At 63.9% G+C, this 55,946-nt stretch carries 53 protein-coding genes and 1 pseudogene (1 of these 54 only partly in view); 22 read left to right on the top strand and 32 right to left on the bottom strand.

Annotated elements, in window-relative coordinates; translation table 11 throughout:
- Positions 1 to 65: 65 nt before the first annotated feature.
- Both dkgB and SA496_RS28385 read left to right on the top strand, forming a co-directional pair.
- Positions 66 to 866, top strand: coding sequence for a 2,5-didehydrogluconate reductase DkgB (gene dkgB, locus SA496_RS28390; protein WP_153920393.1), 801 nt, complete (start codon positions 66 to 68; stop codon positions 864 to 866).
- Between the two features lie 132 nt (positions 867 to 998).
- Positions 999 to 1,559, top strand: a complete 561-nt coding sequence (locus SA496_RS28385) for a tetratricopeptide repeat protein (RefSeq protein ID WP_330114822.1) — start codon at positions 999 to 1,001, stop codon at positions 1,557 to 1,559.
- A 155-nt stretch (positions 1,560 to 1,714) separates the two neighbouring features.
- Here the strand turns inward: SA496_RS28385 and SA496_RS28380 are convergent, their stop codons facing one another.
- Both SA496_RS28380 and SA496_RS28375 read right to left on the bottom strand, forming a co-directional pair.
- Positions 1,715 to 3,853 carry a TonB-dependent receptor gene (locus SA496_RS28380; RefSeq protein WP_442965069.1) on the bottom strand — a complete coding sequence of 713 codons (2,139 nt, stop codon included), beginning with the start codon at positions 3,851 to 3,853 and terminating at the stop codon, positions 1,715 to 1,717.
- A gap of 70 nt (positions 3,854 to 3,923) precedes the next feature.
- Positions 3,924 to 4,883 carry an AraC family transcriptional regulator gene (locus SA496_RS28375; RefSeq protein ID WP_330114820.1) on the bottom strand — a complete coding sequence of 320 codons (960 nt, stop codon included), beginning with the start codon at positions 4,881 to 4,883 and terminating at the stop codon, positions 3,924 to 3,926.
- Between the two features lie 136 nt (positions 4,884 to 5,019).
- On the opposite strand from SA496_RS28375, the gene SA496_RS28370 reads away from it, so the two are divergent.
- Positions 5,020 to 5,892: an NmrA family NAD(P)-binding protein gene (locus tag SA496_RS28370; RefSeq protein WP_330114819.1), complete on the top strand. Its 873-nt coding sequence runs from the start codon at positions 5,020 to 5,022 to the stop codon at positions 5,890 to 5,892.
- 54 nt (positions 5,893 to 5,946) lie between these two features.
- On the opposite strand, the gene SA496_RS28365 is transcribed toward SA496_RS28370, so the two are convergent.
- On the bottom strand, positions 5,947 to 6,204 hold the full coding sequence (locus SA496_RS28365) for a DUF2790 domain-containing protein (RefSeq protein ID WP_120653396.1): 258 nt from the start codon (positions 6,202 to 6,204) through the stop codon (positions 5,947 to 5,949).
- 223 nt (positions 6,205 to 6,427) lie between these two features.
- Between SA496_RS28365 and SA496_RS28360 the strand changes: the two genes are divergently transcribed.
- Positions 6,428 to 7,159 (top strand): tellurite resistance TerB family protein, encoded by a 732-nt coding sequence (locus tag SA496_RS28360; RefSeq protein ID WP_330114818.1) that lies wholly within the window; start codon positions 6,428 to 6,430, stop codon positions 7,157 to 7,159.
- Here the strand turns inward: SA496_RS28360 and SA496_RS28355 are convergent.
- The gene (locus SA496_RS28355; protein ID WP_330114817.1) at positions 7,156 to 7,608 is read right to left on the bottom strand and encodes a hypothetical protein; all 453 of its coding nucleotides are present in this window, start codon (positions 7,606 to 7,608) and stop codon (positions 7,156 to 7,158) included. The two genes, SA496_RS28360 and SA496_RS28355, sit on opposite strands and share 4 nt — an antisense overlap.
- Positions 7,609 to 7,786: 178 nt before the next feature.
- On the opposite strand from SA496_RS28355, the gene SA496_RS28350 reads away from it, so the two are divergent.
- From SA496_RS28350 to SA496_RS28340, 3 genes are all read left to right on the top strand, one after another.
- Positions 7,787 to 8,254 (top strand): Lrp/AsnC family transcriptional regulator, encoded by a 468-nt coding sequence (locus SA496_RS28350; RefSeq protein ID WP_120653399.1) that lies wholly within the window; start codon positions 7,787 to 7,789, stop codon positions 8,252 to 8,254.
- A gap of 294 nt (positions 8,255 to 8,548) precedes the next feature.
- Complete coding sequence (locus SA496_RS28345; RefSeq protein WP_120653400.1) at positions 8,549 to 10,231, top strand: flavin monoamine oxidase family protein; 1,683 nt, start codon at positions 8,549 to 8,551, stop codon at positions 10,229 to 10,231.
- A 14-nt stretch (positions 10,232 to 10,245) separates the two neighbouring features.
- Positions 10,246 to 11,040 (top strand): carbon-nitrogen hydrolase family protein, encoded by a 795-nt coding sequence (locus SA496_RS28340; RefSeq protein WP_120653401.1) that lies wholly within the window; start codon positions 10,246 to 10,248, stop codon positions 11,038 to 11,040.
- 135 nt (positions 11,041 to 11,175) lie between these two features.
- On the opposite strand, the gene SA496_RS28335 is transcribed toward SA496_RS28340, so the two are convergent.
- The 4 genes from SA496_RS28335 to SA496_RS28320 are packed head-to-tail and all read right to left on the bottom strand — an operon-like array spanning position 11,176 to position 14,005.
- On the bottom strand, positions 11,176 to 11,880 hold the full coding sequence (locus SA496_RS28335; protein WP_330114816.1) for a type 1 glutamine amidotransferase: 705 nt from the start codon (positions 11,878 to 11,880) through the stop codon (positions 11,176 to 11,178).
- Between the two features lies 1 nt (position 11,881).
- Positions 11,882 to 13,078 carry an acetylornithine transaminase gene (locus tag SA496_RS28330; protein WP_330114815.1) on the bottom strand — a complete coding sequence of 399 codons (1,197 nt, stop codon included), beginning with the start codon at positions 13,076 to 13,078 and terminating at the stop codon, positions 11,882 to 11,884.
- On the bottom strand, positions 13,071 to 13,310 hold the full coding sequence (locus tag SA496_RS28325) for a hypothetical protein (protein WP_120653404.1): 240 nt from the start codon (positions 13,308 to 13,310) through the stop codon (positions 13,071 to 13,073). The genes SA496_RS28330 and SA496_RS28325 overlap by 8 nt, the downstream gene beginning before the upstream one ends.
- Positions 13,307 to 14,005 carry an MOSC domain-containing protein gene (locus SA496_RS28320; protein ID WP_120653405.1) on the bottom strand — a complete coding sequence of 233 codons (699 nt, stop codon included), beginning with the start codon at positions 14,003 to 14,005 and terminating at the stop codon, positions 13,307 to 13,309. Before SA496_RS28320 ends, SA496_RS28325 begins: the two co-directional genes overlap by 4 nt.
- Positions 14,006 to 14,108: 103 nt before the next feature.
- Between SA496_RS28320 and SA496_RS28315 the strand changes: the two genes are divergently transcribed.
- Positions 14,109 to 15,002 carry a LysR family transcriptional regulator gene (locus tag SA496_RS28315; protein WP_330114814.1) on the top strand — a complete coding sequence of 298 codons (894 nt, stop codon included), beginning with the start codon at positions 14,109 to 14,111 and terminating at the stop codon, positions 15,000 to 15,002.
- Positions 15,003 to 15,379: 377 nt separating this feature from the next.
- Positions 15,380 to 16,030, top strand: coding sequence for an endonuclease I family protein (locus tag SA496_RS28310; protein WP_330114813.1), 651 nt, complete (start codon positions 15,380 to 15,382; stop codon positions 16,028 to 16,030).
- Positions 16,031 to 16,148: 118 nt separating this feature from the next.
- Here SA496_RS28310 and SA496_RS28305 read toward each other — a convergent pair whose 3' ends face one another.
- The 10 genes from SA496_RS28305 to bioB all read right to left on the bottom strand — a co-directional run bounded on the left by SA496_RS28305 (position 16,149) and on the right by bioB (position 28,430).
- On the bottom strand, positions 16,149 to 17,927 hold the full coding sequence (locus tag SA496_RS28305; RefSeq protein WP_120653407.1) for an acyl-CoA dehydrogenase C-terminal domain-containing protein: 1,779 nt from the start codon (positions 17,925 to 17,927) through the stop codon (positions 16,149 to 16,151).
- A gap of 187 nt (positions 17,928 to 18,114) precedes the next feature.
- Positions 18,115 to 19,908: an acyl-CoA dehydrogenase C-terminal domain-containing protein gene (locus SA496_RS28300; RefSeq protein ID WP_330114812.1), complete on the bottom strand. Its 1,794-nt coding sequence runs from the start codon at positions 19,906 to 19,908 to the stop codon at positions 18,115 to 18,117.
- A 100-nt stretch (positions 19,909 to 20,008) separates the two neighbouring features.
- Positions 20,009 to 21,253 carry a GGDEF domain-containing protein gene (locus SA496_RS28295; RefSeq protein WP_330115671.1) on the bottom strand — a complete coding sequence of 415 codons (1,245 nt, stop codon included), beginning with the start codon at positions 21,251 to 21,253 and terminating at the stop codon, positions 20,009 to 20,011.
- A gap of 224 nt (positions 21,254 to 21,477) precedes the next feature.
- Complete coding sequence (locus SA496_RS28290) at positions 21,478 to 23,283, bottom strand: phenylacyl-CoA dehydrogenase (RefSeq protein WP_120653410.1); 1,806 nt, start codon at positions 23,281 to 23,283, stop codon at positions 21,478 to 21,480.
- Positions 23,284 to 23,563: 280 nt separating this feature from the next.
- Positions 23,564 to 23,809, bottom strand: coding sequence for a hypothetical protein (locus SA496_RS28285; RefSeq protein WP_120653411.1), 246 nt, complete (start codon positions 23,807 to 23,809; stop codon positions 23,564 to 23,566).
- 62 nt (positions 23,810 to 23,871) lie between these two features.
- Positions 23,872 to 24,567, bottom strand: coding sequence for a dethiobiotin synthase (gene bioD, locus SA496_RS28280; RefSeq protein WP_330114811.1), 696 nt, complete (start codon positions 24,565 to 24,567; stop codon positions 23,872 to 23,874).
- 1 nt (position 24,568) lies between these two features.
- On the bottom strand, positions 24,569 to 25,381 hold the full coding sequence (gene bioC / locus SA496_RS28275) for a malonyl-ACP O-methyltransferase BioC (RefSeq protein ID WP_120653413.1): 813 nt from the start codon (positions 25,379 to 25,381) through the stop codon (positions 24,569 to 24,571).
- Positions 25,374 to 26,099 (bottom strand): alpha/beta fold hydrolase, encoded by a 726-nt coding sequence (locus tag SA496_RS28270; RefSeq protein WP_120653414.1) that lies wholly within the window; start codon positions 26,097 to 26,099, stop codon positions 25,374 to 25,376. Before SA496_RS28270 ends, bioC begins: the two co-directional genes overlap by 8 nt.
- Positions 26,092 to 27,273 carry an 8-amino-7-oxononanoate synthase gene (gene bioF / locus SA496_RS28265; protein WP_330114810.1) on the bottom strand — a complete coding sequence of 394 codons (1,182 nt, stop codon included), beginning with the start codon at positions 27,271 to 27,273 and terminating at the stop codon, positions 26,092 to 26,094. Before bioF ends, SA496_RS28270 begins: the two co-directional genes overlap by 8 nt.
- A 98-nt stretch (positions 27,274 to 27,371) precedes the next feature.
- Positions 27,372 to 28,430, bottom strand: coding sequence for a biotin synthase BioB (gene bioB / locus SA496_RS28260; protein ID WP_120653416.1), 1,059 nt, complete (start codon positions 28,428 to 28,430; stop codon positions 27,372 to 27,374).
- 227 nt (positions 28,431 to 28,657) lie between these two features.
- On the opposite strand from bioB, the gene SA496_RS28255 reads away from it, so the two are divergent.
- From SA496_RS28255 to rarD, 5 genes are all read left to right on the top strand, one after another.
- Complete coding sequence (locus SA496_RS28255; protein ID WP_330114809.1) at positions 28,658 to 28,951, top strand: hypothetical protein; 294 nt, start codon at positions 28,658 to 28,660, stop codon at positions 28,949 to 28,951.
- A 22-nt stretch (positions 28,952 to 28,973) separates the two neighbouring features.
- A complete protein-coding gene (locus SA496_RS28250; RefSeq protein ID WP_120653417.1) occupies positions 28,974 to 29,702 on the top strand; it encodes a ComF family protein in 729 nt (242 codons plus the stop codon).
- Between the two features lie 66 nt (positions 29,703 to 29,768).
- The gene (locus SA496_RS28245; protein WP_120653418.1) at positions 29,769 to 30,533 is read left to right on the top strand and encodes a TOBE domain-containing protein; all 765 of its coding nucleotides are present in this window, start codon (positions 29,769 to 29,771) and stop codon (positions 30,531 to 30,533) included.
- Positions 30,534 to 30,599: 66 nt separating this feature from the next.
- Positions 30,600 to 31,574, top strand: a complete 975-nt coding sequence (locus SA496_RS28240; RefSeq protein ID WP_120653419.1) for a serine/threonine protein kinase — start codon at positions 30,600 to 30,602, stop codon at positions 31,572 to 31,574.
- 189 nt (positions 31,575 to 31,763) lie between these two features.
- On the top strand, positions 31,764 to 32,651 hold the full coding sequence (gene rarD, locus SA496_RS28235) for an EamA family transporter RarD (RefSeq protein WP_120653420.1): 888 nt from the start codon (positions 31,764 to 31,766) through the stop codon (positions 32,649 to 32,651).
- 46 nt (positions 32,652 to 32,697) lie between these two features.
- Here the strand turns inward: rarD and SA496_RS28230 are convergent, their stop codons facing one another.
- Both SA496_RS28230 and SA496_RS28225 read right to left on the bottom strand, forming a co-directional pair.
- Positions 32,698 to 33,216 carry a glycine cleavage system protein R gene (locus tag SA496_RS28230; protein WP_330114808.1) on the bottom strand — a complete coding sequence of 173 codons (519 nt, stop codon included), beginning with the start codon at positions 33,214 to 33,216 and terminating at the stop codon, positions 32,698 to 32,700.
- A gap of 37 nt (positions 33,217 to 33,253) precedes the next feature.
- Positions 33,254 to 33,700: a GNAT family N-acetyltransferase gene (locus SA496_RS28225; protein ID WP_153920374.1), complete on the bottom strand. Its 447-nt coding sequence runs from the start codon at positions 33,698 to 33,700 to the stop codon at positions 33,254 to 33,256.
- Between the two features lie 307 nt (positions 33,701 to 34,007).
- On the opposite strand from SA496_RS28225, the gene SA496_RS28220 reads away from it, so the two are divergent.
- Together SA496_RS28220 and SA496_RS28215 are read left to right on the top strand one after the other, a co-directional pair.
- Positions 34,008 to 36,185 (top strand): malate synthase G, encoded by a 2,178-nt coding sequence (locus tag SA496_RS28220; RefSeq protein ID WP_120653423.1) that lies wholly within the window; start codon positions 34,008 to 34,010, stop codon positions 36,183 to 36,185.
- 340 nt (positions 36,186 to 36,525) lie between these two features.
- Entirely contained in the window at positions 36,526 to 38,046 is a 1,521-nt protein-coding gene (locus SA496_RS28215; RefSeq protein WP_330114807.1) for an NCS1 family nucleobase:cation symporter-1, read from the top strand.
- A 143-nt stretch (positions 38,047 to 38,189) separates the two neighbouring features.
- On the opposite strand, the pseudogene SA496_RS28210 reads toward SA496_RS28215, so the two are convergent.
- Positions 38,190 to 38,621: pseudogene (locus SA496_RS28210) on the bottom strand (response regulator); the annotation flags it as partial.
- A gap of 249 nt (positions 38,622 to 38,870) precedes the next feature.
- Here SA496_RS28210 and SA496_RS28205 point away from each other — a divergent pair.
- From SA496_RS28205 to SA496_RS28190, 4 genes are all read left to right on the top strand, one after another.
- Positions 38,871 to 40,805, top strand: coding sequence for a putative nucleotidyltransferase substrate binding domain-containing protein (locus SA496_RS28205; protein ID WP_120653426.1), 1,935 nt, complete (start codon positions 38,871 to 38,873; stop codon positions 40,803 to 40,805).
- Positions 40,802 to 41,506 carry a 3'-5' exonuclease gene (locus SA496_RS28200; RefSeq protein ID WP_120653427.1) on the top strand — a complete coding sequence of 235 codons (705 nt, stop codon included), beginning with the start codon at positions 40,802 to 40,804 and terminating at the stop codon, positions 41,504 to 41,506. The genes SA496_RS28205 and SA496_RS28200 overlap by 4 nt, the downstream gene beginning before the upstream one ends.
- Before the next feature lie 84 nt (positions 41,507 to 41,590).
- Positions 41,591 to 42,541, top strand: coding sequence for a Vgb family protein (locus SA496_RS28195; RefSeq protein ID WP_153920363.1), 951 nt, complete (start codon positions 41,591 to 41,593; stop codon positions 42,539 to 42,541).
- A 195-nt stretch (positions 42,542 to 42,736) separates the two neighbouring features.
- Complete coding sequence (locus SA496_RS28190) at positions 42,737 to 43,360, top strand: glutathione S-transferase family protein (RefSeq protein WP_120653429.1); 624 nt, start codon at positions 42,737 to 42,739, stop codon at positions 43,358 to 43,360.
- 98 nt (positions 43,361 to 43,458) lie between these two features.
- Here the strand turns inward: SA496_RS28190 and SA496_RS28185 are convergent, their stop codons facing one another.
- The 7 genes from SA496_RS28185 to SA496_RS28155 all read right to left on the bottom strand — a co-directional run bounded on the left by SA496_RS28185 (position 43,459) and on the right by SA496_RS28155 (position 50,040).
- Positions 43,459 to 43,776, bottom strand: a complete 318-nt coding sequence (locus tag SA496_RS28185; RefSeq protein ID WP_330114806.1) for a hypothetical protein — start codon at positions 43,774 to 43,776, stop codon at positions 43,459 to 43,461.
- 12 nt (positions 43,777 to 43,788) lie between these two features.
- The gene (creD, locus tag SA496_RS28180) at positions 43,789 to 45,138 is read right to left on the bottom strand and encodes a cell envelope integrity protein CreD (RefSeq protein ID WP_120653431.1); all 1,350 of its coding nucleotides are present in this window, start codon (positions 45,136 to 45,138) and stop codon (positions 43,789 to 43,791) included.
- 290 nt (positions 45,139 to 45,428) lie between these two features.
- Positions 45,429 to 45,863: a CBS domain-containing protein gene (locus SA496_RS28175; protein WP_120653432.1), complete on the bottom strand. Its 435-nt coding sequence runs from the start codon at positions 45,861 to 45,863 to the stop codon at positions 45,429 to 45,431.
- Positions 45,864 to 46,049: 186 nt separating this feature from the next.
- Entirely contained in the window at positions 46,050 to 47,480 is a 1,431-nt protein-coding gene (creC, locus tag SA496_RS28170; RefSeq protein WP_330114805.1) for a two-component system sensor histidine kinase CreC, read from the bottom strand.
- On the bottom strand, positions 47,480 to 48,166 hold the full coding sequence (creB, locus tag SA496_RS28165) for a two-component system response regulator CreB (protein WP_330114804.1): 687 nt from the start codon (positions 48,164 to 48,166) through the stop codon (positions 47,480 to 47,482). Before creB ends, creC begins: the two co-directional genes overlap by 1 nt.
- Positions 48,167 to 48,225: 59 nt before the next feature.
- A complete protein-coding gene (gene rloA2, locus SA496_RS28160; RefSeq protein WP_120653435.1) occupies positions 48,226 to 48,738 on the bottom strand; it encodes a retropepsin-like aspartic peptidase RloA2 in 513 nt (170 codons plus the stop codon).
- A 63-nt stretch (positions 48,739 to 48,801) separates the two neighbouring features.
- Complete coding sequence (locus SA496_RS28155; protein ID WP_120653436.1) at positions 48,802 to 50,040, bottom strand: HD-GYP domain-containing protein; 1,239 nt, start codon at positions 50,038 to 50,040, stop codon at positions 48,802 to 48,804.
- Between the two features lie 153 nt (positions 50,041 to 50,193).
- Between SA496_RS28155 and SA496_RS28150 the strand changes: the two genes are divergently transcribed.
- Positions 50,194 to 51,087, top strand: coding sequence for an acyltransferase (locus SA496_RS28150; RefSeq protein WP_120653437.1), 894 nt, complete (start codon positions 50,194 to 50,196; stop codon positions 51,085 to 51,087).
- Positions 51,088 to 51,115: 28 nt separating this feature from the next.
- On the opposite strand, the gene SA496_RS28145 is transcribed toward SA496_RS28150, so the two are convergent.
- Positions 51,116 to 51,748, bottom strand: a complete 633-nt coding sequence (locus SA496_RS28145) for a DUF2780 domain-containing protein (RefSeq protein ID WP_120653438.1) — start codon at positions 51,746 to 51,748, stop codon at positions 51,116 to 51,118.
- Positions 51,749 to 51,939: 191 nt separating this feature from the next.
- Here SA496_RS28145 and SA496_RS28140 point away from each other — a divergent pair, with 191 nt between their 5' ends.
- The gene (locus SA496_RS28140; RefSeq protein ID WP_330114803.1) at positions 51,940 to 53,193 is read left to right on the top strand and encodes a flavohemoglobin expression-modulating QEGLA motif protein; all 1,254 of its coding nucleotides are present in this window, start codon (positions 51,940 to 51,942) and stop codon (positions 53,191 to 53,193) included.
- A 114-nt stretch (positions 53,194 to 53,307) separates the two neighbouring features.
- Here the strand turns inward: SA496_RS28140 and fdhA are convergent, their stop codons facing one another.
- The 3 genes from fdhA to SA496_RS28125 all read right to left on the bottom strand — a co-directional run.
- Complete coding sequence (gene fdhA / locus SA496_RS28135; protein ID WP_120653440.1) at positions 53,308 to 54,507, bottom strand: formaldehyde dehydrogenase, glutathione-independent; 1,200 nt, start codon at positions 54,505 to 54,507, stop codon at positions 53,308 to 53,310.
- Positions 54,508 to 54,720: 213 nt separating this feature from the next.
- Positions 54,721 to 55,584, bottom strand: a complete 864-nt coding sequence (gene purU / locus SA496_RS28130) for a formyltetrahydrofolate deformylase (RefSeq protein WP_120653441.1) — start codon at positions 55,582 to 55,584, stop codon at positions 54,721 to 54,723.
- A 147-nt stretch (positions 55,585 to 55,731) separates the two neighbouring features.
- Positions 55,732 to 55,946, bottom strand: partial view of a sarcosine oxidase subunit gamma gene (locus tag SA496_RS28125; RefSeq protein WP_120653442.1) — the end only. It continues 415 nt past the right edge of the window; 215 of the gene's 630 nt are visible here — the last part of the coding sequence; its start codon lies off the right edge, out of view; it ends in the stop codon at positions 55,732 to 55,734.

Here is a 55,946-nt window from a genome sequence, read left to right as displayed (position 1 = left end):
CGAGCGGCGACACTGTGCGCCATCCGCCCTTTCTCGGGCATGTTCGACTGAACTGGAGATTCCTCATGAGCATTCCCGCACTCGGCCTCGGCACGTTCCGCCTCAAGGAACAGCAGGTGATCGATTCGGTCAGCAATGGACTGGAACTGGGCTACCGCCACATCGACACCGCACAGATCTATGGCAACGAAACCGACGTTGGCCTGGCCATCGCCGAAAGCGGTGTGCCGCGTGACGAATTGTTCGTCACCACCAAGGTCTGGACGGAGAACCTCACCGCCGCCCGTTTGATCCCCAGCCTGGAAGAGAGCCTGGCCAAGCTGCGCCTGGAGCGGCTGGACCTGGCGCTGATCCACTGGCCCAGCCCCGCCGATGCCATTCCGGTGGCCGAGTACATGGGCGCCCTGGCCGAAGCCAGGGCACGCGGCCTGACGCGGCAGATCGGCATCTCCAACTTCACCCTCTCGCACATGCAGCAGGCTATCGACGCAGTTGGCAAGGAAGCTATCGCCACCAACCAGGTGGAAATCCATCCCTTCCTGCAGAACCGCAAGGTCGTGGAGTTCGCCCGCAGCCAGGGTATCCACCTCACCGCCTACATGCCGCTGGCCTACGGCAAGGTCATGCACGACCCGGTGATCCGGGGCATCGCCACCGCCCACGACGCCACACCGGCCCAGGTCGCCCTGGCCTGGCTGCTGCAGCAGGGCTTCGCGGTGATTCCCTCCTCCACCCGCCGCGATAACCTGGCCAGCAACCTGCGGGCCCAGGAGCTTGTGCTGACCGAAACTGAAATGGCGGCGATCGCGACACTGGATCGCGGCGAGCGTCTGGCCGCGCCGGACTTCGCCCCGAACTGGGATTGAGCGAGACGGCGAGGGCCGCTGCGCGGGCCTTTCGCGAATGAATTCGCTCCCACCATCCAGGCAAACGGGCGAGTGACGGGGCCGCCGGATGCAACTACCCTCCTCCCTGATCTGCCAGGGAGAACTCCACCCATGTCCATCCAACGCGCCTTGCCGCGACTCGTCTGCATCGCCGCACTGGCCCTGCTGGGTGCATGCACCCAGCAACAGCAGCAACCACCCGCCACGCCGCCAGCCGGCCAGCCGCAGGCACCAGCCACCCCGCCGCAGGACCAACAGGCCAGCGAATTCGAAAGGCTCAAGCAACAGGCCGGACGTGGTGACCCTGACGCGCAGTACCAGCTCGGCAGCCTGTTCTTCGTCGGCAAGCCGCAGAAGGACCTCAAGCAGGCCGAGTACTGGTGGAAGCAAGCGGCCGACAAGGGGCATTCCCAGTCGGCCTTCAGCCTCGCCTTTCTCTACACCGGACGCGCCGACCCCGCCTTCGCCGATCAACGTGCCATGCACAAGTACCTCAGCCAGGCCTCTGCCGCCGGCAATGCCATGGCGCAGCACGTGCTGGGCAGCATGTACGCCCAGGGCGCCGAAGGTCTGAGACAGGACCCCAACCAGGCCCGCGCGCTATTCCAGAGCGCGTGCGACAAACAGTACCCACCGAGCTGCGAAGCGTTGAAGAAGCTGCAAGCGAATTGAGTCGATCTTGTAGGGGCGATTTCAATCGCCAAGCAGGTCGAAGACCTGCCCTGTAGGAGCGAATTCATTCGCGAAAGGGATTGGCACCGAGCCAACCTGCGTCCCCACAAGCAAAAACGCCCGGCATTAGCCGGGCGCTTTCATTCACTGCGCGATCAGAACCGGTAGTTGGCGCTGACCTCCAGGGTACGAGGTGCGCCGGGGGTGATCAGGTCCACCGAGCCATGGGCCGAGGCGTAGTAGTCGCGGTCGAACACGTTGTGCAGACGCAGCGCCATGTCCCACTGCGGCAGGTTGTAGAGCAGCGCCGCATCGAAGGTCGTGTAGCTGGGCATCACGACCTTGTTGTCCAGTGCGGTGTAGCGGTCATCCACGTAGTTGGCGCCCATGCCGAGACGCCATTCCGGGGTCAGCGAGCGCACCACCCAGAGGTTGGCGCTGTTGCGCGGCGTCAGGGTCGGTACCTGGCCTTCGTTGGGCACGCCGTTGGTCTTGTTGGTGGACTTGGTGATCTCCGCGTCCAGGTAAGCGTAGCCGCCGTAGACATTCCACTTCTCGGTGATCTGGCCGCTGAAGGTGGCTTCGAAACCATCGGTGCGCTGCTCACCGGCAAGCACCGTCAGGTTGGTGGTCGGGTCGGTGGTTTTCATGTTGGTGCGCTCGAGGCGGAACACCGCTGCGGTGACCGAGAGGCGGTTGTCGAGCAGGTCCCACTTGGCGCCCACCTCGTAGTTGGTGGTTTCTTCAGGCTCCAGGTGCTGGTTGCTCGGCGCCAGGGCAAACACTTCGCCCGACGGCTGATAACCACGGCTCACCGAGGCGTAGTAGGACTGGATCTGATCCGGCTGGAACACAAGGCCGGCACGCGGGCTCCAGGTCTTGTCGGTACGGTCCAGGTCGACGTTGGCCAGGCGATCATCATCATATTCCTGGCCAAAGATGTCGTAGCGTACGCCGAGCAGCGCCTTCCACTGCGAAGTCAGCTCGATCAGGTCCTGCACGTAGAAGCCGGCAGTGTCCTGGAAGTTGGTGCCCTTGGAAGACAGGTTGCTGGCGCGCTCCGGTACCGGAACCAGGGCGTCACGGTAGACCGGAACCTGCGCCACGTTGTTCTGGCTGAATACGCGCTGGTACTTGTCCTGGTGGCCCAGCTCCACACCGTAGAGCAGGCTGTGCTGCATTCCGGCCAGTTGGGCCTGCTGCTTCAGTTCGGTCTGGTTGAACACACCGTACTCATCACGCGCCACGTTTCCACGGTTCAGTTTCACCAGCAGCTCGCCGTTGGGGGCGGTGACGAAACGGGTCGGACTGCTGTCGGCCAGGGTGTTGTTGCGGTCCAGGTCGTAGTGGTAGTAGCGGGTGGTGTTGCTCAACGTCAGCTCGTCGTTGATGCGGTAGTCCAGGCCGGCAGTGAAGGAGAACACTTCACTGCGGGCGTAGTCCTGGTCCGCGTCACCGGAGCCGAAGCGCTTCTCGCGGTCGACGTGTACCGGGCGATCGCCAAGCGCGGGGATACCGAAATCGATCAAGCGCTTGTCGTAGAGGTAGGTGGCGCCCAGGTTGAGCTCTAGGTCATCGGACAGCTTGAAGAAAGCGGACGGCGCAATCGCCTTGCGGTCGATGTAGCCGTCATCGCGGAAGGTGTCGCTGTCTTCGAACGCACCGGTGACGCGGAACGCCTTGTCGCGCTGCTGCTGGTCGCCCCAGCCGGCATCGAACTGGGTGCGACGCTTGCCTTCACTGTCGAAGCTGACACCCAGCTCCCGCTTGGGATCAAAACCGGGCTTCTTGCTCACGCTGTTGATCAGGCCACCGGAAGAACCACGCCCGTAAAGCACGGCAGCCGGGCCCTTGATGACCTCGACGCGTTCGACGTTGGAGAGGTCGCGGAAGTACAGCGCGTCATCACGGATGCCGTCTACGAACATATCGCCAATGGCGCTGAATCCGCGGATGGTGACCTGGTCGCGCTGGCCATCACCGTTGGAAAGACCAATGCCGGGGACGTTCTTCAGCACGTCTTCCATGGACTGGGCGCCCTGGTCCTTGATCACGCTCTCAGGCACCACGTTGACGGTCTGGGGAATGTCACGCAGTGGCGCGTCGATCTTCAGCCCGCTTCGGCTCTCGGTGGCCTTGTAGCTTTGCTGCTCGTAGGCACTGGTCACCGAGGTCGCCGGAATGGCCAGCGCCTCCCCGGTTTCAGCCTGGACAGCGGGAATTACCAGCAGGCCCAGCATCGGCAGAGATGCCGGGGCAATACGCTTCCTAGCCACCAAGAGTTCCTTAGTCATTGTGAAAAAGAACAAATGGTAACAATTAGCATTTGCAAATCAAATGTAAATAATTCGCAGATGGTGAGTTTTATCGATTGATTTTCGTGGCATTCCTTGCAGCACCGGGCGCCATGCCATGGCAGCGCTTGAAGGCGCGACTGAAGGCAGCTTCCGACTGATAGCCCAGGCGCTCGGCCAGGGCCGCGATTGACACGTCCCCTTCCTGCAACCAGCCCAGCGCAAGGTTCATGCGCCAGCGGGTCAGGTATTGCATGGCCGGTTCGCCCACCAGGGCGGTGAAGCGTGCGGCGAAGGCGGAGCGCGACATGGCAGCGACTTCGGCCAGGGACACGAGACTCCAGTCTCGCGCCGGGTCACGGTGAATCAGGCCGATGGCGCGACCGATCTGGCGGTCCTGCAAGGCACCAAGCCAGCCGGTTTGGGCCGCAGGGTCGCGCTCGATCCAGGCACGAATGGCCTGGATCACCAGGATGTCGGCCAGCCGCGTTACCACCGTCTCGCCACCCGGGCGCATGGCTCGTGCCTCGTCGCGCATGAAGCGCAAGGTACCCTGCAGCCAGTCGGCGTGTTCGGCGCTGGTCGCCTCCACGTGCAACAACGGCGGAAGCAGGCGTACCAGTTGCCGCGCCACCGGATGGTCGAAGCGCACTGCCCCGCAGACCAGGCTAACCGGAGCGCCGCCGCCGCCATGGCGAATGATCTCGTAGCGGTCGCTCAGGCACTCTCGCGGCAGATCGAACAACGGCACCGCCGCCACGTTCCTCCCGCTCAGCAGGCTATGGCCCTGACCATGGGGCACCAGCGCCAGGTCGCCCGCGCACAGTAGCAGCGGTTCGTGCCCGCCCACTTCGAGCCAGCATTCGCCGGATGTCACCACATGGAACATCAGGCAGTCCTCCATCGACGGCAGCCCCAGCCCCCAGGGCGCGGTGAACTCAGATGCGCAATAGAGCGTCCCGCTCATGCGCAGCAGGTGCAGTGCTTCACCCAGGGGATCGTGGGATTGCCAGGGGGTGTTCGGGTCCATGGTGGCTTGCTCATCTCTGGACGATTGATCATGAATCATCGACCCGTGATCATTGTTCGTCCAATGCTCTCGGCTGAGACTTGATCTCAAGCGCTCAGGCATGTGCCGGACAGACAAGCGCGACCAGGAGGACGAGATGATCACGGTAATGGGTGCCACCGGGCACACGGGCAAACGCATCGCCTGGCAACTGCTGAAAGCGGGTCATCCGGTTCGCGCACTGGGACGTTCGGCTGAACGCCTGGCCGAGCTGAAGGATGCCGGGGCCGAAGTGATGGCCGGTGAGCCGAACGATGCGGCTTACCTGACCAAGGCCTTTCATGGCGCCGACGTGGTCTACACCTTGCTGCCCTACGACCCGTCGGTGGCCGATTACATGGCGCAGCAGGCAGATGTGGGTGAAGCCATCGTGAAGGCGATACGCAACAGCGGCGTCCGCCGCGTGGTGGCGCTATCGAGCGTCGGCGCGGAGCTGGCTTCGGGCAACGGTCCGATTGCCAGCATACATGAGCAGGAAGTGCGCCTGCGCGCGGTGTCGAGCGTCGATGTGCTGATCCTTCGGGCGGGTGCCTTTTTCGAGAACCTGCTGCCGGCGCTGTACATGATCGAGCAGCACGGCCTGGTGGCCGACGGCGTGGACGCGGACGTGCCGGTGCCGATGATCGCCTCGCAGGACATCGCCGATGCAGCCCTCGCCGCGCTGCTCGACCGCGATTGGCACGGAGTACAGGTGCGCGAACTGCTGGGACAGCGGGACATCAGTTATGGCGAGGCCACGCGCATCCTGGGCGAGCACCTGGGTCGGCCGGACCTGCCCTATGTGCAACTGCCCTATGGCGAAATGGCGGGGATGCTGCAGGAAGCGGGGTTCTCGGCAGACATCGCCGGGCTCTATGCGGAGCTGGCCCAGGGCATCAACGAGCGGCGGGTGAAGTCCCTGGAAGGACGGCGTCCTGGAAACACCACGGCGACGTCATTCGAGGCGTTCGTGGCGGAGATGGTGGTTTAAGTCACCCTGGGGCGATGCTCAGCTGCGCAGCCCTTGGCGACCTGCACGCCTGCGTCAGCTGTTGGCGCAGGCGCTGGACTCCTTCAGGTAGGTCACGGATTTCTCTTCGCCCTGGGAATCGACGTAGGTCATCTTCGCCTGGATGGTCTCGCAGGTCAGTGAGTTGGGCTCGTCTATGGAGATGACACGGGCGACGTCCAGCGGCATGCCGTAGCTGTAGGGCACGGATTCAGCGGATTTCGCGGCGAAGACACTGCCGCTGGCCAGGAAAGCGAGCAGCAAGGTGGTACTGGTGGCGATTGCACGGTTCATGGTGGTTCTCCTGATTTGACTGGAAGGCCCTGACATCGTTGCCGATGCGTGCTCGGCCCATGTGCCAATTCGACTCCAGGCAAGGCGCAGGAAAAAGACGCCTTTGCTGAAAGCGCTTTTCCGCGGCGCGCAACAATCTTCGCCGCCCGACGGTCATGCCCCCGCTTACGACGGGGTCTATCGTTCCCTGACCGGCAAACGGCCAGCAGGAGAGGTCCCGGCCATGAACACCAGTGATCTGCTCGAACAACTACTGCGGTCCGGCCAGGCCGGGGCAGCGCAACGGGGCGAAGCAGGAATGTCGTCGCAGGACCCTCTGGGCGGACTCGGCGGTCTGTTGGGCGGTCTCATGGGAGGTGGCGGCGGCGCCAATGCCGGACTGGGAGGCTTGCTCGGCGGCATCCTTGGCGGTGGCCAGGGCGGTGCATCCATAGGTGGTGGCTCGATGGGGAGTGGTGGCGGGCGTGCCGGCGGAATGAACTACGCTGCGCTGGCCTCCCTGGGCATGATGGCCTTTCAGGCGTATCAGTCCTGGCAGCGCCAGCAGTCTTCCGCCCCCCAGCAGGCAATCAGCACGGTGGACCAGCTTTCCGGCGCCGAAGCCGATGACCACAGCCTGGCCATCCTTCGCGCATTGATCGCCGCGGCCAAGGCGGACGGGCGCATCGACGAGCAGGAAAAACAGACCATCTACGCGGAGATTTCCCGGCATACCGACGACCCGCAATTGCAGGAGTGGCTGGACCAGGAAGTGCGCAGCCCGCTGGATGCAGCCGACGTGGCGCAGTCCGCCACGGACCCTGGCATGGCCGCCGAGATGTACCTGGCCAGCGTGATGCTGGTGGATGACCAGCAGGCTGCGGAACGCAGCTACCTGGACGAACTGGCCTATCAGCTGAAACTCGATCCGGACCTGCAGGCGCATCTGGAGCAACAGGCGCGGGGCAATGCCTAAGGCGTAACCTGATAGCCACGCTGCTGCAGGCAGCTCATATAGGCCGACGACGCCGTGCTGCTAGCCTGCTCGTTGGTGCGGCGGTTCTGCCGACGCTCCTGGCGTTGGCGCGAGCCGCCGACTACGGCACCGGCCACGGCGGCGTCCTTGGCTTTCTCTTGCCGGTACTCCTGCTGCAGATCGTCATCGATACGGTCGTAGTCGTTGCTGCGCGCCTGGCCAACGACGGCACCGGCCATCGCCCCCGTGGCGGCACCCCGGACACGACCGCCGCTTGGGTTGGTGTCGGCGGGAGGAGCGGCGCTGCCGGCCTGGGCCTGACAGTTGGCGACGTCCTGCTGGATCTGCTGCTGGGTCTGCCCCTGCAGGGGCACCACGGTTTCGGCGATAGCCGGCAGGCAGATGAATGCGGCGAGCAAGGTCCAGCGACAAGGGGAGAAGGGACTCATGGTGACGAGGCTCCCGAAGGATGTGGGTGGGGCCGGTGTAACGCCGGTCGTGTTCCGTTCAGTCTGGGTCGGTACCAGGCACTGCGACAGGGGTGCCGACCAGTGGGCGTCGCATGCCGGCTTCAGGTAGCCTTGCGCACCCGCTAACCTCCAAGCACGCCACCGACCGAGCCCGTCCATGTCCGACCTGTCCCTCGACGAAATCGACCGCCAGCTGATCGCCGCCCTGCAGATCAACGCCCGCGAAAGTGTGGCCATGCTGGCGCGACGCCTGGGTATCGCGCGCACTACGGTGACCTCGCGCCTGGCCCGCCTGGAAAAGGCGCGGATAATCACCGGCTACGGCGTGCGCCTGGGCCAGCGAGTGGCCGATGGTGGCCTGCAAGCCTACGTGGGGATCACCGTGAAGCCTCGTAGCGGCAAGGACGTGTTGCGGCGCCTGACGGGAATGGCAGAGGTGCAGGTGCTCTGCGCAGTGAGCGGCGAGTTCGACTACGTCGCCTGGTTGCGCGCCGATTCCCCCGAGCGCCTCGATGAACTGCTGGACCTGATCGGCAGCGTCGACGGGGTGGAGAAGACCACGACCTCGATCATCCTCAGTTGCAAGATCGATCGCGGCCAGCCGTTGGCGCCCGCCAGCACCTAGGTTGGCGCGCGCGGCATCCCGCCAGAGTGCAGCGAAACCCTACGATTGGCCGTCTGCCTCCGCCTGTTGGGCCTCGCGTAGCTCGAACCAACCTACGAACCTCGCTCCCTCCACTGACTACGCTGATGGAAAGCGCACGCAAGCATGTTCGTCGTTTAGCGCAATATGATCGTCATATCGTATTGAATGACTACCAAATGACGACACTCTGCGTCTTATGGACGAAATCGACGCTCCCTAGAATGGCTCCACCGCGCCTCCGGGCCGCTCTTCCACAAGCCTTCAAGGTCCATCATGAACAAGAACGATCGCCACCCTGCCGACGGCAAGAAACCCATCACCATCTTCGGCCCGGACTTCCCCTTCGCCTTCGATGACTGGATCGAGCATCCAGCGGGACTGGGCAGCATTCCGGCTGAACAGCATGGGGCCGAGGTGGCCATTGTCGGAGCCGGCATCGCCGGCCTGGTGGCGGCCTACGAGTTGATGAAGCTGGGCCTGAAGCCCGTGGTTTATGAAGCCTCCAAGATGGGTGGACGCCTGCGTTCGCAGACCTTCGAAGGCACTGACGGCATCATCGCGGAACTGGGCGGCATGCGCTTCCCGGCCTCATCCACTGCCTTCTACCACTACGTCGACATGCTCGGTCTCAAGACCCAGCCCTTCCCCAACCCGCTGACCCCGGCCTCGGGCAGCACGGTGATCGATATCGAGGGCAAGACTTACTACGCGGAGAAGATGGCCGACCTGCCGGCGCTCTTCCAGGAAGTGGCCGACGCCTGGGCTGATGCCCTGGAAGACGGCGCCCGCTTCGGCGACATCCAGCAGGCCATCCGCGACCGCGATGTAAAACGCCTGAAAGAACTGTGGGACACCCTGGTGCCACTGTGGGACGACCGCACTTTCTATGACTTCGTGGCCAGCTCCAAGGCCTTCGCCAAGCTGTCCTTCCACCACCGCGAAGTGTTCGGCCAGGTAGGATTCGGCACCGGCGGCTGGGACTCCGACTTCCCCAACTCGATGCTGGAAATCTTCCGCGTGGTGATGACCGCCTGCGACGACAACCAGCACCTGATCGTTGGCGGCGTGCAGCAAGTGCCCATGGGCATCTGGCGCCATGTCCCGGAGAAGTGCGTGCACTGGCCGGCTGGTACCAGCCTGGCGTCCCTGCACAACGGCGCACCGCGTCCTGGTGTGAAACGCATCGCCCGCGCCGCCGATGGTCGTCTTGCGGTGACCGACAACTGGGGCGATACCCGTCACTTCGCGGCGGTGCTCGCCACCTGCCAGAGCTGGCTGCTGACCACCCAGATCGAGTGCGAAGAATCGTTGTTCTCGCAGAAGATGTGGATGGCCCTGGACCGCACGCGCTACATGCAGTCCTCCAAGACCTTCGTGATGGTCGATCGCCCGTTCTGGAAGGACAAGAATCCGGAAACCGGCCGCGACACCCTGAGCATGACCCTCACCGACCGCCTGACCCGCGGCACTTACCTGTTCGACAACGGCGACGACAAGCCCGGCGTGATCTGCCTGTCCTACTCCTGGATGAGCGACGCGCTGAAGATGCTGCCGCACCCGGTGGAGAAGCGCGTGAAGCTGGCCCTGGATGCGCTGAAGAAGATCTACCCGGACGTGGATATCGCCGGCCACATCATCGGCGATCCAATTACCATTTCCTGGGAATCGGACCCGCACTTCCTCGGTGCCTTCAAAGGCGCGCTGCCGGGCCACTATCGCTACAACCAGCGCATGTACGCCCACTTCATGCAGGACGACATGCCCGCCGAGCAGCGCGGCATCTTCATCGCCGGTGACGACGTGTCCTGGACCCCGGCCTGGGTGGAAGGTGCGGTACAGACCTCGCTCAACGCGGTCTGGGGCATCATGAAGCACTTCGGCGGCAGCACTCCGTCCGAGAACCCCGGCCCCGGTGACTGCTTCGCTGAGCTCGGCCCCATCGCCCTGCCTGACTGAGTCGGGAGACGTCCATGCGCATCGCCCTCTATCAGTGCCCACCCTTGCCGCGCGATCCGGCGGCCAACCTCGATCGCCTGCATCTGCGGGCGGCTGAGGCCGCCCGGCGCGGCGCACAGCTGCTGGTTACGCCGGAGATGTACCTCAGCGGCTACAACATTGGCGCGGAAGCGGTCAGCGCCCTGGCCGACCCCTGCGACGGTGCCTGGGCCGGACGAATAGCCGGGATAGCCCGCGAGCACGGCATCGCCATCCTCTACGGCTACCCGGAACGTAGCGCCGAAGGCGCCATCTTCAACTCGGTGCAACTGATCGACGCCCAGGGCCAGCGTCTCGGCAACTACCGCAAGACCCACCTCTTCGGCGAGCTGGACAGGAGCATGTTCAGCGCCGGCGGCGACGACTATCCGCTGGTGGAACTGAACGGCTGGAAGCTGGGCATGCTGATCTGCTACGACGTGGAGTTCCCCGAGAACGTCCGCCGCCTGGCACTCGCCGGCGCCGATGCGGTACTGGTGCCGACCGCCAACATGGAGCCGTTTGACTTCGTCTGCGACGTGCTGGTCCGCACCCGCGCATTCGAAAGTCAGTGCTACCTGGCTTACGCCAACTATTGCGGTTCCGAGGGAGAAATCCGCTACTGCGGCCTCTCCAGCGTTTGCGCGCCGGACGGCAGCCAGGCAGCGATTTGTGGACGCGAAGAGACCCTGGCCTTCGCCGACCTCAGGCGGGACAAGCTGGAGGCCTCGCGGGAGAGTCTTACCTACCTCAGGGATCGGCGGGCGGAGTTGTATCGCCCGCTGAGCTGAACCCGAGACTTCTGTCGGGGCGAATTCATTCGCTTGGGGTAACGAAGCTACCCTGAGATCTCGAAGGGCAGACCTGCGGCCTGCTTGGCGAATGAATTCGCCCCCACAGGAAAAGCGGATCACGCCTGCGAAAGATCAAGTCAGCGCGGCATGCGGTCCGGTCAGGTAGTCCAGCAGGCGGAACAGCGTCGGCGCCAGTGCGCTGCAGTGAGGGATGCCGTCGCGAATGGCCGACGCGTCTTCCACGGAACCTGAAAGCTCAAGATCCGCCGCGCAGGCCTCCAGCATCGCTTCGATGCTTTCCGGCGTGCTTTCCAGATGGCATTGCAGGCCAATGGCCCGCTCTTCCCAGACAAACCCCTGATTGGCGCAGGCCGCCGAACCGTAGAGGGGAATCGCCCCGGACGGCAGGTCGAAGGTCTCACCGTGCCAGTGCATTGCCAACAACCGCTGGGGCAGCATGCGGCCCAGCGGGGTGCGATCCGCCTCGAGGTGCTTCTCCATCGGCCACCAGCCAATCTCCGCCTCGCCCTTGCGCACTACCGCGCCCAGGGCCTGGGCCAGCAACTGGCCACCGAGGCAGATGCCCAGTACGCGCTTGCCCGCGTCGAGTGCCTTGCGGATCAGTTTCTTCTCGGCCTTCAGCCAGGGAAGCTCCGCTTCGTCATGCACGCTCATGGGCCCTCCCATGACGATGAGCAGGTCGAGGTCGTCGGGACTCGGCAGGAGGGCATCGGCGTAAAGGCTGTACATCCGAACCTGCGCGGCGCGCAGGTCGAGCCAATGCTGGATGCGGCCAGGGCCTTCGAAGGGGGCATGCTGCAGGATGGCAACGCGCATGTCAGGCGATCTCCAGGGGATCGCTCTTGGCCAGGGCAAAGGCGCGGTTCAGGCGCTTGAGCATTTCATCGACATTGGCGCGGCTTACCGTCAGCGCCGGGGTGAAGCGCAGGCAGTCAGGCTGCGGCGCATTGATCAGCAATCCTTCGGCGAAGGCGTGTCGGGCCACGACGGTTGCGGACTGGCGAATCAGCGGCAGGCCGATCATCAGGCCGTGGCCACGCAGGGGACCGTGCCCATGGCGACGGGATACCCGCGCCAATCCTTCGCGCAAGTGCTGGGCGACATCTCGGACCTGCTCGAGAAAGCCAGACTCCAGCACCGTATTCAGTACGGCAAGGCCGGCAGCGGTCATCAATGCGTTGCCATGGTAGGTGCCACCCTGCTCGCCTGGTTCGAAGCAACAGGCATTGCCACGCGCCAGCAAGGCAGCGAGGGGTACTCCGCCACCCAGCCCCTTGCCAAGGGTGATGATGTCGGCACGGATGCCGTAGAGCTCTTCCGCCAACAGGGTGCCGCAACGGCCGATGCCGGTCTGTACTTCGTCGAGGATCAGCAGCACGCCGCGTTCCCGACACAGGCGTTCGACGCCCTGGAAGTACTCCAGTGTGGCGGGGATGACGCCGGCTTCGCCCTGCACCGGCTCCAGCATCACTGCCACCGTCGTCTCGTCCACAGCGGCGGCCAGGGCATCGAGGTCGTTGTACGGAACCTTGGTGAAGCCCGGCACCTTCGGCTCGAACATCGATTCGAAGACCGGCTTACCGGAAGCGGACATGGTGGCCAGCGTGCGGCCGTGAAAGCTGTTGCTGGCGGTGACGATGCCGAAGGCCCCACCTCGATGCAGCTGACCCCACTTGCGAGCCAGCTTGATGGCCCCTTCGTTGGCCTCGGCGCCACTGTTGAGGAAGTACACCTGGTCGCTGCCGCTTGCCTGGCACAAGCGCGAGGCGAGTTCGAGCATTCCGCGGTTGTAGTAGGCCGGCCCGGGATTGATCAGGTTCTCCGCCTGACGTTTGAGCGCATTGACCACGACGCTGGGGCTGTGGCCCAGACTGTTCACCGCCCAGCCCTGAGTGAAGTCGAGGAAGGCATGGCCTTCGGAATCCCAGAGCCAGGAACCCTGGCCGCGCACGAACAGTTGGTCGGGACGTTCCACGGTTTTCATCAAGCGCAGACCGGCGAGAGCATCACGCATGCTCCGGGACCTCCTCATGTCGATACTCGACGCCCAGCAGGCGCAGGCCGTCCGGGCCCTGTTCGAGGATGCGGCGGAGTTCTCGACGACGCTCTATGTGCAGGCTGAAACCCTCCTCGCGGGGGAAGCGCTTGCGCATCTCGCGGGTCATCTCCACGTAGCGCGCCTGGCTTACGCTGATCTCGGCGAACAGCACGTCGTCACGGCGCAGGCTTATGCGGTAGTCGCTCATGCGCGCATCCCCTCCAGCGGCAAGCCCTGCAAACGGGCACTCCAGTCTTCCAAAAGGCCTGTGCTGAGACGGCGGGCAGCCGTTTCGCGCCAGCGCGTGGACAGCGCTTCGCACTGTTGCAGTTGCTGCAGGCCGGCGTGTTCCAGCGGGAAATGGAAGAAGCTCTGGATGGTGTGGGCAACGGTCAGGCCGGGGTAGCTGCGCTGGATCAGTTCCAGCGAGTCTTCCTGGCTGACGAAGCCGGGCCGCAGCACGCGGTAGAACCAGCCACAGCGGCCGGTTTCCTGCACCCGCTCCGGCAATTCGGGAATGTCCCAACGGCGGCTCAGGCGGTAACAGGGCGAACGCGGCTGACTGACCTGGATGAAGGCCTGCCCCCAGCGGAAGATATCGCCGATGCACACCTGGTCTTCGGTGAGGCCGCAGGTGGAAAGGTTCTCGCCGAAGCTTGGTGCTTTCCATTCGAGGTGACGAAAATGCTTGCGCCAGTACTGGTAGTGCTCGGCCGGATAATGGTGCAGCGCACGTTCGGGACCACCGTGGAAACGCGGGTCACCCTGCTCGTCGCTGCCCAGGCCCTGGGGCCAGAGCCAGAGACGGTGGTCGATCGATTGCTTGTCGATTGCACTGGACAAACCACCGCCTATATCTTCGGCTTTACCTATGAAAACGCCATTTACGACCCATGCGCACATTCGCCCTCTCCAGCACCAGATGCAGTCTCTACGTGGCATAGGCTATGGCCTTGAAGCATCACGGGCCATTTCGTTTTTCCAGCTTTATCGATAAGTAACGCTTATGGATTTTCGCCAGCTTCGCTACTTCGTCGCGCTTTACGAGGAAGGCCACGTCGGTCGCGCCGCCGAGCGTCTGAGCCTGTCGCAACCAGCGCTCTCCCAACAGATTCGCCAGTTGGAGCAGAACCTGGATGTCAGCCTGTTCCAGCGCAGCGGAAAACGCCTGCTGCCGACCTTGGCCGCGCACACCCTGTATGGCCACGCCCTGCCACTACTGGATGGGCTGGAACGCGCCCGTGAGGCGTTGCGCGGATTCCGTGGCCAGTCGCCGCGCAGCCTGGCTATCGGCGTACTTCAGACGGTCAATGCGGCGCTGGTCCCCATGCTGCTGGAGCGCCTGCGCGAGGCACAGCCACAGCTGGTGGTACAGATCTATGAACTGTCGGGACTGGATATCGAACGCCGCCTGCTGACCGGCAACCTGGATATCGGAATCGGCTTCCTGCCACCGCGCCAACCAGGGCTGCACAGCCAGTTGCTCTACGAGGACGAGTTGCAGTTGGTGATTCCCACCGAGCACCCACTGAAGGAGTTCAAGAAGGTTTCCCTGGCCCAGGCGGCTGAGCTGCCGATGCTGCTGCTCGGCGAGGAGTTCCGCATCCGGCAGATCTGGCAGGAGCAACTCGCCCTGCTCGGCCGCCGCCCGCACGTGCAGGCGGAGCTGAACCACATGGCGGGCATCCTCGACAGCCTGCCGCACACCATGCTGGCGACGGTGCTGCCCGGCCGCGCGCGACAGATGCATGCGAACCAGGGTCTGTTGTGGAAGCCGCTTAGCGAGCCACGGGTGCCGTTGAAGGTGGGATTGGTGTTTCGCGATGCCCAGCGCCAGCAGGCGACCTTGGAGTTGCTGCGCTCGGTACTGGAAGGGGTGGTGGGGCCGAAGGACTATTGAGCTGGGGGAGTTTTGCAACGCAGAAAAAGAAAAACCTCGCCGAAGCGAGGTTTTGCAGACTGTGTCCCGACATCCCTGATCTGACCGCCATCCTGGCGGAATCCGGCGTATCCCTGTTTTGCAATGCGCTTCCTGCGCGACGTCCAATGGAGTGAAGATTAATCCCCTCTACCAGGGTCTGAAAGGAGCTATAGCCCCCAGCATTTGTAAGCTAATGCTTACACGATTTCGGAATTATCCGAGGCCCTCTTATTGCAACCCAAGGTACAACCAAGCAAGCGATCGGTTGGTCTTGGTTTGCCCCCGGTGCTCTTGTTAGACTCGTTTTGTCCTACAAGAACTACAGACCCCGACAAGGCGGTCCCAGGGTCATGACCATGCGCCCAATTCTTACTGCCCTTTCCTGCCTGGCGGCCCTGGTCGCCAGCCATGCATTCGCCAGTGGCCAGGATCGCCTGGCCGATCCGAAGGCCGCGGTCGAGCAGGCCTTCTGGCAACAGCTCTACGCCGACGGAGGCGTCACGCTCTATTGCGGCAAGACCTTCAGCGCTCCCGGCGGCCTGCTCAGTGCCAGCCCGGTGTACAGCGCCAAGCAGATCAAGAGCGCACTGCGCTGCGTCACCGACAGCCAGTGCCAAGCTGCCAATGCGCAATACCCCTACATGCTCTCCGACCTGCACAACCTCTACCCGGACCAGTCGCGCATCGAACTGGCCCGCCGCAATGCCCTGTTCGGCGATGTCGGCGACGGTGGACAGCGCACGCTGGCCGACTGTGACTTCAAATCCGCCTACCAACTCGTCGAACCTCGCGACGCCGCCAAGGGCAACGTAGCCCGCGCGATCTTCTACATGCACAGCGAATATGGCCTGCCCATCGTCGGCCAGTTGCAGATGTTCCAGCAGTGGAACCGCCTCGACCCGGTGGACGACGAAGAACGCGCCCGCAATAGCCGCATCGAGGCGATCCAGGGCAACCGCAACCGCTTCATCGATGACCCGTCATTGGCGGATTCGCTACAGCCGTAGGAAAGCTTGTGGGGACAGCTGCGCTGTCCTTGGCGAATGAATTAGCCCCTACCGAAAAGCATCTCCCGGCAAACACGAAGCCCCGCAATTGCGGGGCTTCGTGTTTGCCGACTAGCGCTTAGAACTGCGCGGCGTCGAGCAGGTAGAGCGACTCGCTGCCGGCCTTCACCGAGGCGGTCAGGGAGTGGATGCGCGGCAGCAGGCGAGCGAAGTAGAAGCGCGCGGTGCCGAGCTTGCTGGCGTAGAACTCGTCCTGACCTTCCTTGCCCAGCGCAGCGCGAGCCATCAGGGCCCACATGTAGGCGTAGGCGGTGTAGCCGAACACATGAAGGTACTCGACCGAGGCAGCGCCGATTTCGTTCGGGTTGTTCTTCGCACGGTCCAGGACCCAGGCGGTCAGCTCGTCGAGGTTGGCGACGGCAGCTTTCAGCGGTTCGGTGAACTCGGCCAGCTCGGCGGAGGCGCCATTGGCGAACGCCTTGATCTCGTCGGCGAAGTGCTTGTAGAACGCGCCACCGCTGCCGACGATCTTGCGGCCCATCAGGTCGAGTGCCTGGATGCCGTTGGTGCCTTCGTAGATCTGGGTGATGCGCACATCACGCACCAGCTGCTCCTGGCCCCACTCGCGGATGAAGCCGTGACCGCCGAATACCTGCTGGCCGTGGATAGTGGTTTCCAGACCGAGGTCGGTGAGGAAAGCCTTGGCGACGGGGGTCAGCAGGGCGACCATTTCTTCGGCGCGCTTGCGCACGGCGGTGTCTTCGCTGAACTTGGCGGTGTCCAGCTGCATGGCCACGTAGCTGGAGAAGGCACGGCCGCCTTCGTTGGCTGCCTTCATGGTCAGCAGCATGCGACGCACGTCCGGATGGACGATGATCGGGTCAGCAGCCTTGTCCTTGGCAACCGGGCCGGTCGGCGCGCGGCTCTGGATACGCTCACGGGCGTATTCCACGGCGCTCTGGTAGGAACGTTCGCCAGAAGCCAGGCCCTGGATACCCACGCCCAGGCGCTCGTAATTCATCATGGTGAACATGGCGGCCAGGCCCTTGTTCGGAGCGTCGACGATGTAGCCGGTGGCGCCGTCGAAGTTCATCACGCAGGTGGCAGAGGCCTTGATGCCCATCTTGTGTTCGATGGAACCGCAAGAGACGGCGTTCTGTTCGCCCAGGGAACCGTCCGCGTTGACCATGACCTTGGGCACCAGGAACAGGGAAATGCCTTTCGGGCCGGCCGGGGCATCCGGCAGCTTGGCCAGTACCAGGTGGATGATGTTCTCGGTCAGATCGTGCTCACCGCCGGTGATGAAGATCTTGGTGCCGGAGATCTTGTAGCTGCCGTCAGCCTGGGGTTCGGCCTTCGTGCGGATGATGCCGAGGTCGGTACCGGCATGCGGCTCGGTCAGGCACATGGAGCCAGCCCAGACACCCGCGTACATGTTCGGCAGGTACTTTTCCTTCAGCTCTTCACTGGCGTGCGCGTTGATCGACAGGCAGGCGCCTGCGGTCAGCATCGGGTACAGGCCGAAGGACAGGTTGGCCGCATTGACCATCTCTTCGACTTGGGCGGAAATCACCTTGGGCATGCCCATGCCGCCAAAGATGGGGTCACCGCCCACACCAACCCAGCCGCCTTCGGCGTAGGTCTTGTAGGCCGCGGGGAAGCCCGCCGGAGTGCTCACGGAACCGTCTTTCCACTGGCAGCCTTCTTCGTCGCCGCTGCGGTTCAGCGGGGCGATCACGCCACCGGTGACCTTGCCGGCTTCTTCCAGGATGGCGGAGGCGGTATCGGCGTCGACCACTTCGGCCAGGGCAGGCAGCTCAGCCCAGAGCTTGGCTACCTCGAAAACTTCATTGAGGACGAAGCGCATATCGCGCAGGGGCGCTTTGTAGTCAGCCATGTGCAAACCTCGCAATCACTCACAGGTGGCCAGGGTCGGCCGGTTCACGGAAGAGGTCCGCAGTGTACATGAACAACTTTTAAGAGACATAGAGTCCTAATGTGACCATATATTCACACAAGGTCACACCCTTTCCCCGCATGAAAAAGGCCCGCACCAGGCGGGCCTCCGACCGTCCATCGGTGCGTTACAGACTGAAATGCTCTGCCGGCAATTGCATCAGGCAATCGCTGCCGGCTTCCACGGCCGCGCGGTGTGACTCGGTACGCGGTAGCAGGCGCTTGAAGTAGAAATCGCAGGTCGCCAGCTTGGTCTGATAGTAGGCGCTGTCGCCGCTGCCCGCCTCCAGCTTGGCATCCGCCACAACGGCCATGCGCAGCCAGAACCAGGCCAGGGTGATGTAGCCGGAGTACATCAGGTAATCCAGCGCGGCTGCACCCACCTCGTCCGGATTTTTCATGGCGGCCAGGCCGACCTTCTGGGTCAGCTCGCCCCACTGCTGGTTGAGACGTGCCAGTTCAGCCGCGTGGCCCTTGAAACGCGGATGCTCGGCCTGAGCCTGGCAGAATTTGTGGATGATCTTGGTGAAACCGCGCAGCAGCTTGCCCTGACTCCCCAACACCTTGCGGCCCAGCAGGTCGAGCGCCTGGATGCCGTTGGTGCCTTCGTAGATGGGGGCGATGCGGCAATCGCGCACCAGTTGCTCCATGCCCCACTCGCGGATATAGCCGTGGCCACCGAACACTTGCATGCCTAGGTTGGTGGCTTCGAGGCCGGTATCGGTCATGAAGGCCTTGCAGATCGGTGTAAGGAAGGCGAGCAGGCTCTCGGCCTCTTCGCGCTGCTCGGCGCTATCGCTGCGATGGGCGATGTCCAGTTGCTGGGCAGTGAAGTAGGCCAGAGCCCGGTTGCCTTCGTTGAATGCCTTCATGGTCAGCAGCATACGGCGCACGTCGGGATGCACGATGATCGGGTCGGCGACCTTGTCCGGCGCCTTGGGCCCGGTAAGGGCACGCATCTGCAGACGGTCGTTGGCATAACGCACGGCCCCCTGGTAGCTGGCTTCGCCGAGGCAAAGACCCTGCATGCCGGTGCCCAGACGCGCATGGTTCATCATGGTGAACATACAGTTCAGGCCCTTGTTGGCCTCACCGATGAGGAAGCCTTTGGCGCCGTCGAAGTTCATCACGCAGGTTGCCGAAGCCTTGATGCCCATTTTGTGTTCGATGGACCCGCAGGAGACGGCATTGCGCTCGCCAACGCTCGCACCCGCGGGGAGGAACTTGGGCACGATGAACAGGGAGATTCCCTTGGTGCCAGCGGGTGCGTCGGGCAGCTTGGCCAGCACCAGGTGGACGATGTTCTCGCTCATATCGTGCTCGCCGGCGGAGATGAAAATCTTGGTGCCGGAAATCGCGTAGCTGCCATCAGCCTGTGGAACGGCTCGGGTCTTGATGATGCCGAGGTCGGTGCCGCAATGGGGCTCGGTCAGGCACATGGTGCCGGTCCAGCGACCTTCGGTGAGGCGGGTCAGGTAGGTCTGCTTCTGTTCTTCGCTGCCGTGGGCATGGATGGCCGACATGGCGCCGTGGGTCAGGCCTGGGTACATGGCCCAGGACTGGTTGGCCGAGGCGACCATTTCGCTGATGATCAGTCCGAGGGAATGGGGCAGGCCCTGGCCGCCATAGGCCGGATCCGCCGCCAGGCCATTCCAGCCACCTTCGACGTACTGGGCGAAGGCTTCCTTGAAACCCTTGGGCGTGGTCACCACGCCGTCCTGCCACTGGCACTCTTCTTCATCGCCCGAGCGGTTGATGGGCGAGAGCACTTGCTCGCAGAACTTGGCACCTTCTTCGAGAATGGCGGCGACCATGTCCGGGGTGGCATCGCTGGCGCCCAGGGCCGCATAGCTGGCCGGGTAGTCGAAGACTTCGTCGATGAGGAAGCGGATGTCGCGAAGTGGGGCCTTGTACTCGGGCATGGCGGAAACTCCTTGGAGGTCGATTCAACGACCCTACTCGCGCCCCAGCACTGTAACAACGACGCTGACCCTGCTGAATGCAGCGTCATAACCGCCCGCGTCAGACGGCGGCGCGCTTCACTCGCACGGCACCCCGGCGATTCTCGCCATGCCGGAAGACCCGGTTACGTCCGGCGCTCTTGGCGCTGTAGAGCGCCTGGTCAGCGGCCTTGATCACTTCTTCCGGGCTACGTTGCTCGGCATCCCGCTCGGCCACGCCGATGCTGATGGTCACCGACACCGTCTGCCCACTGGCGGCACCACGCTTGGAGCGGCCGGTTTCGTCGCTCTTCGGACGACTGCCCTGGTCACGAAGATGCATCTGGTACTGCTCGATGGCCTGGCGCACCGCCTCCAGGTGCGGCATGCACTCGTCCACCGACTTGCCGGGGAAGAGGATGGTGAACTCCTCGCCACCGTAGCGATAGGCCTTACCGCCGCCACCGACCTTGCGCAGGCGGCTGGCCACCAGGCGCAAAACCTGGTCGCCCACGTCGTGGCCGTAGGTGTCGTTGAATTTCTTGAAGTGGTCGACGTCGGTCATGGCCAGCACGTAGCTGCGGCCGAGACGCCGCAGCCGCTCGTTCAGCGCGCGACGACCGGGCAGGCCGGTGAGCTCGTCACGGAATGCCATCTGGTAAGCCTCATGGGCCACCGACGCTGTGAGTGCGAGCATCACTACGCTGCTCATCACGTGCAGCGCATGGGGCAGCATGAAAGTCTTGGGCAGCATCCACAGCAAGCCGCACAGGCCGAGCAGTTGGGCGGCGTGCTGCGGGCGAGGCTGACGCACATAGATGACCACCAGCGCCACCAGGGCGATGGCGAACGCCAGGTAGACGACCTGTACCAGGGTCATCCAGTGGCCATGCAGCATGGGCCAGTAAATCTTGCCGATCACGCCTAGCATCGCATCCGGGTAGCTGCTGCCCAGCGCCACCAAGACGCCGAGCACAGCTATCAAAACTGCGCCTCGGGCAACGAAATCCTGCACCAGGTGGGTGCGCTCCTCCCAGCAGCCATAGAGGCCGTAGAGCATGGGCAGCAGCAGGCTGGCCAGATGAAAAACCAGCCCGGCGTCCTCCCGCACCACCCGCTCGACCTGGTAGTAATCGACCTGGGTATCCAGTTGGTAGTAGGCCAGGTAGACGACCAGCAGCAGCGCCACCTGGCGCACTCGTCCGTAGGCCGCGCAGAAGGCACCCCCCAGCAACAGGAGAAGGGTGGGAAGCACGTTGAAAAGGGAGGTGAAGAACTCGCTCATCCCCGACAGCGAACCCACTATTCCGCCCCCCACCATCAACATCAAGGGAGGCAGGAAATGGCTGACGCGATAGGACGCACGACTCCGCACGAGGTCTGATCCTGGGGTTCGAAAACGGGGAAAAATCGAGGTGGCGATATGATTGCACAGGCACAGACCACAAGCACGAGGCGCCGGTGCGAACTTCCGCACAACCCGGCATCGCGATCGCGGGTCACAAACGAAAAAGCCCGCCAGATGGCGGGCCTTTCGTGTGGCGCAGAACCTTAGTAGCCCAGGTCGAAATCTTCTTCGGCCAGTTCCATCAGGTTGTTGGCACCGGACAGCATGGTTTCAGCATGGGTGCGGGTACGCGGCAGGATGCGCTTGAAGTAGAAACGCGCGGTCTGCAGCTTGGCCTTGTAGAAGGCGGCGTCGCCCTCGCCGGCAGCCAGTTTCTCGGCAGACAGGCGAGCCATGTCGGCCCAGAAGTAGGCCAGGCAGGCGTAACCGGAGTACATCAGGTAATCCACCGAAGCGGCACCCACTTCCTCGCGATCCTTCATGGCGGCCATGCCGACCTTCATGGTCAGGTCGCCCCACTCCTTGTTCAGCTTGGCCAGCGGCTCGACGAATTCCTTGATGGCTTCGTTGGCCTCGTTGGCCTGGCAGAACTTGTGCACGATCTTGGTGAAGCCCTTGAGCGCTTCGCCCTGGGTCATCAGGATCTTGCGGCCCAGCAGGTCGAGGGCCTGAACGCCGGTGGTGCCTTCGTACATCATGGAGATGCGGCAGTCACGCAGGTTCTGCTCCATGCCCCACTCGCTGATGAAGCCGTGGCCACCGTAGATCTGCATGCCGTGGGATGCGGACTCGAAGCCCACTTCGGTCATGAAGGCCTTGGCGATGGGAGTCAGGAAGGCCAGCAGGGAGTCAGCAGCTTTCTTCTGCTCTTCGTCCTGGCTGTACTTGACGATGTCCACTTGCTTGGCGGTGAAGTAGACCATGGCGCGGTTGCCTTCAGCGAAGGCCTTCATGGTCAGCAGCATACGACGCACGTCCGGGTGGACGATGATCGGGTCGGCGGCCTTTTCCGGAGCTTTCGGGCCAGTCAGGGAGCGCATCTGCAAACGATCACGAGCGTACTTGATGCCACCCTGGAAACCGACCTCGGCGTGGGCCAGGCCTTGCAGCGCGGTACCCAGGCGAGCGGTGTTCATGAAGGTGAACATGCAGTTCAGGCCTTTGTTAGCCGGGCCGATCAGGTAGCCGGTAGCGCCGTCGAAGTTCATCACGCAGGTGGCGTTACCGTGGATACCCATCTTGTGTTCGATGGAACCGCAGGAAACGGCGTTGCGCTCGCCCACGCCGCCTTCGGCGTTCGGCAGGAACTTCGGAACGATGAACAGGGAGATACCCTTGGTGCCGGCCGGCGCATCGGGCAGGCGAGCCAGGACGATATGGACGATGTTGTCGGCCATGTCGTGTTCACCGGCGGAGATGAAGATCTTGGTGCCGGAGACTTTGTAGGAACCATCGGCCTGGGGCTCGGCCTTGGTGCGCAGCATGCCCAGGTCGGTACCGCAGTGCGGCTCGGTCAGGCACATGGTGCCGGTCCACTCGCCGGATACCAGCTTGGTCAGGTAGGTGTGCTTCTGGTCATCGGTGCCGTGGGCGGACAGGGTGTTCATCGCGCCATGGGACAGACCGGGGTACATGCCCCAGGACCAGTTGGCGGAGCCGACCATCTCGCTGATGGCCAGACCGAGGGACTCCGGCAGGCCCTGGCCGCCGTGGTCAACGTCATGAGCCAGGCTCGGCCAGCCGCCTTCTACGAACTGCTTGTAGGCTTCCTTGAAGCCGGTCGGAGTCTTAACGCCGGACTCGCTCCAGGTGCAGCCTTCGGTGTCACCCACACGGTTCAGCGGAGCGATCACCTGCTCACAGAACTTGGCACCCTCTTCGAGGATGGCGTCGACCATGTCCGGGGTAGCGTCCTGGCAGCCAGGCAGGCTCTGATAGTGCGCTTCGTAGCCGAGCAGCTCGTCACGAACGAAGCGGATATCACGCAAGGGGGCCTTGTAATCAGGCATAGCGGTAAACCTCTGCGGTGGGTTCCTAGTTCAGCTGACCGGAGCGCCGGTCGCTTGCGGCATCTGGTGGTGATTGCCGGAGCAATCAAACAGGCGTTTGAAACATACGTTTACGCCAACCCCCTGTCAAGCGCTCTGCCCGACCAGCCGGTCACGTCCCTGACAGGCAAAAGAGGACCCTGCCTGGAGACAGTAAAGATCAAGAAACAGCGCAGCAGCGCCAAGGGAAGTAACTGGAAGGAAGAATGCGAAAGGGCCGCTTGAAGCGGCCCTTGAAGGATCAGGCGAAGGTATCGATGAGACTACCGATCATCTGGTCGGTGGCCTTGGCAACCATGCTGCCGGCCTCGGCCTGGACCTTGCCGGCCTCCAGGGCGAGCAGGATGCTGGTGAGGTCGGCGGGCTGTTGAGCACCTTCGCCGCTGACTGTGTTGCTGGCTATTTCACCGGCTGCCTGCTGGATCATGCGCTGGCCGGACTGGATGGCGCCTAGTCCTGCGCTGAAGCCGCTTCCCTGGATTTCCATGTCGGATACCAAGCTCGATGGACGATGCCGGCAATTGAAGCAGCCGGTATCGCCTTTCGCAATCAGCGCCGGAAGAATTCGCCCAGCGGCGCCAGGTCGAGATGGCGTGCCACAGCAGACGGAGTCGCCTGATCCAGGCGCGGCACACGCCCAAGGCAGGGCGCAGGAAGGCGCTCGGCCAGGGTCGCAAGGTTCTCCTCCAAACGTGAGGTCTGCGGGTCGACCACATTGGCCACCCAACCGGCCAGGGTCAGGCCGTCACGCGCAATGGCCTCAGCGGTGAGCACCGCGTGATTGATGCAACCGAGGCGTACACCCACCACCAGGATCACTGGCAGGCCGAGGGCGGCAGGCAGGTCGGACAGATTGGCCTGCCCCGCCAGGGGCACGCGCCAGCCGCCGGCGCCTTCAACCAGGCTGAAGTCCGCCCCTTTGGCCAACACCCGTCGCACAGGAGCGGCTAGCGCGTCCACATCCAGCCGTACCCCCGCTTCCCTGGCGGCAAGGTGTGGCGCAATGGCCGGAGCGAAAGCCAGTGGATTGACCTCGTCGTAAGACAGGGGCAGCGAGCACTCACCCAGTAGAGCAAGGGCGTCACTGTTACGCAGGCCATCGACGGTTTCATCGCAGCCGGACGCCACCGGTTTCGCCGCAGCGGTGGAGAGTCCCTGTGACCGGGCGCGATGGAGCAGGCCCGCGGCAATGGTGGTCTTGCCGATCTCGGTATCGGTACCGGTGACGAAGTAGGCCACTGCCATGTCAGTTTTCCTTTTTCAGTACGCCATAGACCACCTGATAGGTGGCCGGCAGGCCCTGGGGCTGACGGAAACGCTCGTAGGCTTCCACCAACGCGTGGATGCGCGCCCGCCCGGTGAGCCCGCCAGGACGGCCCGGATTGAGGTTATGGGCACCGAGGGCCTTGAGTTCGTGGGTCAGGGTACGCAGATCGGCGTAGTGCAGTACCTGCGGCTCGCTGCTCAGGTCCAGGGGGAGCAGGGCACTGGCGGCGCAGAGGTCCTGGTAATCCTCCAGGCGGCGAAAACGGTTGACGTGGACAAAGCCGTCCACTGCCTGCCAGCTGTCACGCAACTCCTGCAGGGTGCCCACGCACAGACTGCTGAAGGCGAATACGCCTCCCGGCTGCAACACACGGCGAGCCTCGGCGAGCACGGCGGCGAAGTCGGCGCACCATTGCACGGCCAGACTGGAGAAAATCAGTTGCTGGGTGCCACCGGCCAGCGGCAGATGCTCGGCATCACCGGCGATGAATCGCTTGGCGCCGCCCTGCGGGCGAGCGTGTCGCAACATGCCCTCGGCGATGTCCAGCGCCAGGCCGTCGCTATGCGGGAAACGCTCGGCCAGCGCGCGGGAAAAGAAGCCGGTACCGCAACCCATGTCCACCCAGTTGTCCGGCGTGAAGCCTTCCGGCAGCCGGCGCAGCAGTTCGTTGCCAACCGCCCGCTGCAAGGCAGCGACGCTGTCATAGCTATCCGCCGCGCGGGAAAAGGAAGCCGCTACCTGGCGCTTGTCGGGCAGATGGCCATCGGCAGGGGCGTTTCGGGCGTCAGACATCATCGCCCTCACGCATGAAGCCGAGGATCGCCGCGGCCACCTCCTCCGGTCGCTCCAGCGGCAGACCGTGACTGGCGTCGGCGAATACCTGCACTTCCACATCCGGTAGCCACTCCAGCAGCGCGTCGGCAGCAGTGGCCGGCACCAGCGCATCTCGCCCGGCGAACAGGTGAAGTTGTGGACCGCCATAACCCTGGATAGCCGCGCGGATATCCAGTACATCCAACAGACGCAGGCCCGCGTCCAGCACCTTGGGTTCAGTGGGTAGCTGGGTGACCTGCAGCTGCCGCGCCAGCGTTCGGGCGTCTCGCGCGCCCTGGGCCACCAGCATGGTGAAGCGTTTGAGGGTCTGCGCGGGGTCGAGACGGCAAGCCTCGTGGAAGGTCGCGAAGACTTCCTGAGACATGGCGCTGGGCCAATCGTCGCGGTCACGGAAACTCATGTTGCTGCACAGGCCGATCAGGCCACGGCAAGCAGCACCCCGGCGCGCGGCCAGTTGTGCGGCGAGCATGCCGCCAAGCGACCAGCCGGCCAGCCAGCTGTCCGCTGCCAGGCGCGCATCCAGCTCATCGAGCCAGGCGCCGGCCTGCTCCAGCGCTGGCAGCGGTTCGATTTCAACCACCAGATGCGGCGCGCACTCCAGCAGAGCTTCGCGCAAAGGTTCGAGGGCGGCGGGGCCAATAGCCCAGCCCGGCAACAGAATCAGGCGCTCACGCATCGGGGGCATCCTCCTTCGCCAGTTTCTCCCAGCATTCGGCCAGGGCACTCAGCAAGGATTCAAGCTGCTCTTCACTGTGGGCGGCGGAGAAAGTGACACGCAGTCGCGCGCTGCCAGCCGGTACTGTGGGCGGACGGATGGCTCCGACCAGGATGCCGCGCTCGCGCAGCATGGCGGAGAGCTTCAATGCACGTGCGCTGTCACCGACCAGGATCGGCTGGATCGGCGTCGGGCTGTCCATCAGGGTCAGGCCGATCTCGGCTGCGCCTTTACGGAAGCGCTGGATCAGTGCGTTCAAGTGCTCGCGGCGCCAGCTTTCACGCTGCAGCAGCTCCAGGCTCTTCAAGGTGGCGCAGGCCACCGCCGGGGGTTGGCTGGTGGTGTAGATGTAAGGGCGGGCGAACTGGATCAGTGTTTCGATCAGTTCCTCGCTGCCGGCGACGAAGGCACCAGCGGTACCGAAAGCCTTGCCCAGGGTACCGACCAGCACCGGTACATCCTCGAGGCCCAAGCCAAAATGTTCGACGATACCGCCACCGTTAGCCCCCAGCGGCCCAAAGCCATGGGCATCGTCCACCATCACCCAGGCGCCACGAGCTTTCGCGGCCGAGCAGATAGCGGGCAGATCAGCGAGATCGCCGTCCATGCTGAACACGCCATCAGTCACTACCAGGGTGTTGCCCTCGGCCTTTTCAAGACGACTGGACAGACTGTCCGCATCGTTGTGCAGGTAGCGCGAGAAGCGCGCCCCGGAGAGGAGTCCGGCGTCCAGTAGGGAAGCGTGATTGAGGCGGTCCTCCAGCACGGTATCGCCCTTGCCCAACAGCGCGGTCACCGCGCCCAGGTTGGCCATGTAGCCCGTGGAGAACAGCAGTGCGCGGGGCCTGCCGGTGAACTCGGCCAGGGCCTGTTCAAGATCGTGATGCGGTCCGCTGTGGCCGATCACCAGATGGGAAGCACCACCACCGGCCCCCCAGCGATCCACGCCGGACTGCAGGGCAGCCTTCACCTCGGGATGGGCAGCCAGGCCAAGGTAGTCGTTGGAACAGAAGGCCAGCATGGGGCGGCCGTCCACCACGACATCCGGCCCCTGAGGGCTTTCCAGCAAGGGGCGCTGGCGATAGAGGTTGTCCGCATGGCGGGCGGCTAGGCGCGAGGCGAGATCAAAAGGCATGGGCGGTTCGGTTTTTCGTAGGCGCCAGCGTGCTGGCGAACCTGCAGGAGCCGCCCTTCGCGAGCAAGCTCGCTCCTACAGGGTTCGATAACGCGGAATCAGGCAGAAGCAGCGTTGTAGAACATCTGCGAATCGCGCTGTTCGACCAGGGCCTGCTCGATGGCGGCCTGATGCACCTCGTCGGCGTGTTCCTCGCGCTCTTCCGGCTTGATGCCAAGGCGCGCGAACAGCTGCATGTCCTTGTCCGCTTGGGGGTTCTTGGTGGTCAGCAGTTTCTCGCCGTAGAAGATCGAGTTGGCGCCAGCCATGAAGGCCAGGGCCTGCATCTGCTCGTTCATCTGTTCGCGACCGGCGGACAGGCGTACGTGGGACTTCGGCATCATGATCCGGGCGACCGCCAGGGTGCGGATGAAGTCGAACGGATCGACGTCCTTTTCTTCCGCCAGCGGGGTGCCCTTCACTTTCACCAGCATGTTGATCGGCACCGACTCCGGGTGCTCGGGCAGGTTGGCCAGCTGGATCAGCAGGCCGGCGCGGTCGTCTACCGACTCGCCCATGCCGAGGATGCCACCGGAGCAGATCTTCATCCCCGCCTCACGCACATAGGCCAGGGTCTGCAGGCGCTCACTGTAGGTGCGGGTGGTGATGATGTTGCCGTAGAACTCCGGCGAGGTATCCAGGTTGTGGTTGTAATAGTCGAGGCCGGCCTCGGCCAGCGCCTGGGTCTGTTCCTGGTTCAGTCGCCCCAGGGTCATGCAGGTTTCCAGGCCGAGCTTCTTCACGCCTTTGACCATTTCCAGGACATAGGGCATGTCTTTCGCCGACGGATGTTTCCAGGCGGCGCCCATGCAGAAACGGGTAGAGCCGATGGCCTTGGCCTCGGCAGCGGCCTCGAGGACCTTCTGCACTTCCATCAGCTTTTCCTTGTCCAGGCCAGTGTTGTAGTGGCCGGACTGAGGGCAATACTTGCAGTCTTCCGGGCAGGCGCCGGTCTTGATCGACAGCAGGGTGGAAACCTGTACCCGATTCGGGTCGAAGTTCGCGCGGTGAACGGTCTGCGCTTGGAACAGCAGGTCGTTGAACGGCTGCTCGAAGAGCGCCTTCACCTCGGCGAGGGACCAGTCGTGGCGGGTAGCGATGGATGCGGTTGCACTCATGGAGGTTTCCTTCGACGCTTGCAGGGGCGCCTCTTGTCAGGGATACCCGGAGTCGGACTCCGGGAATTCAGGCTTAGGGCATCATAAGTTGAGCTGTGACGCTGTCAACCAGTCTTGCGGCACAGGTCAACATCTGATCGTTTTTTAATCACATATTCCACTGAACCAGATTTCCCGGTCAGGCTCAAATTCCAGGCAGCCAGCCGCTGAAGGAGCAACACACTGCAATGCGTACGGAAGGATTTTTCGAGTGGCTCGGCCGGATCATCGGCACCGCCATCCGCTTCATAGTCGACCTGCTCTCTAGCGTGCTTGGCAGTATTGGTCAGGCCATAGACGATTTTCTCAACGGCCTGGCACGGGCCATCGGCATGGACGTGTCCTTTTTCAGCCTGATCCTGCTGCTCGTCGGGCTACTGCTGCTCTACAGTGGTGTCCGCGCCTTCATCCGCAAGTCCATCATCGGCGGCCTGGTCCTGACCTTTCTCGGTCTGTTGGTGATGAGCTGGCTGATCGCCTGAATCCTGTCCCAGGGAGGGGACCATGCTTTCCTTGCTCGCCCGGTTACGGCCGGCCTGGCTTCGCCACACACCCACCTGCCAGCTTTGTCGCGCGCCGGGCAGCGACCTGGCTATCTGCGCAGGCTGCGAGGCCGAACTGCCCTGGCTCAACGGACACTGCATCGTCTGCGCCCTGCCCTTGCCCACCCAGGGCCTGCCCTGCGGTGAGTGCCTGAAACGGCCACCGCCCTTCACGCGGGTCGAGGCGCCTTGGCGCTACGGCTTCCCGGTGGACAGCCTGATCACCGGTTTCAAGCACCAGGGCCGCTGGCCCCTGGGCCGCTTGCTGGGGGAATTGCTCGTCCGCCACCTGGAGCACGCTTTCCATGAAGGGCTGCCCCGCCCCGACGCCCTGCTACCGGTTCCCCTGAGCGCACCACGCCTGCGCCAGCGTGGCTTCAACCAGGCACAGATGTTGGCGCGCTGGCTGGGCAACGAACTGTGCCTCCCCGTGCAGGACGACTGGCTGCATCGCATCGAGGACGGCCCGCCCCAGCAGGGCCTGGATGCTGCCGCCCGGCGCCGCAACCTGCGCCGTGCCTTCGCGTTGCCCTCGCGGGTGGAGGTGAAAGGCCTGCACCTGGCCCTGGTGGACGACGTACTGACTACTGGCACCACCGCACATGTCCTCGCTCGCCTGTTGACGCGCGCTGGCGCGACTCGGGTGGACGTCTATTGCCTGGCACGCACGCCCCGGCCGGGAGACCCCTGAAGGCTTGACGCAGCGAACAGGCGGGAGCAGCCTGCGCGCCAGATCCCCCGACGAAACCGTCCGTTCATGAGCCTGACCAGCGCCCTCACCCAGCAACTCACTCGTCGCCCGCAGCGCCTGGCGCTGCTGGAGCAGATCGCCGTACAAGGCTCCATCACCCGCGCCGCCAAAGCCGCAGGCCTGAGCTACAAGGCGGCCTGGGATGCCATCGACGAACTGAACAACCTCGCCGAAAAGCCTCTGGTGGAACGCTCCGTGGGTGGCAAGGGCGGTGGCGGTGCGCGACTGTCCGCCGAGGGTGAACGCCTGCTGGCCCTCTACAAGCGCCTGGAAAGCCTGCAGGCGCGCCTGCTGGAAAGTGCCGAAAGCGAACAAGACCTGGAGCTGCTGGGTCGTCTGATGCTGCGCACCAGCGCACGCAACCAACTGAGCGGCCGAGTGCTCGGCATCGAATCCAGGGGGCGCAACGATCTCGTGAGCATCGAACTGGCCGGCGGTCCCTGCCTCTTGGCGCAGATCACCCACGACAGCACCGAAAAGCTGGAACTGGCGCCAGGCCGCAGCGTGGTGGCGCTGATCAAGGCGGGATGGCTGCGACTGCAGGCCATATCAGAACCGGCAGATGACGCGCTGAACCAGTTACAGGGCCGGATCGAGGAAATCCTCGACGCGGCCGACAGCCCCAGCGAAGTGCGCATCGCCCTGGCCAGCGGCCAAACGCTCTGTGCCCTGGTCGAGCCCGAGCGTCTGGCGCAACTCGGCCTCAAGGCCGGCGACAGCGTGCGCGCGCAGTTCGCGCCCGCTCAGGTGCTGCTCGGCACCGCGCTCTGAGGCCCGTCAACCGTACGCTGCGCGACCATTGGGGATAGACTGGGCGCCTGACTGCCGGAGTTGCCCATGTCCCACCCCTTCGATGACCTCACACCCGACCTGGTACTGGACGCTGTGGAAAGCCTCGGTTTTCTCAGCGATATGCGCATCCTCGCGCTGAACAGCTACGAGAACCGCGTTTACCAGGTAGGCATCGAGGACGCTGAGCCACTGATTGCCAAGTTCTACCGACCGCAGCGCTGGAGCGACGAAGCGATTCTCGAAGAGCACGGGTTCAGCGCCGAACTGGCCGAATGCGAAGTGCCGGTAGTAGCGCCGCTGCAACGCGACGGAAAGAGCCTGTTCGAGCACGCCGGTTTCCGCTTCGCCCTGTTCCCTCGTCGCGGCGGCCGCGCACCGGAGCCGGGTAACCTCGACCAGCTCTACCGCCTCGGCCAGTTGCTCGGTCGCCTGCACGCCGTCGGCAGCACCCGCCCCTTCGAGCACCGCGAAACCCTGGCGGTGGAAAACTTCGGCCACCAGTCCCTGGCGACCCTGCTGGAAGGCGGTTTCATTCCCCGCAGCCTGCTGCCAGCCTACGAGTCGGTCGCCCGTGATCTGCTTAAGCGCCTCGACAAGTTGTTCGCCGAAGTGCGCTACCAACCGATTCGCATGCACGGTGATTGCCACCCCGGCAACCTGCTGTGCCGTGACGAGGTCTTTCATGTGGTGGACCTCGACGATTGCCGCATGGGGCCGGCGGTGCAGGATCTCTGGATGATGCTGGCGGGGGATCGCCAGGAACGCCTCGGCCAGCTCTCCGAGTTGATGGACGGCTACCAGGAGTTCCACGACTTCGACCGCCGCGAACTGCCGCTGATCGAAGGCCTGCGCGCCCTGCGCCTGATGCACCACAGCGCCTGGATCGCCCGCCGCTGGGACGACCCGGCCTTCCCCATGCACTTCTCCTGGTTCGGCAGCGAACGCTACTGGGGCGACCAGATCCTCACCCTGCGCGAGCAAATTTCGGCGTTGGACGAAGAACCGCTGAAGCTGTTCTGAACCTGCCACCTCCTTGTAGGGGCAAATTCATTCGCCGCTACAAGGAGCAGCGCTCGCCAGCTGCCGTAAAGAACGCCTTACGTGTTTCGCTTGCACGGCCTTGCGGAAAAACCTGAGCACACAGACAAGCCACGACGTCGCCCACTAGAATGTCGCACCACTCGTTAGCTGCCTAAGCAAGGACATTCCATGGCAACCGCCGACCCGCGTCGCGGGTACATCCTGGGGCTCACCGCCTACGTCATCTGGGGCCTCTTTCCGCTCTACTTCAAAGCTATCCAGAGCGTTCCGGCGCTGGAGATCATCGTTCACCGCGCGATGTGGTCGGCCCTGTTCGGCGCAGCCTTGTTGCTGGTCTGGAAGCACCCGGGCTGGTTGCGCGAGCTACGCGAGAACCCCAAGCGCTTTGGGGTACTCGCCGCCAGCGGCATGCTGATCGCCGGCAACTGGCTGGTCTACGTATGGGCGGTGAACAACGGACGAATGCTGGAAGCCAGCCTGGGCTATTACATCAACCCGCTGATCAACGTACTGCTGGGAATGCTGATTCTCGGCGAGCGCTTGCGTCGCCTGCAGTGGATCGCCGTACTGCTGGCGGCCATCGGCGTCGCGCAACAGATTTGGCAAGTCGGCGCGCTACCCTGGGTGTCGCTGACCCTGGCGCTGACGTTCGGTTTCTACGGACTGATCCGCAAGCAGGCTCCGGTGGCGGCCCTGCCCGGGCTGGTCGTCGAAACCTGGCTGCTGCTGCCCCTGGCCGTTGGCTGGTTGCTGCTGACTCCGAGCGCGACCTCCTCCCAGGCGAGCTTCTGGTCAACACCCGAGGCGCTCTGGTTGATCGCGGCGGGCCCCATCACCCTGGTGCCCCTGGTGTGCTTCAACGCTGCCGCGCGCCACCTGCCTTACACCACCCTGGGTTTTCTCCAGTACCTGGCGCCGACCCTGGTGATGCTGCAAGCGATCTTCCTGTTCGACGAGCATTTCGACCCGAGCAAGCTGCTTGCCTTCTGCTTCATCTGGGCAGGCCTGGCCATCTATAGCGTTGACGCCTGGCTGACCCTGAGGCGCAACAGCTGATCGCCAAGGTGGAAATCCGCACCTTGGATTTCCACCCGATCGCCACTCATTTTTCCTGGTGCAGATTCAATTCAACCATCAGGTCATCGGCCAAGGTCTCCAGCTTGGCCTGCAACACATCCAGGGACAGAGTCAGCGGCACCGCCAGCACGGCCTCGGCGTGGAACAACGGTTCGCTGCTCATGGGCGCCGGCATCACCTCGGTGATCAGGCTTTCCAGGTTCACACCCAGTTCCGCCAGCAGGCGGGTGATGTCACGGACGATGCCCGGCCGGTCGTTGCCCACCAGATCCAGCAGGATCGGCTTCCAGGTGCAGGAGGGCTCGATGCCGCTCTGCGCCAGCATCACGCGGATGCCGTCGGCGCTGAGGCCTTGCAAACCCTCAACCAGTTCGTCGTAACCCTCGGCCGGGACCGCTACGCGCAGTATCCCGGCGAACTGCCCGGCCATGCGCGACATACGGCTTTCCAACCAGTTGCCACCATGGGCGGCGATGCACTGCGCGACACGTTCCACCAGCCCGGGCTGGTCCGCTGCGATGACAGTAAGTACCAGATGATCCACGCTCGACTCCTTATATGTAGGGAACCGGCACCCGGCGTCAGGCCAGGCTCAGCCAGTAGGTGAAGTAAATCTCGTCCCGCACATAGCCGAGTCGTTCATAAAGCGCCTGGCCGGCAAGATTGGTCTTCGCGGTTTCCAACTGGATGCCGCAGGCGCCCGTGTGTTCGGCATGGGCGCGGGCAGCGTTCATCAGGTCTTCCCCGACGCCCTGGCGCCGGGCGGCGGGCACTACATAAAGATCGCTCAACAACCAGGCTGGTGCCAGCGCCAGCGACGAGAGAAAGGGATAGAGCTGGGTGAAGCCGAGGGCAACGCCATCGTCACCACGGGCGATGAACAGCGTCGAGTCACCGCGATCCAGCCGCTGCTCGAGGAACGCACGGATATCCGTCTGAGGCCTGGGCACCTGGTAGAACTCGAGATAGCCGGCAAAAAGGCTGGATAGGTCATCAAGATCGCTGAATGTGGCGGCATACACAGGCATGGAAAGGCTCCTGGACGAATCCGCTGGAGTATAGGAAAGCGCCGAAAAACCCGCGCGGAATCCCGTGCGACGGCCTGTCGCAGTTCAAATGAAAAATAAATCGTGTACATTTTTCAGATTTAACTGGAACAAAGCGCCAGTTTTTTGCGAACATTCTGCCCGCCGTTGTGACCATAAACCAGCTTTTAGTCGCATAGCGACGCGACCCCACTGATTTTCACAACGGCTTCATGTAGTATGCCGCGCTTCGGACTACAAGAAGGGAAACCCCCGGTCCGAGCGGATATTGAGCAGAGTGAGGCAAGCAATGACTGAGCGCGTTCAAGTCGGTGGCCTTCAGGTCGCCAGAGTCCTGTTTGACTTCGTGAACAACGAAGCCATCCCCGGAACCGGCATTGCCGCCGAGAAGTTCTGGGCCGGTGTGGAAGCCGTCATCAACGACCTGGCTCCGAAGAACAAAGCCCTCCTCGCCAAACGCGATGAACTGCAGGCCAAGATCGACGCCTGGCACCAGGCGCGTGCCGGCCAGGCCCACGACGCAGTGGCCTATAAAGCGTTCCTCCAGGAGATCGGCTACCTGCTGCCGGAACCGGCAGACTTCCAGGCCACTACCCAGAATGTCGACGAAGAGATCGCCACCATGGCCGGCCCGCAGCTGGTCGTACCGGTGATGAACGCTCGCTTCGCCCTGAACGCCGCCAACGCGCGTTGGGGTTCGCTCTACGACGCCCTCTATGGCACCGACGCCATCAGCGAAGAAGGTGGCGCCGAGAAGGGCAAGGGCTACAACAAGGTTCGCGGTGACAAGGTGATCGCCTTCGCCCGCGCCTTCCTCGACGAGGCCGCGCCGCTGGAAGGCGCCTCCCACGTCGATGCCACCGCTTATGCAGTGAAGAACGGCCAACTGGCCGTGACCCTGAAGAACGGCAACGAAGTCGGCCTGAAGAGTGCCGCCCAGTTCATCGCACTTCAGGGCGACGCTGCCAAGCCCGCCGCTGTGCTGCTGAAGAACAACGGCCTGCACTTCGAAATCCAGATCGATCCGACCAGCCCCATCGGCCAGACCGACGCCGCTGGCGTGAAAGACGTGCTGATGGAATCCGCGCTGACCACCATCATGGACTGCGAAGACTCCGTCGCCGCCGTCGATGCCGACGACAAGGTCGTGGTCTACCGCAACTGGCTCGGCCTCATGAAGGGCGACCTGGCTGAATCCGTCAGCAAGGGTGGCCAGACCTTCACCCGCACCATGAACCCGGACCGCGTCTACACCAAGGCCGACGGCACCGAGCTGACCCTGCACGGCCGCTCCCTGCTGTTCGTGCGTAACGTCGGTCACCTGATGACCAACCCGGCCATCCTCGACGCCGCTGGCAACGAAGTACCGGAAGGCATCCAGGACGGTCTGTTCACCGGCCTGATCGCACTGCACAACCTGAAGGGCAACACCAGCCGCAAGAACACCCGCACCGGCTCGATGTACATCGTGAAGCCGAAGATGCACGGTCCGGAAGAAGTGGCCTTCGCCACCGAAATCTTCGGCCGCGTGGAAGACGTGCTGGGCCTGCCGCGCAACACCCTGAAGGTCGGCATCATGGACGAAGAGCGCCGCACCACCGTCAACCTGAAGGCCTGTATCCAGGCCGCCGCCGAGCGCGTGGTGTTCATCAACACCGGCTTCCTCGACCGTACCGGTGACGAAATCCACACCTCCATGGAAGCCGGCGCCATGGTGCGCAAGGGCGCCATGAAAGCCGAAAAGTGGATCGGTTCCTACGAGAACAACAACGTCGACGTCGGCCTCGCCACCGGCCTGCAAGGCAAGGCGCAGATCGGCAAAGGCATGTGGGCCATGCCGGACCTGATGGCCGCCATGCTCGAGCAGAAGATCGGCCACCCGCTGGCCGGCGCGAATACCGCCTGGGTACCTTCGCCGACCGCCGCCACCTTGCACGCGCTGCACTACCACAAGGTCGACGTGTTCGCCCGTCAGGCCGAACTGGCCAAGCGCGCCGCCGCCTCGGTGGATGACATCCTGACCATCCCGCTGGCACCGAACACCAACTGGAGCGCCGAAGAGATCCAGAACGAACTGGACAACAACGCCCAGGGCATCCTCGGTTATGTAGTGCGCTGGATCGACCAGGGCGTCGGCTGCTCCAAGGTGCCGGACATCAACGATGTCGGCCTGATGGAAGACCGCGCCACCCTGCGTATCTCCAGCCAGCTGCTAGCCAACTGGCTGCGCCACGGCATCGTCAGCCAGGCCCAGATCGTCGAGAGCCTGGAGCGCATGGCCGCAGTGGTCGACCGCCAGAACGCCAACGACCCGCTGTACCGCCCGATGGCGCCGAACTTTGCCGACAACGTGGCCTTCCAGGCCGCGCTGGAACTGGTAGTGGAAGGCACCAAGCAGCCCAACGGCTACACCGAGCCGGTCCTGCACCGTCGTCGCCGTGAGTTCAAGGCTAAGAACGGGATCTAAGGTCCGCTCATGAAAAAACCGCCCTTCGAGGCGGTTTTTTCTTGCCCGCGAAAAAGTAGCGCGGGCATCGACGTAACGCTTGCATACAAAACTTGTGTACAAAATCCCCACTTTCAACCTCAGTCCATCGCACGCAAATCTGACTAGCAAGTTAATGAAATACAAAGACAAATTTCAGATGAACGGATGAAGTACGCGCCATAACTGGGCTGGAGATGACCTCAAGTGGTGCACATCAGGCGCGGCATCACCCCCAGAATCATCGCCCCCACCGGGTGGCACGAAACTGGCTTGCATACAAAAAACACAAAAACAGTGCACACAAGTTCACGGAGGCCCCATGGCGCCCACCCCACTCTCCGCTGCTACCCCGCTCGATGCCCCATCCGCCGATTCAGTGGCTCCAGGTGCGGTCGCCCTGAGCCCGCGCCTGTATAGCGCCGACCTGGCGCCAACCCGCGCGGCAAATCGCACTTGGGGGCGCTACAGCCTGTTCGCGTTGTGGACCAACGATGTGCACAACATCGCCAACTATTCCTTCGCCATCGGCCTCTTTGCCTTGGGCATGAGTGGCGCGCAGATCCTTGCGGCCTTCGCCCTTGGCGCGTTGGTGATCTATGGACTGATGAACCTTTCCGGCTATATGGGCCAGAAAACCGGCCTCCCCTACCCCGTGATGTGCCGGATCAGCTTCGGTATCCACGGCGCACAGGTTCCGGCGCTCATCCGCGCAGTCATCGCCATCGCCTGGTTCGGCATCCAGACCTACCTTGCCTCGGTCGTACTGCGCGTACTGCTGGCCGCTGTGGCGCCGGGACTGCGCGAGCTCGACCAGGATTCGATTCTCGGCCTGTCGACACTCGGCTGGATCACCTTCCTCGGCATCTGGTCCGTGCAGCTGGTGATCTTCGCCTATGGCATGGAGATGGTGCGCCGTTACGAATCCTTCGCCGGGCCGGTGATCCTGGTGACCTTCTCCGCCCTGGCCTTCTGGATGTACCAGCGCAGCGGCTTTTCCATCACCTGGTCAACCGGTGAAGGCTACAGTGGCTCGACGATGTGGTTGAAAGTGCTGGGCGCAGCCGCACTCTGGGTGTCGCTCTACGGCACCATGATTCTGAATTTCTGCGATTTCACTCGTAACTGCCCGGACCGCCGCACCATCAGCGTGGGTAACTTCTGGGGGTTGCCGGTGAACATGCTGGGCTTTGCGTTTATTGCAGTGGTGCTTGCCGGTGCGCAGTTCAGCATCGACGGCAAGTTGGTGCAGAGCCCGACCGAGATCGTCGCCAGCATCCCCAACACCGCAGGCCTGGTGCTGGCCTGCCTGGCCTTCCTGATCGTCACCGTGGCGGTAAACATCATGGCCAACTTCGTCGCCCCGGCCTACGTGCTCACCAACCTGGCGCCGAAATTACTGAACTTCCGGCGCGCCGGCCTGCTCAGCGCCACCATCGCAGTGCTCATCCTGCCCTGGCACCTGTACAACAGCCCGGCGGTGATCCTGTATTTCCTCGGCGGCCTCGGCGCCCTGCTCGGCCCGCTGTACGGGATCATCGTCACCGACTACTACCTTGTGCGCCGCGGTCGGGTGAATCTGCCAGAGCTCTACAGTGAAAGTCGCGACGCCGCTTACCACTATCGTCGCGGCGTCAACCTTCGGGCGGTAGCGGCGTTCATCCCATCGGCGCTGATCGCCATCGTGCTGGCACTGCTACCCGCGTTCGAGTCCCTGTCGCAGTTCTCCTGGTTCTTCGGTGCCGGCCTTGGCGCACTGATCCACTACGCCATCGCCGAGCGCCACGCAGAGCACCCGGATGTATCCGGCGAAGAGATTGCAGTGGACAGCGCTCACCACTGAGGCGCGGTGACAGACATAAAAAAACCGCCTGTCCCTGGCGGTTTTTTTCAGGCGCTTTTCAGCGCGATGACTTTCGCTTTGGCTTTCGCTTTCGCCGGCCTGGGGCGCACCTCGGGTGGCGGAGCCTTGGGTTCGGGCGGGGTACCCAGCTCATTGCGTACCAGGTTGGTGAGACGGCTCATGTCCACCGGTTTGAGCATGAAATCGACCACCTTCATGTGCATCGCCTCGATGGCGTCCTGCACGTCGGCGTCGCCGGAAATGATAATGACCGGGAGGGTCGCCCGAGCCGACTGGCGCACCTGGCGCACCAGCTCGAGGCCGCTGCCGCATTGCATGTGCAGTTCGGTGATCATCAGGCCGATGGAGGGACGGGTGACCAGCAGCGCCAGAGCCTCTTCGCCACTTTCGGCGGTGATGCACGGAATCCCCTGGGCAACCAGCGTATCGGCCAGGGCATCGCGCCCGGACTCGTCGTCATCCACCAGCAGAACACTGGGCGGCGCGCTGGGTACGCGCATGATTTCATCAAGCGCTTGCAGCTCGGCTTCGCTCAGCAGGTCACCGTAACTCATGGGGTCGTTCCTCGAAGGGGCCTTCCATAGCAGGCCCAACTCCCCTCACTAGTAGCTTTAGCACGGGGCACGCTGGTCGGATACGCAAAATGCAAGCAAGTTCCCGTGCAGAATGCAGCATCCGCCGAACGGTAGCGGCCTATCGGGATTTCCGACGATCTGCCTGCACACCCTTAGACTTACGTCCAATTTGTGTCCCCTGCCGCCACGCGCAGCATGACTCTCCTAACAAGAACGACGGGCAACAAGATGACCAAGGCAGACGCCTTCGCCCAGGCCGGCAAACAAGCGGTGCTGCAGAACGTCCATGGCACCATGGAGTTCCTGCAGAAGTACCCGCCCTTCAATCAGATGGAAAGCGCCCACCTCGCCTTTCTCGTCGAGCATTGCCTGCTGCGTTTCTATGCGGCGGGTGAATCCATCCTCAAGCCCCAGGATGGGCCGGTGGAGCACTTCTATATCGTCAAGCAAGGGCGTGTTGTGGGCGAACGCCCGCATTCGGCGCGACGCGGTACCGAGACCACTTTCGAGATCGCCAGCGGCGAATGCTTCCCACTGGCAGCCCTGCTCGGCGAGCGCGCCACCCGAACGGAGCACCTGGCCGGCGAAGACACCTTCTGCCTGCTGCTGGGCAAGGCCGCCTTCATAAAGCTGTTCGCCCTTTCCAACCCCTTCCGCGACTTCGCACTGCGCGGTGTCAGCAGCCTGCTCGATCAGGTCAACCAGCAGGTCCAGCTGCGTGCAGCGGAAACCCTTGGTGCCCAGTACTCTCTGGATTCCCGCCTGGGTGAGCTGGCGGTGCGTCACCCCATCGCCTGCCTGCCAGAACTGCCGCTGCGCGACGCGGTACGACTGATGCACGAGCAGCAGGTGGGCAGCATCGTGATCATCGACGCCAGACAGCGACCGCTGGGCATCTTCACATTGCGCGACCTGCGCCGGGTGATCGCCGACGCCAGCGCCGACCTGGCCCAACCCATCGCCGAAGTCATGACCCAGGCACCCTTCCACCTGCCACCTGAAGCCAGTGCCTTCGACGCAGCCCTCGCCATGACCGAGCGGCATATTGCCCATGTCTGCGTGGTCAGCGACGAGCGCCTGCTGGGTGTGGTTTCCGAGCGGGACCTGTTCTCCCTGCAACGGGTCGACCTGGTGCACCTGGCGCGCACTATCCGCCACGCAGGCCGGGTCGAGACCCTGGCTGCCCTGCGGGGAGAAATCCAGCGCCTGGTGGACAGCATGCTCGCCCACGGCGCCAGTTCGACGCAGATCACCCGCATCATCACCCTGCTCAACGACCACACCGTGTGCCGCGTCATCGAGCTGGCCCTCGAAGAAATGGGCGACCCGGGCATCCCCTTCACCTGGCTCTGTTTCGGCAGCGAAGGCCGCTGCGAACAGACCCTGCATACCGACCAGGACAACGGAATCCTCTTCGAAGCTGCCGATGCGGTGGAGGCCGCCGCCATTCGCGGCCGCCTGTTGCCGCTTGCCGAGCGCATCAACCAATCCCTCGCACAATGCGGATTCGAGCTCTGCAAGGGCGGGATCATGGCCGGCAACCCCCAGCTCTGCCTGTCCCGCAGCGAATGGAGTCGGCGCTTCGCCAGCTTCGTCCGCGACGCAACGCCGGAAAACCTGCTGGGCTCCTCCATCTACTTCGACCTGCGCGCGGTGTGGGGCCCCACCGAGGGTTGCGCGGCATTGCAGCGGGAACTGCTGGTACTGGTGGCCGACAACAGCCTGTTCCAGCGCATGCTGGCCGACAACGCCCTGCGCCAGCGCCCGCCAGTGGGTCGATTCCGAGATTTCGTGGTCGCTCGCAAGGGCGCCGAAAAAGACACCCTCGACCTCAAGGTGCAGGGACTGACTCCCTTCGTCGACGGAGCCCGGCTGCTGGCGCTGGCCCACGGCATCAGCGCCTGCGGCACCCTGGAGCGCCTGCGTCAGCTGGTGGAGCGTGAGGTGGTGGATGCCCAGGATGGTGCTGCCTATGAAGAGGCCTACCACTTCATCCAACAGACCCGCATGCAGCAGCACCAGCACCAGGCGCGGCAAGGGTTGCCGTACTCCAACCGGCTCGACCCGGATACCCTCAATCACCTGGATCGGCGCATCCTGCGCGAGTCGTTCCGGCAGGCCCAGCGCCTGCAGTCCAGCCTGGCGCTACGCTATCAGCTATGAATGGTTTCCCCTGGTTCTCCCGCCGCACGCCACTGGCCCCGGACATGGCAGCCCGTCGCGACCGCCTGCCTGACCCGCAGGCACTGGACGCACGTCCCCTGCGCCAGCAGCGCTTCGTGGTCCTCGACCTGGAAACCAGCGGCCTGAACATGAGCCGGGATCTGGTGCTGTCCATAGGTGCGGTGAGCATCGACGACGGCGCCATCGACCTGGGCAATCAGTTCGAGTGCACCCTGCAACGCGAAACCGGCAAGCTGAACGCCAGCGTGCTGATCCATGGCATCGCGCCGAGCGAACTGGCAGCCGGTGTGGAGCCAGCCGAGGCTCTGCTGGGATTCATGGAGTTCCTCGGTGACAGTCCACTGCTGGCGTTCCACGCCACCTTCGATCAGCGCATGTTGAGCCGCGCCCTCAAGCAGGACCTCGACCACCGGCTGCGCCACTGCTTTCTCGACATTGCCGAACTGGCGCCCATGCTCTGCCCCGAGTCGGGAATCCGCAACGGCGGCCTGGACCAGTGGGTGGAGTACTTCGGCCTGCAAGTGCAGCAACGCCACAACGCCAGCGCCGATGCCCTGGTGACCGCCGAGATCGCCCTGATCCTCTTCAGCCGCGCTCGCCGCCAAGGCCTTGAAACCCCGGCAGCCCTGGCCTCCGCCCTCGCTCGCTGGCAACGCCGGCAGCACGTCCCCGCACTCTGAGACGTACCATCCGGTAGATTTCTTCGAACCCGCTCCGCCCCTTGGGCGTCGATTGAAGACCACCCAGGAAGCGGAGGTCTTCCCATGATCCGTCCACTCGCCCTCGCCCTGTCCGCCGCCCTGCTCTGCGGGACGGTCACGGCGGCGGATGTCACCTACTTCCCGGTGCCGGCTGGAACCAGCCCGCGTGACGTAGCGCCAGCCACTGATGGACGTGTCTGGTTCACTGCCCAGCGCGTGAGCTCAGTCGGACTGCTCGACCCCCTGACCGGAGAAACCCAGTTGATTACCCTGGGCGTAGGTGCCTCTCCCCGCGCCCTGGTGGTGGACCACGACGGCGCCGCCTGGATCACCGACCCCGGCCTGGACGCACTGGTCCGGGTCGACCCCGTAGACCTCTCCGTGCGCACCTTCCCGCTAAAGGGCAACACGACCGGCATCGGCCTCGAAGGCCTGGCGATGGATCGCAACGGTGACCTCTGGTTCACCGGACAACGGGGCTTCTACGGTCGTTTCAAGCCGGCCAACAACAGCATGGAAACCTGGCCGGCACCGGGTGGCCCCGGCCCCAATGGCATCACCGTGACACCCAATGGCGAGGTCTGGTACGCCAATGAAGCCGCCCGGCACATCGGCCGGATCGACCCCGACTCCGGTAGCGCCACGCTGGTGGATGTACCAGACGAAAGTGCCGGACCTCGCCTGATCTGGAGCGACTCGCGCGGCACCCTCTGGGTCGGCGAGGCCGGCAGCGGGCGCCTGAGCCGCTTCGATCCGTTGGGAGAAACCTGGAGTAGCTGGGACATACCCGGCCGCAACGCCGATGCCCACGCACTCTACGTCGATGAGCAGGAACGGGTCTGGCTGAGCGACTATCGTGCCAACGCCATCCTTCGCTTCAACCCGTTCAGTCGTCACTTCGCCAGTTTTCCCAGCGACCGACCCGCAGCCCGCGTGACCCACCTGTCCGGGCGCACCGGCGAAGTCTGGGGAGCCGAGTCCGCCCAGGATCGCCTGGTGATGATCCGATACTGAACTGTGGGAGGAAATTTTCGAGGAGGCGGCACGGTGATCCACTAGCCAGCGCAAGGCGGCCCTTCGGGTCGCTTCGCGATCGAATCGCGCCAACAAACGTGATGCCGCTCCTGCGACAGGGGTCCCACATGCCCGACAGCATTCCAATGCGGTATAACTGCGCCATTGCACCGCTGCAGACGCCGAGGAATCCGCATGAGCGCCAGCCTGACCCTGTTCTTCTCCCCTACGTCCCCCTATGTCCGCAAGGTCATGGTGCTGCTCCACGAAACCGATCAGCTGGATAGGGTCAAACTGCACGGCGTGACCCTCACACCGGTGAACCCCAGCGTCGAGGTGAACGAGCACAACCCCGCCGGCAAGATTCCCGCCCTGCAATTGCCCGACGGCAGCGTGCTGCATGACAGCCGCGTGATCCTCGACTACTTCGACCACCAGCACAGCGGTCAACCCCTGATCCCCCGTGACGGTGGAGAGCGCTGGCGGCGCCTGACCCTGGCCTCTCTTGCCGACGCGGTGCTGGATGCCGCCATCCTCGTGCGTTACGAAACCTTCCTGCGCCCGGAAGACAGGCGCTGGGACGACTGGGTGCTGGGCCAGTGCGGCAAGATCGATCGCGCCCTGGAAACCTTCGAGAAGGCCGCCGACGAACTGGACGAGCGCTTCGACGTGGCTGCCATCAGCGCCGCCTGCGCCCTGGGCTACCTGGACTTCCGCATGCCCGATCTCAACTGGCGCCGCGACTGCCCGAAACTGGCCGCCTGGTATTCAACCGTCAGCCAGCGCCCTTCGCTGCTGGCCACGGCGCCTGCCCACTGAGTTTCGCTGTGCGCGGGGCAGACAGGCGCTGAACAACCTGTCCAGCTCCGCTGCCAGCTTCGCCGCGCACTCCTGATCCTCCCGTAGCCCCAGCAACCTCATTCCACACCCCCCGATCGCCGGTACCAGAGGCGGAAGAAGCCTGCCGCCAGCACCAGCGCACCCTGGCCCAAGGCCGCGCAAAGTTCCAGGAAGGACCGCAGGGCCGGGTTGTTCGCGGCGTCCACCACGCCGGTCAGGCCCTGCCAGAAACCACCCGGAAGCAGCCCCAGGGCCAGCCCCGCCAGTGGTTTTCCCGTGAACAGCCAGAGATCGATGAAACCGAAGGCGCCGGCGAACATCAGACTGCCGAGCAGCAGCACCGAAATCACCAGGCCGAGCAGGAAACAACCGCCGAGTTGCACCAGTGCACGCATGGTCGCTCCTCCTCAGTTGCCGTTGGCTGGCTGGGCCCTGCCAACGCCGTACCAGTCGAGCTTGCGGGTCAGCACCATCACGCAGGCGAGCAGACCGAACACCAGCAGGGAGCCCATCAGCAGCGCATAGTCCTCTGCACTGAGCAGGCCGTAGAGCATTCCGTAGAGCGCCGCCAACCCCAGGGTGAAACCACCACCGCGCTGCCAACTGTGCAGCACGTGGCTGACATAAAACCCCACCAGCGCCACACAGGCTGACGCCGAGATGGCATAGGCAATGACGAACTCCAGGTGCTCGGACAACGACAGCAGCAACAGGTAGAAGAATGCCAGGGCCAGCCCCACCAGCCCGTACTGCACCGGGTGCACCGCCAGACGCTTGAGCACTTCCATCAGGAAGAAGCCGGCGAAGGTCAGGGCGACGAACAACAAGGCGTATTTGATGGCGCGGTCGGTCTTCAGGTACTGATCCACCGGGTCAACGAAACTCACGCCGAAGTCCCGCGAGTAGAAGGCATCGCACTGCTCACCATCGGTGCACTGCGCCAGCGCTTCCTGCAGGTTCGTGGCGAAGAAGCTGGTCTGCCAGGTAGCGCTGAAGCCGTTGGCATCGATGTTGCGCTCGCTCGGCAGGAACTCGCCGATGAAGCTCGGGTGCGGCCAGGACGAGCTCAATTCCACTCGCGAATCGCGGCCCACCGGCGTGACGCTCAGGCTGGACGTGCCCTGCAGCTTGAGGTCGAAGGCAAAGTCGAGGCTCTGCACGACGCCCGCCTGCAGCGACGCCAACGGCACATGGACGCCCCCGTTCAGCAGGCGATCGCCGCTGCCGGGCTGGAAGTCCAGGGACTGGCCGTTCAAACGCAGCTTCAGGGCATTGCCGATGCCGCGGATATCACTGATACCCACTGCCAGGAACGGCTGTTCGAAGCGGTAGTCCCCGAGGTCGTCGCCGATGCCATAGTTGGCCGGAACCAGAATCTGCCCGCTGATCTGGCTGTCACTCTTGTACAGCCGCGCCTTGTAGATGCCCCGCGCACGCAGCTCGGTGTCGACGCTTCCGGCCAGGTTGAAGCGCTCCGGGAGGAAGTACAGCCGGCTGCTCACCTCGCGTTCCTCCAGATGGCGCTGGCCGGTCTGCTCGTAGGTCTTCCACTCGCGCACCGTGCGCTTGTAGGGCACCACGAGGATCGGCCCGGTGATCCGCTGGCTGTAGCTGGAACTCTGGGCGATGTTCGCCAGTACGCCATCACGCGCAGCCTGGCGTTCTCCGATCAGACCGTCGATCAGCATCAGCGGGATCATCAACAACAGCATCAACAGGGCGATGGTGCCCAGCTTGAATCCGAGGGTTCGGGTCATGGCGACTCTCCTTGTGTCGGGATGGGGAGAGTCTGCTGAGCGCCTGAGGTGGGCTTATGGGGAATGTGTGGAGAGTGTGTGGGGATTGGGAGGCAGAAGCTTGTTGCGGTGTGCTTCTTCTGTGGGGGCGAACTCATTGGCCAAGGGCAGCGCAGCTGACCCTTTTCATAACCTGCGTCCGATTTGCTCACCAGGCCCGATCGCAGGGTACGCCGTGCGCAACGGAAGTCCGCCCCATAAGCAGAGGTGCGCACAGCGCACCCTACAAGTGAGGCCAACCTGCGGTTGGGTTATGCCCCGCGAATGTACTGCTCCAGATGCTGGATCAGGCTTTCCTGTTCGGCGGTGATGTCGCGAACCAGGTCGCGGATGGAGAGCAGGCCCACCAGCTTGCCGTCGTGCAGTACAGGCAGGTGACGCAGGTTCTTTTCGGTCATCAGCTGCATGCAGTACTGGTTGCTGTCACGCGGGGTCACCACGAAGAGATTGGAGGTCATCACTTCTTCGATGGTGGTGGCATAGGCCGAACGTTCCAGCGCGGCCACACGGCGGACGAAGTCGCGCTCGGTGACGATGCCCACCAGTTCACCGCCCTGAATCACTACCAGCGCGCCAATGTCCTTCTCGGCCATCAGCAGGGCGGCTTCCAGTACGGTGGTCGTTGGGTCGACGCTGAAGAGTTGGGTATGGGATTTGGCTCTGAGAATCTCGGCGACGGTTTTCATCCAGCAGCTCCTGAAGGGCCTGAGGTTCTTGTAGTCAAAGGTCGACGCTTTGCAAAACGACCGAATCAAGAATCAAGCCAAAACCTGGTTACAGGGTGGCGACACCCGCCGAAAGTCAGGGCGTTGTCCTGGTCAATTTATAGTCGATGGTGGATACGGCCGACGTCACCGGGCGGCGGCCGCATATCAATCCACGACGGCAGGTAGTCGCAGGCAGGCTTCGACGCCACCCTCGACATTCAGTACACGCAGTTCTCCGCCATGGAGCCCGGCCACTTCCTGCACGAAATTGAGGCCGAGGCCGGTGCTCTTGCGCCCCGTTGCAGGGCGCGGCAGCGAATAGAAGCGCTCGGTGAGGCGCGGCAGCGCGAACTCGGGGATGGGTTCTCCCTGGTTGAACACGCGCAGCTCGAGCCAATCGCCCTGCTGCGCGGCTTCCAGCCGCAGCAGGCCACCGGAGGGGGTAAAGTCCAGGGCGTTGTCCAGCAGGTTCGCCAAGGCCTGGCTAAGTAGGAATCGCTCGCCGATCGCGCACAATCCTGGTGCGATCCGGTTCTCAACCTGCAAGCCCGCTGTTTCGATCCGCGCCGCCTGGGCTTGCAGCAACTCATCAGCCAGTTCGCGAAGCGGCACCGGCACCTGCTCCTCCAGCCCCTGGCGCTGCTCTACCTGGGCCAGGTTGAGCAGCCGTTCGACCAGTTGTTGCAGGCGCGCCCCCTCGTTGCCGATGTTGGCCACGAAGCGCTGCCGCTGTTCGGCCGGCATCTCGCCTTCCAATAGTTCGGCGGCGCCGCGAATGGCCGCCAACGGGCTCTTCAGCTCATGGGTCAAGGTATGCACGTAGCGCTCGACATAGGCCTTGCCTTCCAACTGGGTACGCATGCGCTCCACCGCGGTCGCCAGTTGGCGCAGCTCCCCGCCGCTCATGGCCGGCAGTTCCGCGCGCTGCCCTTCACTCACCGCCTGGGCGTAGTTGCGCAGGCGCCACAGCGAGCGGCTCAGCCACCAGGAGAGCAACCCGCCCACCAACAGGCCGAGGCCGATCAATCCGGCACCGAGCCAGGCCAGGCGTCTCTGCGAGCGCTCGATGTACGGCTGCAGCGAAGCGTTGGGCTTGGCGACCGACACGACGCCGATGATCCGCTCGCCATCGCGGATCGGCGCGGCTACGTACATGACCGACGAATCCGGGTCGTTCGGGTCTTCCCGGCTGGAGCGCGCGCCATATTGGCCGCGCAGGGTCAGGTAGACATCGTTCCAGCGCGAATAGTCCTGGCCCACCGCTACGCCACTGGAGTCCAGTAGCACCACGCCTTGATTGTCAGTGACGTAGATACGGTGGTTCACCTGCGTCTTGCGAACGCCCCAGATGTCCGCCCCTGGCTGACGCTGGCCGTATGCGCGCAGCAGCTCGGGCAGGCGGCCCTGGTCGAGGGTGCCGGCGCGCACCTCGTCACGCAGGATTTCTGCCAGCAGGTTGGCGGTGTCCACCAGGGTTTCCTCGGTGGTCTGCCGCACGCCCGGGCGGATTTCGTCCATCACCGTACTGAGCACGAACCAGCCGGCCAGCCCGACGAAGAGGAAGTAGGCCAGGAAGATACGAATGCCCAAAGGCATCAGGCGTGATCCGGCGAGTAGCTGTAGCCCAGGCCGCGATGGGTCTGGATGGGCTCGGCGGTTGGCGCTACCTGGCGCAGCTTGGCGCGCAGGCTCTTGATGTGGCTGTCGATGTTGCGTTCGTAGCCGGCGTCGGCGGCCACGCCCAGGGCATCCAGCAACTGTTCGCGGCTGAAGACCCTTTCGGGTTGCGCCAGCAGGGCCTGGAGCAGACGGAATTCATGACGGGTCAGTCCGAGCAGCTGGCCGTGGTAGTGGATGCGCACCCGCTCTCCGTCCACCTGGAATGGCCCGCCGGCGCTGGGCGCCGCTGTCGTGTCGCGAGGGGCCGTGCGCTTGAGGATCGCACGCACGCGGGCCGCGACTTCGCGAGGACTGAAAGGCTTCACCACGTAATCGTCAGCGCCGATCTCCAGGCCAACCACCCGGTCAATTTCGGCGTTGCGCGCGGTGAGAAACAGCACCGGCACCTCGGAGAAACGCCGCAACGCCTTGCACAGTTCGAAGCCGCTGGTATCCGGCAGGCCCACGTCGAGGATGACCAGGTCCACCGCTTGCTGGCGCAGCAGTTCCAGCGCCGGCCCGCCGAGGTTGAGCCAGGTCGTGGCATTACCGTCGGCCTCAAGGGCATAGACCAGTGTGTCGGCGATGGACGATTCATCTTCGACGATGAGGATGTGCGGCATGGGCGTCCCGGCTCATGGAGGTGACAGGGGAAAGTGCCGCAGGGCACTCTCCCCGTCAATCAGCACTGCGGCTTGCCGGCGGTGAACTTGCGTCCGGCGTAGACGGCGGCCTTGAACTCGCGCAGGGCCTTGGCGCCGATCAGCAGCGGGTAGTTGAAGCTGGAACGGTCGGTGAGGTTGACCTCCACCGTACGCTTCACGCCGCCCAGGCACATCTCCATGTCCACCACCGGACGCTTGGAAATCTCCGCCGAGGGCGCTTCGTCCTCCTCGCCCAGTTCGTCGGCGCGGTTCTTGATCTTGCTCATGCGTGACAGGCGATGCTCGAACACCGTGTCATCGGCACCCTTGGTGGCGAGGCGGAAGCGCACCCATTCTTCGCCATCGCGCTTGAAGCGTTCGATGTCCTTGGCTGAAAGAGACGCGGTAAGGGCACCGGTATCCATCTTCGCCTTCATGGTCTGGCCGATCTCCGGCAGGCGCACGTACTCGTAGCGGCCGTAAAGGGTGGGTTCCTCGGCGGCGACAGCAGGCAGGGCCACCAGTGCAAGCAGGGCAATCAGGGGTTTCAACGCAGTCTCTCCTGGTTGAGGGGGTACGGTTCTGGGACTGGCCGGAGGGCCAATGGTTCGGATTCAATCGAATAGAGAGCCGCGTCCGTTTGTCACTCCGCTCCAGAGCTCATCGAGTTTCTTGAAACCCCAGTCCTCTGGCGACTCGCGGCTTTCGATGCGATCGCCCCTGGACAGGTCGACCACTTCCTGGGGAATGGGCACCTTGGATCGGGCCGAGAAGAACACCTTCACCCGAGGGGTCAACAGCGACTGCGGATGCTGCTCCAGCACCACGCCGAGGCGGCCGCTTTCCAGCCGCACCAGCGAGCCGGTGGGGTAGATTCCAACGGATTTGACGAAGGCCTGGAACACATGGGGATCGAAGTGGCCCTTGGTCCACTCGGCCATCTTGCGCAGCGCTTCGGCGGGGCTCCAGCCCTGCTTGTAGGGGCGATCGGAGGTGATGGCGTCGTACACATCGCAGATCGCCGCCATGCGCGCCAGCAGGCTGATCTTCTCGCCAGCGAGGCGATGCGGATAGCCGGTCCCGTCGAACTTCTCGTGGTGATGCAGGCAGACGTCCAGTACCGCGGCACTGACCTGACGGCTATCGAGCAGGATGCGCGCGCCGGCCGTGGGATGCTTGCGCACCTCGATGAATTCGCCATCCGTGAGTTTGTCCGGCTTGTTCAGCAGCTCCAACGGCACCGCCATCTTGCCTATGTCGTGCAGCAGGCCGGCCAGGCCCGCTTCGCGCACCTGGTCGTCAGCCATCCCCAACTGACGCGCCAGCGCCACCATCAGCGCGCAAACGGCCACCGAGTGCATGTAGGTGTATTCGTCGCTGGTCTTCAGTCGCGCCAGGCTGATCAGCGCATTGGGGTGGCGGATCACCGACTCGGTGATCTGCTCCACAAGGACGGCGGCCTGCTCCACTTCCACGGCGTGGCCCAGTCTGGCGTCGTTGAACATTGCCACCACCGCCTGCTTGGAGCGGGCGCACAGGCGCAAGGCACGGCCTACTTCCTCTTCCAGGCTGACCGGCTCGGCGGTGTGGACTGGAGCCTGCGCCTCCGCCGACTGCAACTGGCCTTCGGCCTGCGCTTCGACCTCTTCGGCGCTTTCCCCTGCGTCGACATCCAATCCCCTGGCAGTGTCGATCCAGACTTCGCCCACAGTGCTGTCGACAATGCGTTGCAGGTCCTTGCCGCTGGCCAGGAGGAAACTGGTCTTCCAGAAGGGATGGTCCATCCATGAGCCGCACAACTCCTGGATGTACATGCCGATTCGCAAATCGGCCACGGCTATTCGTTTCAGCACGTCGGGTTCGCATGGCAGGCGATATCAGGGCGACAGCATAATCCAGCTCGGCCAGCCGGACACAGGCACCTGTAGCCAGGGCTGACCGCTCGTCGCATCGGCAGCGACTGGTTATGATGGCGCGCACACCAGAGGACGAGGAGTCGAGGACCCATGCGGCCGTTGCTGACCGGAATCGCCACCACCCTGCTGCTGTTGCTCAACACCCTGATCCTGATCGGCCCGATGCTGGCCGTCGCCCTGCTCAAGCTGGTCCTGCCCGGCCAGGCACTGCGCGACGCCTGCTCACGCGGCGTGATGTGGATCGCCGAAGCCTGGGCAGAGAACTGCAAGCGTGTGTTCGCCGTGTTCACCCCGACCCACTGGGATATCCGTGGCGGCGAGGGGCTGCGCAACGACACGTCCTACCTGGTCATCAGCAACCACCAGTCCTGGGTGGACATTCCCGCGCTGGTCCAGGCCTTCAACCGCAAGGCGCCCTACTTCAAGTTCTTCCTGAAGAAGGAGCTGATCTGGGTGCCCTTCCTCGGGCTGGCCTTCTGGGCCCTCGACTACCCCTTCATGAAGCGCTACAGCAAGGCCTTCCTGGACAAACACCCGGAGATGAAGGGCAAGGACCTGGAAATCACCAAAGCCGCCTGCGAGAAGTTCAAGCGCATGCCGGTAACAGTGGTGAACTACCTCGAAGGCACCCGATTCACTCCCGTGAAACACGCCAACCAGGGTTCGCCCTACCAGTACCTGCTCAAACCCAAGGCCGGCGGCGTCGCCTTCGTCCTGGCCGCGCTGGGCGAGCAACTGGATGCCATTCTCGACGTCACCCTGATTTACCCCGGTAACGGCGTGCCGGGTTTCTGGGCGTTGCTGTCCGGCCGGGTGCCACAGGTCATCGTGGATATCCAGACCCGTCCGCTGGACCCCGCCCTGTGGCAGGGCGATTACGAGAACGATGGGGAATTCCGCCAGTACGTGCAGAACTGGGTGAGCCTGCTATGGCAGGAAAAGGACGCGCGCATCGGCCAGCTGCGTGCGCAGGTGCGGGGCTAGGCGCCGAAACGCCCGCCCGCGAGTTGCTTCAGGTCGACAGGCCATTCACCGGAACGGCCTGGCCAGCCGGATTGGCCGGGCTGGACGGCACCTGCGGTACGGTCCATTGCCAGAGGCTGCCAAGGTTCTGCAGCAGCGATTCGGCCAGGCCCTGCTGGCCGAGGAAGGACAGGATCAGCGGAGCGAACCGGCCGATCAGGCCGCTATCCATCCCCAGCGAACCGAACGCCTGGCTCACGTCAGTCATGCTGTGCATCTGCTGACCGGCGAGCACGCCGGGCTGACTGCCCAGGACGTTGCCCGACTGCTGGCCGAGCAAGCCGCCGATGCTGCTGAGCAACCCCTGGGTATTAGGATCAGTGAGCACACCTACACCCGGCACCGCCTGGTCGAGCTGGGCAAACTGGTCGGCCGGCAGATTGTTGCGCGCCAGGCCGAACAACGCGGTCAGTCCACCCAGAGCCTGCTCCGGGCTGACCTGCAACTGGCCACCCAACTGCTCCAGCAACGCCGCCGACTCCGCTGGCGCAACACCCGGTGCCGTCTCCTGATGCCCGCTCGCGGCAGCGGCGGCGACGACATCGCCCAGGGTAACGGCGAATACCGGGCTGGCCGCCAGGGTCAGCATGGTCGCCAGTGTCAGGCTTCGGGAAATGTGCATAGGTCGACCTCAAGGAAAAGTCCGCGCCGGAACACTACGTACCGGACTGTGAGCGGAGACTCGGCCTTATGACTGCGGCACCGGGGTCTGCGTTCCCGACATTCTGTCGGTTGCCTGGCGTCGCCCCCGGACATCCCTGCACACGGCAGCCGTGAACTAGCCTTGAAGAACACCCTCCCCGGTCTGCCGCCATGAGCGAAAACCGCATCGCCGAACTCGATGCCGCCCTCCCCGGCCTGGCACGCAAGATTCGCGTACTGGAAGCCATTGCCTGGCCCGATGGCATCGAAGAACGCTTTCTCGACGACTGGCGCGCCGGGCGCCCGAGACTCCCCGAAGTGGCACTGAACCCCCGGGATCACAGCGCCGAGATCGAAGCCCTGGAAACCCTTGCCGGCCAATGCGACAAGGGCCACCCGGCCGGCGCCTTCCTCGCCGCCACCGCACGCAGTTACGCCTGCGCCGGACACATGCTGGGCGCCATCGGCACGCCAGCCTTCAGCGACTACTCCGCGCGTCTCTACCAGCGTCCCGATCACTACTACGAACGGCAGAAAATGACGCCCCTGGACGCGGCGCGCTTCTTCCTCGACACCACCGACGCCCTTCTGGACAGTCGCTGCATCCCCGCGACCGACGCTTGCATCCCCGCCGAGGACTTCGCCACCTGGATGCGCACCGAAGTGGACGCTTTCTTCGGCCCCGACAAGGTTCGCGTCGTGGTGGACCCGGACCTCGCCTCAAAAGCCATCGCCGGCGCCACCCGCATCCGCCTGCGGGCTTCCGCGCGTTTTTCCGAGCTGGACAAGGCCCAGCTGCTGCAGCACGAGGCATTCGTCCATGCCGGTACCGCACTGAACGGTCGGGCGCAGAAGCGACTGACCAGCCTGGCCCTTGGCGCACCGCGTACGACGCTGACCCAGGAAGGCATCGCCATGCTCGCCGAGCTGATCACCGGCAGCATCGACATCCAGCGGCTGCGCCGTATCGCCCTGCGAGTGGTGGCGGTACAGCAGGCACTCGACGGTGCCGACTTCATTGAGGTGTTCAAGGGCTTCCTGGACGCAGGGCAGACCGAAGAAGAGTCGTTCCGCTCAACCCAGCGCGTGTTCCGAGGCGCCGATGTCCGCGGTGGCAGTGCTTTCACGAAGGACGCGTGCTACGTGATCGGCATGCTTGGCGTGCACACCCTGTTGCGCGTGGCGGTGCGCGACAACCGCCCGGAATTGCTGCGCCAGCTGTTCGCCGGGCGGATGAGCGCAGGCGACGTGGTGCGCCTGTCGCCGCTGTTCGAATCCGGCTGGCTGGAGCAGCCACGCTACGTTCCGCCCTGGGCCGCCGACCTGCGTCGCCTGGCCGCTACCCTGGCGTTCTCCGCCTTCGTCGGGCGGATCAAGCTGGATATGGTGAGTCTCGAGCGCTTTGTCGAACTGGAAGAAGAATGATGCCCTTGCAGGTTTACTACTTTTCGCCGGATACAAAAAAAGGGGCCCCGAAGGGCCCCTTGAGGGACAGACGCCGCGGCTGTCACATCACGGCGTCGGGGGTATTGCAGTCGATCAGGCCGCGCTGAAGGTCTTGTGCGGGTCGATGACGAACTTCTTCGGCACGCCGGCATCGAACTCGCCATAGCCACGCGGTGCGTCGTCCAGGCTGATGACCTGCACGCCCACCACTTCGGCGATATTGATGCGGTCCCACATGATCGCTTGCATGAGTGCGCGGTTGTACTTCATCACCGGGGTCTGGCCAGTGTGGAAGCTGTGGGATTTCGCCCAGCCGAGGCCGAAGCGAATACTCAGGCTGCCGATCTTCGCCGCGGCGTCCACGGCACCCGGATCTTCGGTGACGTAAAGGCCGGGGATACCGATCTTGCCGGCCACGCGGGTGACTTGCATGAGCGAGTTCAGCACAGTGGCCGGGGCTTCGTGCTTGGCACCTTCGTGGCCGTGGCCGCGAGCTTCGAAGCCCACCGCATCCACCGCGCAATCCACTTCCGGCTCTCCCAGCAGCGCAGCGATCTGCTCGTGCAGCGGGGTGTCCAGCGACAGGTCGGCGATCTCGAAGCCCTGCGCCTTGGCGTGGGCCAGTCGGGCGGGGTTGAGGTCGCCGACGATAACCACGGCGGCGCCCAGCAGGCGAGCGGAGGCGGCAGCGGCCAGGCCGACCGGGCCGGCACCGGCCACGTACACGGTGCTGCCCGGGCCAACGCCGGCAGTTACGGCGCCGTGGTAGCCGGTGGGCAGGATGTCGGAAAGGCAGGTCAGGTCACGGATCTTCTCCATGGCCTTGTCGCGATCCGGCAGCTTGAGCAGGTTGAAGTCGGCGTAGGGCACCAGCACGTACTCGGCCTGGCCACCGGTCCAGTCGCCCATGTCGACATAGCCGTAGGCGCCGCCAGCGCGGGCCGGATTGACGGTCAGGCAAACGCCGGTGTGCATTTCCTTGCAGGAACGGCAGCGGCCGCAGGCCACGTTGAAGGGTACGGAAACCAGGTCGCCGATCTGCAGGTTCTCTACGTCACGGCCCTTCTCGATCACCTCACCGGTGATCTCGTGGCCAAGCACGAGGCCTACCTGGGCGGTGGTACGACCGCGCACCATGTGCTGGTCCGAGCCGCAGATGTTGGTGGAGACGACTTTCAGGATGACCCCGTGCTCGATCTTCTTGCCGCGAGGGTCCTGCATTTTGGGGTAGTCGATCTTCTGGACTTCGACCTTGCCCGAACCGAGATAAACGACACCACGATTACCAGACATGCGTAATTCTCCGTTGTTGTTGTGAATACAAAGGCGCGACCGACGGCCACGCGGCCTTGCACTGGAGCTTGCGTCTGTTGCCGGAGCCCACCGGTGAAACCTGGCAGAGGCGGACTCCGTGAAAGCAGGGTGCGCCGTGCGCACCATTGAATCTGACGGAAGAAGGCGCACCCTCTCCCCCGACCCTCTCCCGGAAGGGAGAGGGGAAAAGCCTCAAGCGTTGAGCACCACCGTGCGGTTGGCGTTGAGGAACACCCGGCGTTCGATGTGGTAGCCGACGGCTTTGGCCAGGGTCAGGCACTCGATGTCGCGGCCCTTGGCGATCAGGTCTTCGGGGTAGTGCGCGTGATCCACCGCTTCGACGCCCTGGGCGATGATCGGACCTTCATCCAGGTCGTTATTGATGTAATGCGCCGTGGCCCCCACCAGCTTGACGCCCTTCTGGTAGGCCTGGTGGTAGGGCTTGGCGCCCTTGAAGCCGGGCAGCAGCGAGTGGTGGATGTTGATTGCCCAGCCATCGAGCCTTTTGCACAACTCGGGTGACAGCACCTGCATGTAGCGGGCGAGCACCACCAGTTCGGCACCCGTGTCTTCGATCACCTGCAACACCTTGCGCTCTTGCGACGGCTTGTCGTTCGGGTCGAGGGGGAAGTGGTGATAGGGAATCCCGTGCCAGCGGGCGAGCGGCTCCAGGTCCGGGTGGTTGGACACCACTGCGACCACATCCATGGCCAACTGGCCGATACGCTGGCGATAGAGCAGGTCGTTCAGGCAGTGGTCGGCCTTGGACACCATCAGCACCACCTTCGCGCGATAACCGGGCGGCGTCAGTTCCACCTGCATATCGAAGGGCGCCAGGCGCTCGGCGAGGCCGGCGCGGAAGGACTGCTCGTCGAAGTCGTCCGGCTGGCGGAACTCGACACGGATGAAGAAGCGCGAAGACAGCCGGTCATCGAAGGAATGGTGTTCGGTGACGTAGCAGCGCTGCTCGAAGAGAAAGCGCGTCACTGCATCCACGGTACCGAGCACGCTCGGGCAGTGGGCGGTGAGAATCCAGGTATCGGGTGTGCGGCTCATCTCGATCTCCAACGGCGCAACAACGTAGGTTGGTGCTGAGCTTGCGAAGCCCAACAAGGAGCGCGCAGCGCTCCCTGAAGTCCATCCGGGCCCCGAGTCGTTGGGCTTCGCTGCGCTCTGCACCAACCTACGAGGAACCCGTATCGGTCAGGCCTTCACCGCCAGTCCGTATTCCGCGCTGGCATCCTGCAGCCAGAGCCAGAAGTAGTCGGAGAAGCTGCGGCGGATCAGCAGTTCCCAGGTGTCTTCGCCGGTATGGCGAATCACCAGCGAGGCCTTGGCAAAGGTGCTGCCAACGGCCTTGCCCACCGGGAAGTTGCTCGGGTGCACGTCGTAGGGGGTCGACTTCATCAGGACCTCGC

Origin of the sequence: Pseudomonas sp. JS3066 (assembly GCF_036328175.1) — a bacterium.
Taxonomy (GTDB): Bacteria; Pseudomonadota; Gammaproteobacteria; order Pseudomonadales; family Pseudomonadaceae; genus Metapseudomonas.
Note: the sequence above shows the minus strand (reverse complement) of the source record. Positions and strands in the feature narration are given on the sequence as shown.

Coding starts and splice junctions, on each gene's coding strand:
- dkgB (WP_153920393.1), top strand. CDS start 66: ATGAGCATTCCCGCACTCGGCCTCGGCACGTTCCGCCTCAAGGAACAG.
- SA496_RS28385 (WP_330114822.1), top strand. CDS start 999: ATGTCCATCCAACGCGCCTTGCCGCGACTCGTCTGCATCGCCGCACTG.
- SA496_RS28380 (WP_442965069.1), bottom strand. CDS start 3,853: ATGACTAAGGAACTCTTGGTGGCTAGGAAGCGTATTGCCCCGGCATCT.
- SA496_RS28375 (WP_330114820.1), bottom strand. CDS start 4,883: ATGGACCCGAACACCCCCTGGCAATCCCACGATCCCCTGGGTGAAGCA.
- SA496_RS28370 (WP_330114819.1), top strand. CDS start 5,020: ATGATCACGGTAATGGGTGCCACCGGGCACACGGGCAAACGCATCGCC.
- SA496_RS28365 (WP_120653396.1), bottom strand. CDS start 6,204: ATGAACCGTGCAATCGCCACCAGTACCACCTTGCTGCTCGCTTTCCTG.
- SA496_RS28360 (WP_330114818.1), top strand. CDS start 6,428: ATGAACACCAGTGATCTGCTCGAACAACTACTGCGGTCCGGCCAGGCC.
- SA496_RS28355 (WP_330114817.1), bottom strand. CDS start 7,608: ATGAGTCCCTTCTCCCCTTGTCGCTGGACCTTGCTCGCCGCATTCATC.
- SA496_RS28350 (WP_120653399.1), top strand. CDS start 7,787: ATGTCCGACCTGTCCCTCGACGAAATCGACCGCCAGCTGATCGCCGCC.
- SA496_RS28345 (WP_120653400.1), top strand. CDS start 8,549: ATGAACAAGAACGATCGCCACCCTGCCGACGGCAAGAAACCCATCACC.
- SA496_RS28340 (WP_120653401.1), top strand. CDS start 10,246: ATGCGCATCGCCCTCTATCAGTGCCCACCCTTGCCGCGCGATCCGGCG.
- SA496_RS28335 (WP_330114816.1), bottom strand. CDS start 11,880: ATGCGCGTTGCCATCCTGCAGCATGCCCCCTTCGAAGGCCCTGGCCGC.
- SA496_RS28330 (WP_330114815.1), bottom strand. CDS start 13,078: ATGCGTGATGCTCTCGCCGGTCTGCGCTTGATGAAAACCGTGGAACGT.
- SA496_RS28325 (WP_120653404.1), bottom strand. CDS start 13,310: ATGAGCGACTACCGCATAAGCCTGCGCCGTGACGACGTGCTGTTCGCC.
- SA496_RS28320 (WP_120653405.1), bottom strand. CDS start 14,005: ATGTGCGCATGGGTCGTAAATGGCGTTTTCATAGGTAAAGCCGAAGAT.
- SA496_RS28315 (WP_330114814.1), top strand. CDS start 14,109: ATGGATTTTCGCCAGCTTCGCTACTTCGTCGCGCTTTACGAGGAAGGC.
- SA496_RS28310 (WP_330114813.1), top strand. CDS start 15,380: ATGCGCCCAATTCTTACTGCCCTTTCCTGCCTGGCGGCCCTGGTCGCC.
- SA496_RS28305 (WP_120653407.1), bottom strand. CDS start 17,927: ATGGCTGACTACAAAGCGCCCCTGCGCGATATGCGCTTCGTCCTCAAT.
- SA496_RS28300 (WP_330114812.1), bottom strand. CDS start 19,908: ATGCCCGAGTACAAGGCCCCACTTCGCGACATCCGCTTCCTCATCGAC.
- SA496_RS28295 (WP_330115671.1), bottom strand. CDS start 21,253: ATGTTGATGGTGGGGGGCGGAATAGTGGGTTCGCTGTCGGGGATGAGC.
- SA496_RS28290 (WP_120653410.1), bottom strand. CDS start 23,283: ATGCCTGATTACAAGGCCCCCTTGCGTGATATCCGCTTCGTTCGTGAC.
- SA496_RS28285 (WP_120653411.1), bottom strand. CDS start 23,809: ATGGAAATCCAGGGAAGCGGCTTCAGCGCAGGACTAGGCGCCATCCAG.
- bioD (WP_330114811.1), bottom strand. CDS start 24,567: ATGGCAGTGGCCTACTTCGTCACCGGTACCGATACCGAGATCGGCAAG.
- bioC (WP_120653413.1), bottom strand. CDS start 25,381: ATGTCTGACGCCCGAAACGCCCCTGCCGATGGCCATCTGCCCGACAAG.
- SA496_RS28270 (WP_120653414.1), bottom strand. CDS start 26,099: ATGCGTGAGCGCCTGATTCTGTTGCCGGGCTGGGCTATTGGCCCCGCC.
- bioF (WP_330114810.1), bottom strand. CDS start 27,273: ATGCCTTTTGATCTCGCCTCGCGCCTAGCCGCCCGCCATGCGGACAAC.
- bioB (WP_120653416.1), bottom strand. CDS start 28,430: ATGAGTGCAACCGCATCCATCGCTACCCGCCACGACTGGTCCCTCGCC.
- SA496_RS28255 (WP_330114809.1), top strand. CDS start 28,658: ATGCGTACGGAAGGATTTTTCGAGTGGCTCGGCCGGATCATCGGCACC.
- SA496_RS28250 (WP_120653417.1), top strand. CDS start 28,974: ATGCTTTCCTTGCTCGCCCGGTTACGGCCGGCCTGGCTTCGCCACACA.
- SA496_RS28245 (WP_120653418.1), top strand. CDS start 29,769: ATGAGCCTGACCAGCGCCCTCACCCAGCAACTCACTCGTCGCCCGCAG.
- SA496_RS28240 (WP_120653419.1), top strand. CDS start 30,600: ATGTCCCACCCCTTCGATGACCTCACACCCGACCTGGTACTGGACGCT.
- rarD (WP_120653420.1), top strand. CDS start 31,764: ATGGCAACCGCCGACCCGCGTCGCGGGTACATCCTGGGGCTCACCGCC.
- SA496_RS28225 (WP_153920374.1), bottom strand. CDS start 33,700: ATGCCTGTGTATGCCGCCACATTCAGCGATCTTGATGACCTATCCAGC.
- SA496_RS28220 (WP_120653423.1), top strand. CDS start 34,008: ATGACTGAGCGCGTTCAAGTCGGTGGCCTTCAGGTCGCCAGAGTCCTG.
- SA496_RS28215 (WP_330114807.1), top strand. CDS start 36,526: ATGGCGCCCACCCCACTCTCCGCTGCTACCCCGCTCGATGCCCCATCC.
- SA496_RS28205 (WP_120653426.1), top strand. CDS start 38,871: ATGACCAAGGCAGACGCCTTCGCCCAGGCCGGCAAACAAGCGGTGCTG.
- SA496_RS28200 (WP_120653427.1), top strand. CDS start 40,802: ATGAATGGTTTCCCCTGGTTCTCCCGCCGCACGCCACTGGCCCCGGAC.
- SA496_RS28195 (WP_153920363.1), top strand. CDS start 41,591: ATGATCCGTCCACTCGCCCTCGCCCTGTCCGCCGCCCTGCTCTGCGGG.
- SA496_RS28190 (WP_120653429.1), top strand. CDS start 42,737: ATGAGCGCCAGCCTGACCCTGTTCTTCTCCCCTACGTCCCCCTATGTC.
- SA496_RS28185 (WP_330114806.1), bottom strand. CDS start 43,776: ATGCGTGCACTGGTGCAACTCGGCGGTTGTTTCCTGCTCGGCCTGGTG.
- creD (WP_120653431.1), bottom strand. CDS start 45,138: ATGACCCGAACCCTCGGATTCAAGCTGGGCACCATCGCCCTGTTGATG.
- SA496_RS28175 (WP_120653432.1), bottom strand. CDS start 45,863: ATGAAAACCGTCGCCGAGATTCTCAGAGCCAAATCCCATACCCAACTC.
- creC (WP_330114805.1), bottom strand. CDS start 47,480: ATGCCTTTGGGCATTCGTATCTTCCTGGCCTACTTCCTCTTCGTCGGG.
- creB (WP_330114804.1), bottom strand. CDS start 48,166: ATGCCGCACATCCTCATCGTCGAAGATGAATCGTCCATCGCCGACACA.
- SA496_RS28150 (WP_120653437.1), top strand. CDS start 50,194: ATGCGGCCGTTGCTGACCGGAATCGCCACCACCCTGCTGCTGTTGCTC.
- SA496_RS28145 (WP_120653438.1), bottom strand. CDS start 51,748: ATGCACATTTCCCGAAGCCTGACACTGGCGACCATGCTGACCCTGGCG.
- SA496_RS28140 (WP_330114803.1), top strand. CDS start 51,940: ATGAGCGAAAACCGCATCGCCGAACTCGATGCCGCCCTCCCCGGCCTG.
- fdhA (WP_120653440.1), bottom strand. CDS start 54,507: ATGTCTGGTAATCGTGGTGTCGTTTATCTCGGTTCGGGCAAGGTCGAA.
- purU (WP_120653441.1), bottom strand. CDS start 55,584: ATGAGCCGCACACCCGATACCTGGATTCTCACCGCCCACTGCCCGAGC.